Here is a 57447-nt window from a genome sequence, read left to right on the forward strand (position 1 = left end):
TCCTTCCAGGCCGCTTCTCAGCAAGCCAGGTCAGGTGTCACTCATCCGTGCAGCAGTCCCAGCCTTTGGGCGTAGCCGCGAAGAATCTCGTCGCTAGCACGGAGCTTCTGGCCGGGCCGTTTCGGCTTCGGTGTGGAGTACTTGCCCGTGGTGGCTTCTGAGCGGCTGCCCGTGGGAGGAGAAGCGGCCATTCGCGGGCGGGCAGGATCCGGGCTGGAGAGGGCGGTGAGACCCGGGCGAGCGCCGGGGCCGGGTGCCTCGTCGCCCGGCTCTGAAGGGTGTGGGCAGGGCTGCTTCTGCACCCGATCACCGCCAACATTCGCCCGCTCGACGGCCTCCGCGCGAGAGCGGTCGGGCTGTGCTGCGGGCGGGCTGGCGGGCTGCCCGGAGGGCGGGGTCCAACGTCCGGGCAGGTCGATGGTGGCCAGATCAGCTGCCTGACGGCGGGTGGCGAGCTGGCGGAGCAGCCGCTCATTGCGGAGCGGGTCGGCATCGACACCCGAGCGGGCGAGGGCCTTGGACAGACGACGCACGGTGCGACGGCCCCTCCATCCAGTGCGTTGCGCGGGCGGCATCTCAGCGAGACGGGCGGCCAGTGCGACGGCCCGGCGCGTGGCCCGGTCGTGAATGATCTGGGCGGCGCCTTGGTCTCGCTCGGCGATCCCTAGGCGGGCGAGCAGCCGCTCGCGGGCTTGCCGGCTGAGGACGGCTGCGAGACCGCGGGAGGCGGAGTCGGGTGTGTGCTGGCGCAGCTCGATGCCCATGGCCAGGTGCCACAACACTGCGGCCATTACCGGGCCTGTGAAGGCGCGCACGGTGCCCCCGACGGGGCCGGACTCGGCGTACGCGGGGATGGCCTGCACCGTGGTGATGACCCAGACCAGGACTCCGGGCAGGCCGGCCGCGTTCCTCGGCCCGTGCAGGTTCTGGCGGGCCATCAGTGCCATCGAGAACAGGGCGAGCTCAGCGGCTGCGAACATCACGGCGCGTTCGGCGGTATCGCGCATGTCGAGGTGGTGGGCGGCGAACCGCCAGCTCGTGTCGGCACTGTAGGCAGTGCACACGAATGCCGCCACGGCAGCTGTGACGACTGCTGCCGAAGGCGTCCGCTTCGGATCACGGGCGGGACGACGGCTGCGCCGGGTCCTCATGCCCGCAAGAAGCGCCGAGGCGGCGACGGCCAAGACGATCACGGCGAGGAGCGGGCTGTCGGCGTTCGGGAGCGAGATGGTGGCGAGCGTTTCGGGTATTGCGGGGCGCATGTACGGGGCTACTCCGTGACAGGGCAGGGAAGACGATCACGGCGTTCACGGAGGGGGCGTACACGCGGGCCCCCTTCTAAAGGGGGGCCCGCGCGTGATCGCTCGGGCGTGTGAGCCTCGTGAACGCTCGCGTGATCGCTTGACCTGCGGTTTTTCTGTGAGCGTGTGCGCTGTGAGCGGTCCACGACGGTCAGCGGCTGTGGGGGCCGCGTGTACGGTCGCGTGAACGCTCCGGCAGGGTCGGGGCGGGATTCAGCCCACGGAGATGAGGTGGCGAGCGGAGGCGTAGTAGCGGGCCTGCTGGCCGCCTCCGGCCCCTCCAGCGATGCCGTTGGTCTTGGTGGCAAGGCTGCTGTCGACGAGCCGGCTGAGATGGCGTCGTGCCTTCTCGACATCGGCTCGCTCGGGATCGCCACCGACGAGGATGGTGGCCAGTTCGCGTGCGGTCAGCCCGCCCGGGGCGTTCCGCAGCAGGACGGCGGGGTCCTTGGTGGGGTCGACGGTGGTGGTCCCACGTACATGGTCGTGGGTGACATCCAGGGGGCCGACTTCGCCGGTGGGCGTCTTGAGGTGATGCAGAGTCACCGCAGGGTCGCCCGCCCTGCCGGTGACGAACAGGACGCTGCCCGCGCCGGCGGTGAACCAGGTGGACCCGTAGACCTGGTCCAGGCTGGGGCGCTGACCGCGTGGCGCGTCGGCGGTCGCCTTGCGCTGGTGGTGCAGTTCCAGGATCTCCACCCCGTTGCGCAGAGCGCGCATACGGGCGTTATGGAAGGCGACCGCGAGGCTGTCGTCGACCATCGTGCTGACCGCGTCCTTGAGGCTGTCGATCACGATGGTGTCGGCTTGGTGGGCGGCGGCGAGGTCGGCGAGGAGGTCGGGTTCCTTGTCGAGGGTGGTGGGCAGCGGGCCCTCCCAGACCACGAGCCGCTCGCGGAGGATCTTCTCGTCGGTGGGGAAGACGCGGCGGGCCATGGCCTTGGCGATCTGTTTGGGGCGATCCATCGCCAGGTAGAGCACGCGCCTGCTGGGAGCGACAGGCATCTCCAGGACGGTTTCCGTCAGGCCGAGGCGGGCGAAGATCACCTGATGGGCCAGCGTCGTCTTGCCGACGCCCGGAGCGCCGACGATCATCAGGCTCTCGCCTGGGGCCCAGACGGTCTTCTCGCCCGTGCCCCACAAGGGCTGGGCGTTTGCGCCGCTCTCTTTGACGAACGACCATCCGTCGGTGGCGAAGCGGGACAGCCGCCCCTGTCCCGATGCGAGCGCGCGTTCTCGTTCGGCGCGTACTTCCGTCTCGACCTCGCTGCGGATCGCCTCGGGATCGGCGCCGGGCTCCCGGACCCGCTGGAGTGTGCGCACGGCTGAGGCTCCAAGGCGGCGCAGGTCCGCCTTGGCGCGGACGATCTCCGAGTGGTACTCCGCGCTGCTAGTGCCGTAGGGGGCATCGGCGAGCTGGGACACGTAGACGGGGCCGCCCACGCGCTGCAGCTCGCCCTGCTGCTGGAGGAGCTCGGTGAGGACGATCGGGTCGGTCGGCTTGTCCTCGCGATGCTGCGCGAGGAGCGCGCGCCAGATGGTCTCGTGCGCGGGCCGGTAGAAGGCGTCATCGCCGAGGATGGGCCTGACCGCGGCGATGATGTCGGGTTTGTGCATGCAGGCGCCGAGGACCGCGCACTCGGCGTCCAGGTTAAACGGTTGCTCCGTCGGGGTGGAGCCTTCGTCGAAGCGGGATGGCGTCTGGGAGGGCAGGGTCGTACCCTGGTTCACGGAGCTCCTCACCCGGCAGGCCATACGGGGCGGCAACCCCGGCCTCCGGTTTCGATCGTTCAGGGATGGATGGTTGTGCGGTGGAGCCTCTACTTCGGCCCCGGTGTTCGTAGCACCGGGGCCGCTTGCGTGTGCGGTTCCGTCCGTCGCTGTACGGCGGAGTACGACCATAGCCGAGATTTTCGGCAACGCAATGCCTTGCATTTCAATCCGCAACGATGTTTAGTTGCGGATGCTGGTTCGATCGGATCTGTCGTCGTGGGAAGGGAGGCGCGAGTGAGTGGTGAGGAAGGCGCGGAGCGCGCCGGCCCAGGCCGACCGGTGCCGGAAGACCACGTCGCCGCACGCGTCAAGCTGGAACGCGAGGTCCGCGGTTGGAGCACGGTGAAGCTCGCCGAGGAGATGGCCGCTGTCGGTCATCCGATCAACCAATCCGCGATCTGGCGCATCGAGAGCGGCAAGCCGCGTCGCAGGGTCAACCTCGACGAGGCGCTCGGCTTCTGCAAGGTCTTCGACCTCACCATGCAGGACCTGACCGGACCGCCGGACGAGCTGGCCACGCCCCGCATCCGCCAGCTCGCGCACGAGTACGTGCAGATGACGTTGGAGTACCGCCAACTGCGGGCGGCGATCGACCGGAACCAGATGCACCTGCATGAGATCGATGTCGAACTCAACGCCTACGGTGACAAGGGTCCTGAGCAGAGAGGGCAGGTCGACGAACTTCTCCGGCTCGAAGAACGGACCCAGCAGAGGAATCTGCACCCGTCCCGAGCGCATCTGAGAAACCAGAACCCGCCACCAGCCGGCGAGTAGCCGACCACTGTCCTATCTGCGGCGCTACGAACGCCGAGTAGCCCCACGCACGGCGAACTGCCTGCCATCGTCGACTACCATCCACCGCCCCATCCATCCCTGAACGACGCCACCGGCCAGGCCGACGGGAGTTGCCGCTCCCGCGACGCCGCACGGCCGACGCGAGGAGCACCCCCATGCCGCAGCCCGGCCTGCCCATTTCCCAGATAGCCCAGCTTCTGGATGTCCCCGAAGACGCCCTGCGTACTCTGATAGCCGAGCGCCGCCCCACTGGCGACACGACTCTCGTCGCTCTCACTGTCTCTGAGGCCGCCCGGCGAATCGGCGTCGGCCGTACCAAGCTCTACGAGTACGTCTCCTCCGGCGAGATCGCTTCCGTCAAGATCGGGAGTCTGCGCCGCATCCCAGCTGAAGCAGTGAACGAGTTCTTGGCCCGCCGCCTGTCGGCGACCGACTTCGGGGCCGCCGCGTGACTCGCGCATCCGAATCGAAGTCCCGCCAGCCCAACGGAGCCTCGTCCATCTACCTCGGCAAGGACGGCCGCTGGCACGGCCGCGTCACCGTCGGTGTCAAGGACGACGGCACCCCTGACCGTCGCCACGTCAGCCGGAAGACCCGTACCGAGGTCACCAAGGTCGTCCGCGAGCTGGAGCGACAGCGTGACACAGGCGCCGTCCGCAAGGCCGGCCAGTGGTGGACCGTGAAGACCTGGCTCACCCACTGGGTCGAGAACATCGCAGCGCCGAACGTCTCCGAGAACACCATCGACGGCTACCGGGTCGCGGTGAACCATCACCTCGTCCCCGGCCTCGGCGCCCACCGCCTGGAGAAGCTGGAGCCGGAGCACCTGGAGCGCTTCTACAGGAAGATGCAGGAGACCGGCAGCGCCGCCGGCACTGCCCACCAGGTGCACCGCACCCTCCGTGCCGCGCTCAACGAAGCCGTGCGCCGTGGGCACGCCGTCCGGAACCCGGCGACGATCGCGAAAGCCCCGCGCCTCGAAGAGGACGAAGTCGAGCCGTACTCGGTTGAGGAGGTCCAACGCCTCCTGGCGGAGGCGGGGAAGCGCCGCAACGAGGCTCGCTGGGTCATCGCCTTGGCGCTCGGACTCCGTCAGGGCGAGGTCCTCGGCATGCAGTGGACCGACATCGACTTCGAGCTCGGAGTCATCCGTGTCCGACGAGGCCGCCTACGGCCCCGCTACGAGCACGGCTGCGGTAAACGCTGCGGGCGCAAGCCCGGCTACTGCCCGCAGAAGATCAACGTTCGGCGCGAGACCAAGAGCGTGAAGTCACGAGCCGGTCAGCGGCCCATCGGCGTTCCGGACGAGCTGATGGCTCTGCTCCGACGGCACAAGGAGCAGCAGGGCCGAGAGTGCGCTCTCGCTCGTGACCTCTGGACGGAGAAGGGATATGTCTTCACCTCGCCGGTCGGCGAACCCCTGAACCCGAACACCGACTTCCACCGGTGGAAGGACCTGCTGAAGGCTGCGGGGGTTCGCGACGGCCGCCTTCACGACGCCCGACACACGGCGGCCACGGTCCTGCTCATCCTCGGGATCTCCGACGCCGTCGTCGACGGCATCATGGGCTGGGAGCCCGGCAAGTCCGCACGGATGCGCCGCCGTTACCAGCACATGACCGGCCCCGTCCTGAAGCAGACCGCCGCCAAGGTCGGAGCGCTGCTCTGGACCGTGCCCGCGGACGTGTCGGTGGAGGCCAGCTCCAGTGCCGCCTTGCGCTCCGCCTCTGCCTCGGTCGACTCAGCTCTCTACCTCGCCAACCTCGGCGGCCGACGCTTGGCCTTCGCCGCCCGTGAGCACGCGGAGCGAGTGGTTGCCCAGTGGAGCGAGGATCGGCCAGGCCAAGCCGCTCAGGTTGAGGAGATAGGGCGGGCGCAGTGGGAGGCCGAGGCAGGCGGCGGAGCCCAGCCCATCCGTCACGAGGTTCCCGACCGCCGGATGGTGCACCACGCTCATGCCGTGTTTCTGACGGGAGGAGAACGGCTCAACGTCGGGAGTCCTGCCCGATGGTCGACATGGGCCTGGGACTTCGAGCCCGATCTGTACACGGACCTGCCAGTCCGCTGGCACACTTCTCGTCGGCCAGGCCAGGAGATTGAGGCCCATGTGCGTGGCACGGACGAGAACGCGGTCTCGTCGGCCTACGGGGAGGCGTGCGCACAGGCTGTGGACCGGGCGCGTAATCCCACCACGTACGGCGATGGGCAGAGTTAGCGGCCCGCAGCGCGGAAGAACGCGTTGCGGAGGAGAGCGATGGAGGCCCTACGGCATGAAGTACAAGAACGAAGCCGAGATCATGCGCGCGCTCGGGATCGACACCTGGAGGCATCTCTCCAAGGAGAAAGCGGTCAAGTTCGCGGCCATGATGCCTGACATGGACACCGAAGTGGCCATGAAGATTGTCGAACAGTTCCCCGAGTTCAGGAAGTTCGCCACGGATGCCTTCGGAGCCATCGAGAAGGCCCACGAGGCCACTCTCGCCGACGGCAGGCATAGCCTGGATCAGGTCTACCAGACCCTCCGGGAGAACCGGGTGATCTTCGAGCGAGAACTCCACAGAGGCGACCTGACCTGGGAGCAGAGGAAGCACATCCTCGAACTCATTCAGGAAACGGCAAGACTTGCTTCTCAGAAGGACACTGAGCACAAGCGCCACATCGATGGTCTGCTGAAGAAGACCATGATCGGTGTCGGATCCGCGCTCGCCCTGGGTGTGGTCTTCGTCGGAGGCCGGATCCTGGCGCAGGGCAAGGAAGAACCCGACGACTCCGGGGAGTCGTGACCCGGTGGGCGGCGCCGGCCCGTGTTCTCGGTGACCGTCTCATGGACTGGGCCGCGCTGGGCTGTGCCCTTGCTGTGCGCGGGGGCATTGTCAGTGGTGTGCGTCAGACTCGGAACACGGCGCACACCCGTGTTGGCCGTCCGTCCACGCCTCTCACTCCTCTGCACCCGCAAGGAACGGTCATGGCACATCTGCACAAGCAGTTCGACGACCTGCTCACCCTGATCAATGTAGAACCCGACATTCTCGCGGCGACGCGCGAACGTCTCGTGTTGGCCCGCACGTTGGCTGAGAAGCACCCCGAGGGCCGTACGTCCTACAGCTCGGGTTCGATCCCCGTTGGCACCCACGTTCAGCCGCACGGGGGAGCCGTCAGCGACGGGGACGGCGGGATCATCTTGGACCGTGTTCGGCACCCGGAGCTTGGTCCTGACGGCGAAGGGGAGGCCCCGCACGCCGTCACCGACGCACTCGTCGCGTTCATCGGTCCGAAGCTCCGCGACCCGGAGCGCACCCCGTCTTACCCCAAAGCGCGAGTTTGCAAGTCCCGGCGTGGCCTCAAGATTCATTTCGGTGCTCCGGTTAACGGCACGGATGTCACGGTTGATCTCATCGTGGCGCTGAGCCGCCGCGATGGGCGCGGACTATGGATCCCCGACCTGGAGCAGGTCCAGGGCTCCAAGAAGGCATGGAGTGCCAGCGACCCCCAAGGCCACGTAGAGCTGTTGACTTCCGGCGCCGACGCCCTGCGGCGCACCCGGCGCCGCGCCATACGCATCCTCAAGGCGTGGAATGCACAGGCTGCGAAGCCAGGTTTTTCCTCGCACCAACTCTCCGTGTGGGCATATGAGTTCGTTGAGCCGCGAATGGGCCTCGTCGGCGCGGTGTACGCGGTGCTCCGGGAGGCCGCCCTGCGCCTCCAGCGTGGCGAGCCGACCGAGGATCCGCGCTCCGTTTCGCCTGACCTCAAGCCGCTGATCCCAGACGCGGATGCGGAGAGGCGGCTGCGGGTCGCCGCTGACAAGCTCGCGAAGGCCATAGCCGATCCCGACGACATCGACACGGTGGCGGAGGTCTTGGAGCAGCTCTTCCCCAAGACGATGCGTGAACGAGAGCGTGCCTTCTCCGCCGCCTCCGCTCCCCTGAGCACCACCGCCAGCCTCGGTCTCGCCGGCGCGAGTCTGCTCCTTCCGAAGACGCGTTCGTGGAGGGAAGACGTGTCCGTTGGGTGGTGACCGGCGTGCCGCGTGCCGTCCTTGGTTCGCCCGTCCCGTGGCCCGCGACAAGCTGTTGACCGAGATGCGCTCAACGGGGCTCGACGCGCGCGAGGTGGACAGGCCCACCGACTTCGCGTCCGGATTCACTGTCCAGGTCTACCCGCACGTGCAGATCCTGCCCTTGCATAGTCTCCGCATCGTCTTCGCTCCCGGCGATCCAGCATTCCCCCGCGTCCACGCACGTGGACCCGACTGCCCGGCCCACCGCAACCCCGATGGTTCCCTTTGCCTTTGGTACCCGAAGGACGCGTCCTCGCGCCGGTGGTCGCCCGGCGACGGCGGGCGACTCCTCGTCGCGATCATCGTCCGCCATCTGCGCTGGGAGTCTGCCTATCGCTCCACCGGCGTCTGGCCGGGCTTCGAAGCACCCCATGGCCTCGGTTCACCGGGCCTCGACGAACAGGACCAAATAATTGGCTGACGCGATCAAGGCCCTCGGCCCCTACGCTGCTGTTTTTGCCGCACTAGTGACCGGCCTCGTCCTCGGCGTCCAGGCGCGTATCGGCCGTCGTGCTCAGCTGCAGGAGCGGAAGCAGGAATTGTTCGCGAGCGCGTACGAGGTGAGTATTCAGTACGCGGAGATGGCTTACGCCGTGCGGCGCCGCCGCGCGGATGCTGCCGCCGAGGAGCGGGTTCGCCTGTCGGAGCAGCTGCGGGAGATCCAGTCGAGACTGACTTGGCACGAGGCGTGGGTCCGCTTCGAGGCTCCGGAGGTGGGCGCCGCGTACGACGAACTCGTAGCCCACACCCGGACAGTGGCGGGGCAGAGCATGAAGGAGGCGTGGCGCTCGCCCCCAGCGGGGGACGATCCGGCGATGGTGATCTCGACTTCGGTCGTTGACCTGCGGGTGCTGGCGGATGTCCGCGAGCGATACATGGCCGCGGTGGAAGCGCACCTTCGCCCCGGGGGCCGCGCCCTCCGCCTCATCCCGCGGCCGCGCCGCGCCCTGCAGCCTCCTCCCGCGCCTGCTCCCCGACCTGGTACTGGCCCTGGACCCACGTGATCACCGACGCCCTCGAACGGCTCGCACTCCGGGTGATCAGCATTGCTCCCCGTTCCACGAGTGCCCGTGACCAGCCCGGAGTGGTGGAACCCGGCGCCACCCCGCGACGACACTTGGGCTCCCGACCTGAAAAACGGCCGACCGACTCTGCTGGCGGACCGACACGCAAGATCGAAGTCAGGGGCCTCGCCTCTGCGAAGGCATCCGAACGTGGGACCTCGACACGGTCTGTCGGGACCCGCTTGTCTTTCCTAGCCGGGGAGCCCGAGTTCCTTCAGATACGTGAGCCGGGCGTTTATCGCCGCTGAGAAGTGTCGCCAGTCGAGGCTATCCACCAGCTCCGTCGGCTTGGGCTCCTCGGCCGATGACGTGACATAGCAGGCGGCGTCGTACAACTGCTCCGCCACGAGGCGTTCACAGAAGGTCCCGAAGCGGTCCTGGTAAGAGGTCTCGTGCCAGTGTGAGTCGATGGGCAGGGCGCCCTTCGCGATCCTGACCGGGTTCCGGGACTTCTGGTGGTCTTCCATGATGAAGAAGTAGCCGAGCCAGGGCTTTTCCTTCGGATAGAGGTCGGCCAAGACTGCGCGGCGTAGGTCCACAGCGCTGCCGAGCGCCTCCTCGACCCTGTTGTTGTAGTTGTTGCCAAAGGACGGGCCACCCAACGCCTTGAGCTCGAAGGCCGCGACGAGGACGCCCTGGTGGACGACCACCACGTCCCACTGCTTCTGGGGGCGGTAGTAGCCGGGAAGTTCGAGTCCTTGCTTCTTGGCGACCCGGATGCTCTCGGGCGGGTAGCCGGCTTCGAGAAAGAACTTCGACAGGAGGATCGCGATCGCGTCGAAGTGCTTGCCACCCCGTACGGATCCAGCTGTACCGGCTCCGACAGCAGCCTTGATCGCAGACTGTTCACCCTGAAGCTTCCTGGCGTCCCAGTAGGCCGCTATCGCATCCTCGAAATCCTGGCGGGTGACCGTCAAGATCCGTCCTCCTAGTCAGGCAGTTCGGAAAGTCCGTAGACGCGCAGAGCAGCCTCCGTGGCGGCCCTCACGTCTCGCTTATCGAAAGCTGCCGCCAGGGCTTCTCGGTCGTGCTCGCTGATCGCCTCCGGGTCGGGGACCCGGATCTTGCGGAGGTACTGGGCCTGGAAGCGGAGAGTCCCCCCTCGCATCTTGACCGCGTACGCCTCCACGAACGCTTCCGCGACCTTGGAGAGCAGCAGACCACCCAGCACGCGCATGTCCCAGACGTCCGAGACGATGAAGTACAGGTTGTGGTGAGGGTACAGCCCGCCCTCATCGAGTACCGGATGGATCGTCAGCTTCATGTCTGGGAAGAGCAGCTTGGGCCGCCGGGCCAGTGTGGAATCGACCTTGTCGATGGTCTTGTACCAGCGGTGCGGCTGCTTGACTGCCACGTAGCGCTTGCGCAACGCGGCTTCGTGATCGTCGAGATACTTTGCAAGCCGGGGAAATGCGGCGAGGTCGACCAGATCGCCACTCGCAGACCAGGGGTTGACCAGGTAGGTGCCGCTCCAGTTGAGCGCGCCGCTCGTGGTGTCGCGGACCATGGCCATGGGCAGCAGCCGGTCATCCTCGATGGACTTGTCGTCGCTGGTGAGGAAGACCTTGTCCGCGCCGGTGGCGATGCCAATGCCGACCCTGGTGCCGGTGCCGTTGTTCTCGAGAAGTTGGAAGCGCTCTGTCAGCTCTTCGAGCACGGCCAGTCGGGCGGGAGAGGCGCTCGGCCATGACTCCTCGTCCGGGAACCAGTGCGGCATGCGAGCGGCCTGAAAGGCTTCCGTCGCGACCGTTTCAGTCCGATCACTCGTGTACCAGCGCGCGAAGTCGGTGGCTTGGGGAGCGTTGAAGGCTCGCGTGGTGTCCGCGGCTACGGCGGTGCCCTGGGCCCGCTTGCTGATGAGCGTGATGGCCGGGTAGGCGGAAACCTGGTCGTCGAACGCGTCGACATCGTGCATGACCAGAGCAAGGTCCATGCTGAAGCTCTTGGTGACCAGCTGCCGCAGTCGCCGGCCGTACTGGTTGCGCATCCAGCGGTCCGCGCAGATGAAGGCCAGCTGACCTTCTGCCCCGAGGCTTCGGAGTGCGACCTCGAAGAAGCCGACGTAGATGTCTGCACGGCCGCCCATGGTGGGGCATGCGTGACGGTAGACCGCCATCCTGTCCGCCGGGACGTCCTCGAGACGGATGTAGGGCGGGTTGCCGACCACATAGTCCGCGTGCTGGATCGCCTCGGGTTGGAGCAGGTAGTCCCCCCGCTCGATCCAGGACTCCGCTACGGACTGGGCTTCTGCTGCGTCCCAGCCGTCGTCGACCAGGTGCTTCTCGACTACTTCGCGGCTCCTGTGGACGTTCCGCTCCAGCAGGTCGAGCGCACGTACAGCCCCGCGTGCATCACCGATGGGGCGGTTGTACTTGCGGCAAGAAGCGCTGATGCGCGCGGCCACCGCTCCCAGAAACGCTCCCGAGCCGCAGGCTGGCTCAACAAGCTTCAAGTCGCATAGGACCTTGTCCGAGGTGTAGCCCACGAGGTCGAGGATCAGGTCGACGACCCAGCGCCGCGTGAACACCTCGCCGTGCTCCACGGCCTCCTCGGGGACTGAGGGAAGGGTGTGGAGGGCGGTGTCGAAGAACAGGGGAGTGGCCACGTCTCGACACTACTAGGGAGGATTTCGGCCACGAGAGTTATCCACAGGGGCCGGTCGCGCTCAACGGAGTGATCTGTTCCGTCTGCGGAGCATCGGGCGCGTGGGCCTGATGAGGCCGACAGTCATGTCGCTTTCGTGGCCAAGGAGAGCCCGCTTTGGGTTCGTCGGCGTGAAGGCGCCTGCGACTGAGTAGCGCCGGTCAGCGACCGAGCTGACGTGTCACCTTGGGTCAACTGAGACCAAAACTGAGACCACACACGTCGAAGGGCCCCACCGTGAACGGTGGGGCCCTTCGACGTATTGCCCGGTGAGAGCAATGGCGGAGGATACGAGATTCGAACTCGTGAGGGGTTGCCCCCAACACGCTTTCCAAGCGTGCGCCCTAGGCCACTAGGCGAATCCTCCGCCGCAAACAATACAAGACGTTTGAGGGTGCTCGCGAACACGATCCCCGGAGATCGTCCGCGAGCGGGGTCCGGGGGCGTCGCGGGCCGTTCGTCGGGGGCGGGTGGGTGGACCGGAGGGGGTGGGGATCCGCTAAGGTGGGCGTCAGCCCCTCACGTGGCGCTATCTGACTGAACTCCCCCAGGGCCGGAAGGCAGCAAGGGTAGGTTGGCTCTGGCGGGTGCGTGGGGGGCCCTTTGCGTTGGCCGTGAGGTGCTGTGGGGTCGGGTGTCAGTCGCTCCCGATAACCTCGTAGATGTGTCGTCCCTTGCGCTGTACCGCCGCTACCGCCCCGAGTCGTTCGCCGAGGTCATCGGTCAGGAGCATGTCACTGACCCGCTCCAGCAGGCCCTGCGGAACAACCGGGTCAATCACGCGTACCTGTTCAGCGGGCCGCGCGGCTGTGGAAAGACGACCAGCGCGCGCATCCTCGCCCGCTGTCTGAACTGCGAGCAGGGGCCCACGCCCACCCCGTGCGGGGAGTGCCAGTCCTGTCGGGACCTCGCGCGGAACGGGCCGGGGTCCATCGATGTCATCGAGATCGACGCCGCGTCCCACGGTGGTGTGGACGACGCCCGTGATCTGCGCGAGAAGGCGTTCTTCGGGCCCGCCTCCAGTCGTTACAAGATCTACATCATCGACGAGGCGCACATGGTCACCCCGGCGGGCTTCAACGCCCTGCTGAAGGTGGTCGAGGAGCCGCCGGAGCACCTCAAGTTCATCTTCGCGACGACCGAGCCCGAGAAGGTCATCGGGACGATCCGGTCGCGTACGCACCACTATCCGTTCCGGCTGGTGCCCCCGGGGACCCTGCGGAGCTACCTCGCCGATGTGTGCGGGCGGGAGAACAGCCCGGTCGAGGACGGCGTCCTCCCGCTCGTCGTGCGCGCCGGGGCCGGGTCCGTGCGTGACTCGATGTCCGTCATGGACCAACTGCTCGCCGGTGCGGGCGACGACGGTGTGACGTATGCCATGGCCACCGCGCTCCTCGGATACACCGACGGCTCGCTGCTCGACTCGATCGTCGACGCCTTCGCCGCCGGCGACGGGGCCGCCGCCTTCGAGGTCGTGGACCGGGTCATCGAGGGCGGCAACGATCCCCGTCGGTTCGTGGCCGATCTCCTGGAGCGGCTGCGGGATCTGGTGATCCTCGCCGCCGTGCCGGATGCGGGGGAGAAGGGGCTCATCGACGCGCCCGCCGACGTCGTCGAGCGCATGCAGGCCCAGGCGTCCGTCTTCGGCGCCGCCGAGCTGAGCCGCGCCGCCGACCTCGTCAACGACGGGCTCACCGAGATGCGCGGTGCCACCTCGCCGCGCCTCCAGGTGGAGCTGATCTGCGCCCGGGTCCTGCTGCCCGCCGCCTACGACGACGAGCGGTCGCTGCAGGCCCGGCTCGACCGGCTGGAGCGCGGGGCCTCGGCCGCCGTCGGCGCTGGGTTCGCCGCCCCGCCCGTCGGTGCCGCCCCCCTGGGGTACGTACCGGGGCCGGACGTCCATGCTCCCCAGGGCCATGCCGCTCAGGGGCCTGCGCCCGTGGGGCCCGCCGGTCCGGACGCCACCCGTGCCGCCGTACGGAGCGAGGCCCCGCCCGCCGCCCCGGCCCCGGCCGCCTACGCACCGCCCGCCGCCGAGCCCGCCCCGCAGGCTCCCCCGGCCCCCGCGCCCGCCCCCGAGCCCGGTCAGCGGCCCGGTTCCTGGCCCGCCGCCGCGGGAGCCGGATCCGGCGCGGGTTCCGGGGGCGGGGAGCAGGCCCGTCGGCCCGGTGGCTGGCCCACCGCGTCCGCCCCCGGCAGCGGGCCCGCCCCCGCCGCCACCCCGCCGCCCGCCGCGGCCCCGGTCGCCCCGGCGGCCCCCGCCGCACCGCAGGCCGCGGCCGAGGGCGGGCAGAGCATGGCCCAGGGCGCCGTCCAGGTGCGGAACATGTGGCCCGACATCCTGGAGGCGGTCAAGAACCGCCGCCGCTTCACCTGGATCCTGCTCAGCCAGAACGCCCAGGTCGCCGGGTTCGACGGGACGACGCTCCAGCTCGGCTTCCTCAACGCGGGCGCCCGCGACAACTTCGCCAGCAGCGGCAGCGAGGAGGTCCTCAAGCAGGCCCTCGCCGAGCGCTTCAACGCCCAGTGGCGCATCGAAGCCGTCATCGACACCTCCGGTGGCGGCGGCATGCCCCCGCAGTCGGGTGGCGGCGGACGCCCCGCCCCGCAGTACCAGCCCGCCCCGCCGGCCCCCGCCGCCCCGGTCGCGTACGAGCCCCGCCCCCAGCACGCGCCCCCGCAGCAGTCCGCGCCCGCACCGCAGGGTCAGCCCGCCCCGCCGGCCCAGCAGCCGCCTCCCGCCGCGCCGCCGCAGAGCCGGGACGCCGCGCCCGCCCCCGAGGCCTCCCCCCGTTCGTACGGGGCGGAGCCGCCGCGCTCCGTGGCCCCGGAGGACGACGTCCCGGAGGACGACGACCCGGATCTCGTCGACTCCGCGCTCTCCGGCCACGACCTGATCGTCCGCGAGCTCGGCGCCACGGTGATCGACGAGTTCGCCAACGAACAGTGAGGCGTCCCGCACGCCCGGGCGTCGGCCGTCCGCCGTCCACCCACCGGCGGCCGTCAAGGCTCCACGCCCCCGGCGGCTAGGCTGCACCCCGTGAAGGTCCTCGTCATCGGCGGCGGCGCCCGCGAACACGCCCTGTGCCGCTCTCTGTCCCTCGACCCCGATGTCACCGCTCTGTACTGCGCCCCCGGCAACGCCGGCATCGCAGAGGTGGCCGAACTGCACCCGGTCGACGCGCTCGACGGTGACGCCGTCGCGCGCCTCGCGACCGAGCTGGGCGCCGGGCTGGTGGTCGTCGGCCCGGAGGCCCCGCTCGTCGCCGGGGTCGCCGACGCCGTGCGCGCGGTCGGCATCCCCTGCTTCGGCCCCTCCGGCGAAGCGGCCCGGCTGGAAGGCTCCAAGGCGTTCGCCAAGGACGTCATGGCCGGCGCCGGGGTCCCCACCGCCCGCAGCTACGTCTGCACCACCCCCGCCGAGATCGACGAGGCCCTCGACGCCTTCGGCGCCCCGTACGTCGTCAAGGACGACGGCCTCGCGGCCGGCAAGGGCGTCGTCGTCACCGAGGACGTGGACGTGGCCCGCGCCCACGCGCTCTCCTGCGACCGTGTGGTCATCGAGGAGTTCCTCGACGGCCCCGAGGTCAGCCTCTTCGCGATCACCGACGGCACCACCGTCGTGCCGCTCCAGCCCGCCCAGGACTTCAAGCGCGCCCTGGACGGCGACGAGGGCCCGAACACCGGCGGCATGGGCGCCTACTCCCCGCTCCCGTGGGCCGACCCCAAGCTGGTCGACGAGGTCCTCGACACCGTCCTCCAGCCCACCGTCGACGAGCTGCGCCGCCGCGGCACCCCCTTCTCCGGGCTGCTCTACGCGGGCCTCGCGATCACCTCGCGCGGCGTCCGGGTCATCGAGTTCAACGCCCGCTTCGGCGACCCGGAGACCCAGGTCGTCCTGGCCCGGCTGAAGACCCCGCTGGCCGGCGTCCTGCTGGCCTCCGCCAACGGCACCCTGGACGCCCTCCCGCCGCTGAACTGGCGCGACGACGCCGCCGTCACCGTGGTCATCGCCTCCCACAACTACCCGGACACCCCGCGTACCGGCGACCCGATCGACGGGCTCGGGGACGTCGCGGCGCAGGATGCGCCCGACGCGTACGTCCTGCACGCCGGGACCCGCGCCGAGGGCGACACGGTGCTCAGCGCGGGCGGCCGGGTGCTCTCGGTGACCGCGACCGGCAAGGACCTCACAGCGGCCCGCGAGCGCGCCTACACCGCGCTCGGGCGGATCCGCCTGGACGGCTCCCAGCACCGTACGGACATCGCCCTGAAGGCCTCCCAGGGCTGACCCGCCCCGGACAGCGCTCCCGCAGCCCCTCGCGCCGCCCGCCCCGTATGCCACCGGCGTACGCGGCAGGCGCGAGGGGCTTCCGCGTACCACCGGGCCCGTTCCCCGGACGGCCTGCCTCATGGGCGCGAACACGTCAGCAGCTTTGCCCAAAGCCATTCCATCGGGTGACGACTGGGCTATCCGGATGACGGCCGCCGGGCCCCCAACTAGGGTGCGGCGCAAGCGTTCCGGCACTTGGCCCACTGGCATTGCGATGTCGGTGACGGGTGCCACAGTGGGGGAGTGAGCAACACCGCCGCGAGGGCCAAGAGGGCCGCGATGAGGGCAGAGGGGGTGACGTCCGGCCGTGTCCGGTATCGACGTGGGTGAGGAGCTGGGTGCACGGGCCGCGCAGGCCCGGGCGCTCGCCCTGCTGCGGATCCGCAGCAGGGCCCTGGCCGTGGCGATCCTGCCCGCGGCCGTCGCCGTCGTGCTGTTCGCGGCGGACGCGCAGGGGCATCTGGCCGGTCCGGCCTGGGACGCCGTGCGCTGGACGGTCCTCGGCGTCGCGGTCGCCGTGCTGCTGGTGACCGTCCTGGTCGCCGTCTCCGTGGCCCGCGCGCGGCCCGCCATGAGCCCCACCGTCCCCGTGCCGGAGGAAGGCGCCCCCGATCTCTACCGCCTGGTCCGCGATCTGGCGGACCGGCTCGACGTGCCCGCGCCCTCGGCCGTGGCGCTCACCCCGGACTGCGACAGCTGGCTGGAGGACCGCACCCACCGCGCGCTCCGGAAGGGCCCGGGGGCAGCGCTCCGGAAGGGGCCAGGAGCGTCGCTCCGGAAGGGGCCGGGCGCCTCCGCGGGCTCCGCGGAGACCGTGGACGCCGCCCCCGTCCTGGTCGTCGGCTCGCCGTTCCTGTGGTGGATGCGGGTCGCCGAGCTCCGCGCGGTCCTCGCCCCCGTCGTGGCGGGCACCGGCCCGTCCGCGCATCCCGACATAGCCGCCGCCCGCCGCTTCGTCCGCGGTCTGGACGCCGCGATCGCCGATGCGGCCGCCCCCGGCCGGGGCCCGGTGCGCAGGGCGCCGCTCGCCTTCGCCGGCTGGGTCGCCCGGCTGCTGCTGCGGGCCTGCCGGGGCCATGCCGCCGAGATGGAGCGCTGTGTGGCCGCCGCCGCGTCCATGCGCGCCCAGACGGTCGACTACGGGCTGCGCATCGCCGCCCAGGAACAGGTCGGCCTCGCCTACGCCGGCTGGGACCGGCTGCTGACCCGGGTGGCGCTGCCCGCCTGGCGGATGGGCCGCTGGCCCTCCCGGCTGGACGCCGGGGTCGTCTCCGCGCTCACCGAGCTCTCCCGCCGGGACCGGCTCGCGGACGGCTTCGCCCTGCGTCTGGGCGAGCGGCCCGCGTGCGACCTGCTGGAGGAGCCCGGGGTGGCCGACGAGGCCGCGTCGCTGCTCGCCGCCCGGCTCTTCCACGGCGGGCCCGCCGAGAGCGGACCGGGCTGGGCACCGGTGGACTGGCAGCAGTATCCCGACGAGGTCGTCGACCGGAAGTGGCGCAGCGAGGCGGCCCGGCTGCACCGCGTCCTGGACACCCTGGGCGTCCCCCGGGCCTCCGCCGCCGACCCGGCCGTCCCCACGCTGGCCCGGGTGATGGAGCACCTGTCGGGCCCGGGCGGGCCGGGCGAGGCGCTCGCGGCGGGCATCGGCGCCGCGGTCGCCCGCGAGGAGGCCGGGGCCCCGGTCCACGGCGGCCCGGAGCAGAGCGGTCCGGGATACGGCGGTGCGGCCGACGACCCCCTCGACCTCTGGGGGCCCGGCCCGCTGCCCCTCTTCCCGCTCCAGCCGCCGCGTACGGGCACCGAACTGCTCGCCGACCACGTCGCGGCCATGGTCTGCTGCGCCGCCGTGGACACGGCGGGGGCGGCCCCCGGTCTGGACTGGCTCGACGGTCCCGCGCTGCTCGTCGGCGGCGAGCGGCGGGCGGACCTCGCGGCCCCGGTCCTCAGCCTGGTGGAGGACGGCGACCCGGACCCGCTGCTGAACTGGCTGGCCGAGGTGGGGGTGCGCTCCGACAAGCCGGTCCGGCTGGTGTGAGCGCGTACGCCGATCGGCCAAGGCGCCCCCGGAGCCGTCACGCGGTCCGCCGCGCCCGTCCGGAGTCCGGAGCCGACTGTTCGGAAGGAATGGTTCCGTTCCCGTCAATTCGCGACGAAGGGTGACGGGGTGCGTGCGTTATGTGATGTGCTGGGGATCGGCGCTGACATTCGGCGCACCAGAGTTGTCCGGGGGATCACCCGAGTCGTCCGGGGGATCCGAGGGAGGGGCGCGGCATGGGGGCGGAGCAGATTCGCCGGTGGGAGTCGGGTGCCCTCGCGCACGCGGTGAGCGATCCCTTCGGTCAGGGCCCGCTGCCCTGGCTGCGCGGCAGTGAGAACTACTTCGACGACACCGGCCAGGTCGTCCCCTGGTACGCCGACCTCGCCCGCTCCACCGGCGGCGGCACCCGCACCGCCGACGACGTGCACCGTCAGATCAAGGGCTTCGTCTCGCCCGGTGCGGCGGCCCCCGGCGAGGCCATCGACTTCCACATCACCGTGGACCCGCCCCAGCAGTTCTCCGTCGACGTCTACCGGATCGGCCACTACGGCGGCGACGGCGCGGCCAAGATCACCACGAGCCCGCGGCTCTCCGGCATCGTCCAGCCCCCGCCGCTCGCCGCCGACCGGACCGTCTCCTGCCACCACTGGTGGATGTCCTGGCGGCTCCAGATCCCGAGCTACTGGTCGGTCGGCGCGTATGTGGCCGTCCTGACCACCGCCGACGGCTACCGCTCGCACATCCCCTTCACCGTGCGCCACGACCACCCCGCCGACCTGCTGCTCCTGCTGCCCGACATCACCTGGCAGGCGTACAACCTCTACCCGGAGGACGGCCGCACGGGCGCCAGCCTCTACCACGCGTGGGACGAGCGGGGCCGGCTGCTCGGCGAGGAGGACGCCGCCGTCACGATCTCCTTCGACCGCCCGTACGCCGGATCGGGCCTGCCGCTGCACGTGGGACACGCGTACGACTTCATCCGCTGGGCCGAGCGGTACGGCTACGACCTCGCCTACGCCGACGCCCGCGACCTGCACGCGGGCCGCGTCGACCCCAGCCGCTACCGGGGCCTGGTCTTCCCCGGCCACGACGAGTACTGGTCGCTGCAGATGCGCCGGGCCGCCGAGCGCGCCCGGGACTCCGGCACCTCGCTCGTCTTCCTCTCCGCCAACACCATGTACTGGCAGGTGGGCCTCGCCCCCTCCGCGTCCGGCGAGCCCGACCGGCTGCTGACCTGCCGCAAACGCCGGGGGCCGGGGAAGTCCGCCCTGTGGCGCGAGGTGGACCGGCCCGAGCAGCAGCTGCTGGGCATCCAGTACGCGGGCCGGGTCCCCGATCCCCGCCCGCTGGTCGTGCGCAACGCCGAGCACTGGCTCTGGGACGCCACGGGCGCGGTCGACGGCGACGAGATCCCGGGCCTGGTCGCCGGCGAGGCCGACCGCTACTTCCCGCGCACCAGCCTGCCCGAGCACGACAACCGGATCCTGCTCGCCCACTCCCCGTACGAGGACTCCGAGGGCGCCACCCGGCACCAGGAGACCTCGCTCTACCAGTCCCCCTCCGGCGCCCTCGTCTTCGCCTCCGGCACCTTCGCCTGGTCCCCGGCCCTGGACCGCCCCGGCCACACCGACCCCCGGATCCAGCGGGCCACCGCCAACCTCCTCGACCGGATCTGCAAGCGCGACTGACGGACGCCACCGCATCGGCGCCGGGCCCGGCGCGCGCACCGTGTCCTGCGTACGGGACAATCGGAACCGCTCCTGGATCAATCTACGCGGAGGCACCGTGTCCGGTTTTGTAGAAAAGCCCGAGCCCGTACAGGTTCCGGGCCTCACCCACCTGCACACCGGCAAGGTGCGTGACCTGTACCGGAACGAGGCGGGCGACCTCGTGATGGTCGCCAGCGACCGCATCTCCGCGTACGACTGGGTCCTGCCGACCGAGATCCCCGACAAGGGCCGCGTCCTCACCCGGCTCTCGCTCTGGTGGTTCGACCAGCTCGCCGACCTCGTCCCCAACCACGTCATCTCCACCGAGCTGCCCCCGGGCGCCCCGGCCGACTGGGCGGGCCGCACCCTCATCTGCAAGTCGCTGCGCATGGTCGAGGTCGAGTGCGTGGCGCGCGGCTATCTGACCGGCTCCGGGCTCGTCGAGTACGACGCCACCCGTACGGTCTGCGGCATCGGCCTTCCCGAGGGCCTGGTCAACGGGTCCGAGCTGCCCGGCGCGATCTTCACCCCGGCCACCAAGGCGGCCGTCGGCGATCACGACGAGAACGTCAGCTACGAGGACGTCGCCCGCGAGGTCGGTGCGGAGACCGCCGCCGAGCTGCGGCGCACCACGCTCGACGTCTACGCCCGGGCCCGGGACATCGCGCACGAGCGCGGGATCATCCTGGCCGACACGAAGTTCGAGTTCGGCTTCGAGACCACCGAGGACGGAACCGAGCGGCTGATCATCGCCGACGAGGTGCTGACCCCGGACTCCTCCCGCTTCTGGCCCGCCGCCACCTGGGAGCCCGGCCGCGCGCAGCCCAGCTACGACAAGCAGTTCGTGCGCGACTGGCTGACCTCGCCGGCCTCCGGCTGGGACCGCAGGAGCGAGCAGCCGCCGCCGGCGCTGCCGCAGGAGATCGTGGACGCGACCCGCGCCAAGTACATCGAGGCGTTCGAGGTGCTGACCGGCACCAGCTGGGTGTGACGACCGGCGGACACGGAGAAGGCCCCGGACCGAAAGGTCCGGGGCCTTCTTCTCGTTGAGCGGACGACCAGGTTCGAACTGGCGACCTCAACCTTGGCAAGGTTGCGCTCTACCAACTGAGCTACGTCCGCAGTGCGCCGAAGCGCGATGCCTACTATACCCATCCTCGCTCGCGTGCGAGACGCACTGCCGTATGCCGGTTCTCCGCACCGATCTTGGAGGCGGCCGAGGAGAGGTAGTTGCGTACGGTCCCCTGGGACAGCGAGGCCCGCTCGGCGATCTCCGCGACCGGCGCCCCGTCCGCCGCCAGTTCGAGCACCTCGGCCTCCCGGGCGGTCAGCGGGGAGTCCCCCGCGGAGATCGCGTCGGCGGCCAACTCCGGATCCACGTAACGGTTTCCGGCGTGGACGGTACGGATGATCTCGGCCAGCCGCCGGGCGCTGACGGTCTTGGGCACGAAGCCGCGTACGCCGGCGGCGAGGGCCCGCTTGAGGTGCCCGGGGCGGCCGTGGCTGGTCACGATCATGGTGCGGCAGTCGGGCAGTTCGGCCCGCAGCGATGTGGCGACCTTCACACCGTCCGCGCCCGGCATCTGAAGATCCAGGACGGCGACGTCGGGCCGGTGCGCCAGCGCCATCGCCAGGGCCTCGGGCCCGCTCGCCGCCTCCGCGACCACGACGAGGTCCTCCTCCAGGGCGAGCAGCGCGGCCAGCGCGCCCCGGATCAGGTGCTCGTCGTCGGCCAGCAGGACGCGCAGGGGCCGCGCGGTGGTCATCGTTCCTCCGGGAGGGCGGCAGGGGCGGGAGAGGGGGCGGGGGTGGACGGGGGCGGGGGGCCGTCGTCCGGGCCGGGCTGCTCGCCCGAGCCCGGGGAGGCGGGCTGTCCGTCCGAGGGCAAAGACCCGCCCGGGGCCCCGGGGGCGCGCCCGGTCCGGGTCGGAGCGGTAGGCCCGCCCGCCCCCCGGCCGGAGGCCGTCAGCGGCACCGTTGCCGTCACCCGGAACAGATCGTCCCCGACCGGTCCCGCGGTGAGGGTCCCGCCGAGCGCCCCGAGCCGTTCGCGCAGCCCGGCCAGGCCCGAACCGCCGCCGTCACCCCCGCCGCCGAGCGGGCCGGCGGCGTCGGCCCCGTCGTTCTCGACCTCCAGGACCACCGCGTCCCGCGTCCGGGTGAGCCGGATCGAGCAGTGGCGCGGGTCGCCGTGGCGCAGGACGTTCGTCGCGGTCTCGCGCACCACCCAGCCGAGCGCCCCCTGCACGGCGGCCGGCGCGCCGATACCGGCCGGGCCGTCCGCGCCCTCGACGGTGACCGAGATCCCGGCGGCCTGCAACACGCCCCGCGCGCCCATGAGTTCGGTGGGCAGATCGGCCTCCCGGTAGCCGCGTACGACATCGCGGACCTCCTGCTGCGACGCCCGGGCGATCCGCTGCACCTCGACCATCTGGTCCACCGCCGCCGGGTTGCCGCGCTGGGCCAGCTCCACGGCCAGCTCGCTCTTCAGGGCGATCACCGACAGGTTCCGGCCCAGCACGTCGTGCATGTCCCGGCCGAACCGCAGGCGCTCCTCCGCCACCGCCAGGCGGGCCTGCATGTCCCGCGCCTCCTCCGCCTGCCACATCACGGACAGGCTCCAGGCGCTCGGACGGGCCGAGACGAGCACCAGCAGGGTGACGACGGCCAGGGAGACGACCGCGCCGAACACCTGCCCGCCCGGTACGCCCACGGCCGCCAGGAGGGCCGTGCCGGCGACCGAGAAGGCGGCGGCGTGGAGCAGGAACCTCCGGACCGGGACGATCAGGACGTACGGGATGGAGAACGCCACCGGCAGGTCCAGAACCAGCAGGACGAGCCCCTCGTCGCGCACGCCGCCCACCGCCGCGAGGGCCACCACGAGGCCGGTCATCGCCACCTGGAGGGCGGCGGGCAGCCGCAGCCGCCCGGGAGGGAACGGCGCCAGGCCCCGGTAGGCGTCGAAGGCGGGCGTCAGGTTGCGGCAGCTCAGCACGGACTGGGCGATGTTGGCGACGAGGAACGCTGCTCCCAGGGCGATGGCCACCGCTCCCTCGTCCAGGGCCTCGGAGAGCGGCAGCAGACCCCAGGACACCGCGAACAGCCAGGTGATCGAGGCGAGCGTCACCCGTGTGTAGAGGTCGATGCGCTGGAGTTTGCTGCGCTCGTGCCAGCTGCGCCGCCAGCCCCGTACCCGACCGATCACGCCCTTCAGTCCCTTCATGTCAGCCGCGCGGATCCCAGCGGAACCACCGTCGCACAGCAAACACGCCGAAAGCGGTCCAGGCCAAGGCGGTCACCGCGGCCGTGAACAGATCGCCGCTCTCCACGCCGCCGAGCCAGCCGTGCCGGACGAGGGTCATCACGCCCGTCATCGGCAGCAGCTCCAGTACGGAGGCCAACTTGTCCGGGAAGACCGCCAGCGGCACGAACAGTCCGGAGCCGAAGAGCGAGACGAAGTACAGCGGCAGGGTGGTGAGCTGCGAGGTCTGCACGGTCCGGGTGATCACGGCGGTCGCCGCCGCCAGCGCGGACATCAGGACGAGGCCCAGCACCAGCCCGGCCACCAGCAGGTCGGGGCGGTGCGGCGCGCTCAGGTCGAAGGCGATGGCCCCGGCCGCCACCAGCAGCACGCACTGGGCGAGCGCCAGGGCGACGGACGGCAGCGCGGTGCCGATGAGGATCTCGCGGTCGGAGATCTCGCCGGTGCGCAGCCGCTTCAGGACGAGTTCCTCGCGCCGGGCCACGTAGGCGGAGACGAGGTTCATGTAGACGACCTGGACGAGCACCATGCCGATGCCGCCGGTCAGGGTGGCGCCCGCGACGGTCATCCCGGTGCCGCCGAGGTCGACCTGTTCGAGCGAGGACCGGATCGCGAAGATCATCACCAGCGGCAGCAGCAGGGCCACGGCGATCGCGGTCCGGTTGCGCAGCAGGAGGAGCAGCTCGGCGCGGCCGAGAGCGGTCAGCCGCCGGGCCACGGCTGCCGCACCCGTCGGGGAGGCGGCGGGCGTCCGGTCGCGGACGGGGGTCGTGGTGGTCGTCATGCCGTCACCTTCGTCGTGGAGCCGGAGCGGGTGGAGCGGCCCGGGACCTGGCGGGGGTCCTGGTCCCGGGGGGCGTGCTGGGTCTTCGCGATGTCGAGGAACGCCTCTTCCAGCGATGCGGAGCGGGCGTCGAGGCCGTGCAGCTGTACGCCGGACTCCCGGGCCCATTCGAGGAGTTCGTGCAGCGACTCCTGGAGGGAGGGGGTACGGATCTCGACCCGGGGCCCCTCGGCCGCCGCCCGCAGCGAGAGCGGGAGCCGGGCCGCGGGGACCGCGTCGGGGAGGACGAACCGGATCCGGGCCGGCTGCCGCGCGGTCACCTCGGCGATCGTCCCGGTCGTGACGATCCTCCCCTGGTGCATGATCGCCAGGCGGTCGGCGAGCGCCTCGGCCTCCTCCAGGTAGTGCGTGGTGAGCAGCACGGTCGTGCCGTTGTCCCGCAGGGCCCGTACGAGCTCCCAGGTCTCCTGCCGGCCCTCGGCGTCCAGACCGGTCGTCGGCTCGTCGAGGAAGAGCACCTCGGGCCGGGAGGTCAGGGCGAGCGCCAGGTCGAGGCGGCGCTTCTCGCCGCCGGACAGCTGCTTGACCCGGACGCCCGACCGGGCGGTCAGGCCGACCATCCCCAGGGCCTCGGCGGCGGGGCGGGCGCCGGTGGTGCAGGCCGACCACATGCGTGCGGTCTCCAGGACCGTGAGGTCCGAGGGGAAGCCGCCTTCCTGGAGCATGACGCCGGTACGGGGGCGGACGGCGGCGCGTTCGCGGTACGGGTCGTGGCCGAGGACCCGTACCGTGCCGTCGGACGGTGCCGCCAGGCCCTCCAGGAGTTCCACGGTGGAGGTCTTGCCCGCGCCGTTCGTCCCGAGCAGGGCGAACAGTTCGCCGCGGGCCACGGAGAAGGAGATCCCGGACACGGCCTCGAAGCCGTCGGCGTAACGGCGGCGGACCCCGTTCGCCTCGATCACGGGACCGTTCGCGCGGTCGCTGAGAATGTCGTCGCTGGTCATGCCCCCAGGCTTCCGTCGGATCGGGCCCGGGAGCAGTGCGCGCTGTCATCAGCGCACATGACAAACGTCATACGGTGACGGAAGAAACGCCAAAGGCCCCGATCGAAAACGATCGGGGCCTTTGCCTCTGAGCGGACGACCAGGTTCGAACTGGCGACCTCAACCTTGGCAAGGTTGCGCTCTACCAACTGAGCTACGTCCGCAGTGCAACCACTCGGCTTTCACCGGTGGAGCGAGCACCACTCTACCTGATCCACGAAGTGGTCCGAAGAGTCGTGCAGAGCGGGTGACAGGAATTGCACACTGCGCCTTCCCCCTGGAAGGGGGCTGTTCTGCTACTGAACTACACCCGCACGCTGTGTGGGATTCGGCTTTGCGGCCTCGCCCCTCGGCGTGTTCCAGACTCTATCCGACCTGCGGGGGTGTCGCGCAAGTCGGCTCCCCGCCAAGCTCGCGGAGCGGGCCGGCGGGGGCGGCCGGGAGGGCGTCCGGCGGGGAGCCCGGGGGCGCCTGACGGAGCGTCCGGACGGCCGGGCCGGCCCGCCGGGCGGCCCCGCGCCCCTTCGGGATCACCCCGCCGCGGCGAACGCCTCGTAGACCTTCTTCGGGATGCGGCCCCGGGCCGGCACGTCCATCCGGTGCGAGCGGGCCCAGGCGCGGACGGCCGCCGGGTCCGGGGCGAGGGAGGTGTGGCGGTAGGCCGTGGGCGTCCTGCCGTGCTTGCCGGCGTTCGTCTGCTTCCGCCCGGCGGCCACGTAGGGCGCGAGCGTCTTCCGCAGTTTCTTCGCGTTGGCGGGATTGAGGTCGATCTCGTACGTCTTCCCGTCCAGGGCGAAGGTCACCGTTTCCGCCGCCGCTCCCCCGTCGATGTCGTCGGAGAGTGTCACCACTACGCGCTGAGCCACGGATATCGGTCCTTTCCTGCGGCACCGGCGCGTTCTGCGTGCGCGGATGCCGGCCTTCCGGCTGCCGGGCGGGCGGAAGCGGATCGACGAGATGTCGACTGTTCCGTTGTCCCCGGGGCAATGGTGCTTTCCCCGGTAATCATTTGTACAGCGGCGGGTGCCGCATTGTGAAGCCCCATCAATTACGTGCGCGTGTCCGTGTGCAATCCGTGTGCAATCCGGGCGGGTTTTTCCCAGACCTTTTCCTGGCGGTGTCGTGGCCGATATACGGACGTGATCTACACAGCGCCCTCGCTGAGCCGCCCTGTCCGATATCTACCCGCGTAGAAATTTTGGCCAGGTACGCTGAGTGGACCCGCGGGGGTCTGGGGAACCCCCCGGAGAGACAGCCGCACCACACCACCACACCGGGAGTGCCAGTGGCACGCGTCGTAGTCGACGTCATGCTCAAGCCCGAGATCCTCGACCCGCAGGGACAGGCGGTGCAGCGCGCACTGCCCCGTCTCGGCTTCGAGGGAATCGCGGACGTTCGTCAGGGAAAGCGTTTCGAGCTGGAGGTCGAGGGGCCGGTCGACGACGCCGCCCTCGCCCGTATTAACGAGATGGCCGAGACGTTCCTCGCCAACACCGTCATCGAGGACTTCGTCGTGAAGGTGGAGGAGGAGAAGTGACCACCCGTATCGGCGTCGTCACTTTTCCCGGCACCCTCGACGATCAGGACGCCCTGCGCGCCGTCCGTATCGCGGGCGCCGAGCCCGTATCCCTGTGGCACCGCGACAAGGACCTGCACCAGGTCGACGCGGTCGTCCTGGCCGGTGGTTTCTCCTACGGGGACTACCTCCGCGCCGGTGCCATCTCCCGCTTCTCGCCGGTGATGGAACCCCTCATCGAGCAGGCGAAGGCCGGGATGCCGGTCCTCGGCATCTGCAACGGCTTCCAGATCCTGACCGAGGCGCATCTGCTGCCCGGCGCGATGCTGCGCAACAACCACCTCCACTTCATCTGCCGCGACCAGAAGCTGCGGGTGGAGAACGCGGAGACCGCCTGGACCTCGGACTACAGCGCCGGCCAGGAGATCAGCGTCCCGCTCAAGAACATGGACGGCCGGTACACCGCCGACGAGCGCACGCTCGACGAGCTGGAGGCCGAGGGCCGCGTCGCCTTCCGCTACCTGGACGGCAACCCCAACGGCTCGCTCCGTGACATCGCGGGCATCACCAACGCCGCGGGCAACATCGTCGGCCTGATGCCGCACCCGGAGCACGCCGTGGAGCCGCTGATCGGCACCGGCGGCACCGACGGCCTCGGTTTCTTCACCTCGATCATCAAGAAGCTGGTCAACGCATGAGCCTGGATACGGTCAAGCACGCGGCCGAGACCCCGGACGCCGCGCAGCCCTGGAAGGAGCTCGGCCTCAAGGAGGACGAGTACGCCCGGATCCGCGAGATCCTGGGCCGCCGCCCCACCGGCGCCGAGCTCGCCATGTACTCCGTGATGTGGTCCGAGCACTGCTCGTACAAGAGCAGCAAGGTCCACCTCAAGCAGTTCGGCGAGAAGGTCCCCGCCAACGACGCGATGCTCGTCGGCATCGGTGAGAACGCGGGCGTCGTCGACGTCGGCCAGGGGTACGCGGTCACCTTCAAGGTCGAGTCGCACAACCACCCCTCGTACATCGAGCCCTACCAGGGCGCGGCCACCGGCATCGGTGGCATCGTCCGCGACATCCTCGCGATGGGCGCCCGCCCGGTCGCCGTCGTCGACCCGCTGCGCTTCGGCGCGGCCGACCACCCCGACACCAAGCGCGTCCTGCCGGGCGTCGTCGCGGGCATCGGCGGCTACGGCAACTGCCTGGGCCTGCCCAACATCGGCGGCGAGGTCGTCTTCGACGCCTGCTACCAGGGCAACCCGCTGGTCAACGCCGGCTGCATCGGCGTCATGAAGCACGAGGACATCCACCTCGCGCAGGCGTCCGGGCCCGGCAACAAGGTCATCCTGTACGGCGCCCGCACCGGTGGCGACGGCATCGGCGGCGTCTCCGTGCTGGCCTCGGAGACCTTCGAGTCGACGGGGCCGGCCAAGCGGCCCGCCGTCCAGGTCGGCGACCCGTTCCAGGAGAAGCTCCTCATCGAGTGCACCCTGGAGATCTTCAAGGAGAAGCTCGTCGCGGGCATCCAGGACCTCGGCGGCGCCGGGCTCTCCTGCGCCACCAGCGAGCTGGCCTCCGCCGGCTCCGGCGGCATGCGCGTCGAGCTGGACACCGTGCCGCTGCGCGACTCCTCCCTCTCGCCCGAGGAAATCCTCATGAGCGAGTCGCAGGAGCGGATGTGCGCGATCGTCGAGCCGCAGCACGTGGACCGCTTCCTGGAGATCTGCGAGAAGTGGGACGTCATCGCCACCGTCATCGGTGAGGTGACCGACGGCTCCCAGCTGGAGATCTTCTGGCACGGCGAGCAGATCGTGGACGTGCCGCCGCGTTCGGTCGCCCACGACGGCCCCGTCTACCAGCGTCCGTTCGCCCGCCCGTCCTGGCAGGACGCGCTCCAGGCGGACGACGCGGGCAAGCTCGCCCGCCCGGCGAACGCGGCCGAGCTGCGCGAGCAGGTCCTGAAGCTGGTCGCCTCCCCGAACCAGGCCTCCAAGGCGTGGATCACCGATCAGTACGACCGTTTCGTGCAGGGCAACACCGTCCTCGCGATGCCCGAGGACGCGGGCATGGTCCGCATCGACGCCGAGTCGAACCTGGGCGTGGCGCTGGCGACCGACGGCAACGGCCGGTACGCCAAGCTCGACCCGTACACCGGCGCGCAGCTGGCGCTCGCGGAGTCGTACCGCAACGTCGCCGCCTCCGGCGCCAAGCCGCTGGCCATCTCGGACTGCCTGAACTTCGGTTCGCCCGAGGACCCGGACGTCATGTGGCAGTTCGCCGAGGCCACGCGCGGTCTCGCGGACGGCTGCCTGGAGCTGGGCACCCCGGTCACCGGCGGCAACGTCTCGCTCTACAACCAGACCGGTGAGACGGCGATCCACCCGACGCCGGTCGTGGCCGTGCTCGGTGTGATCGACGACGTGAACCGGCGTACGCCCGTCGCCTTCGCGGAAGAGGGCCAGCTCCTCTACCTGCTGGGCGACACGGCCGAGGAGTTCGGCGGTTCGGCCTGGTCCGAGGTCGTCCACAACCACCTCGGCGGCCTGCCGCCCAAGGTGGACCTCGGCCGCGAGAAGCTGCTCGCGGAGATCCTCATCTCGGCCTCGCGCGACGGCATGGTCGACGCCGCGCACGACCTGTCCGACGGCGGCCTGATCCAGGCGGTCACCGAGTCCTGCCTGCGCGGCGGGAAGGGCGCCCGGCTGGTCGTGCCGGACGGCCTGGACGCGTTCACGTTCCTCTTCTCGGAGTCGGCGGGCCGCGCGGTCGTCGCGGTCCCGCGCAGCGAGGAGCTCCGCTTCACCGACATGTGCGGGGCGCGCGGTCTGCCCGTCGCCCGCATCGGTGTCGTGGACGGCGAGGAGATCGAGCTCCAGGGCGAGTTCTCCATCCCGCTGAGCGAGCTCCGTACGGCGCACGAGGCGACGATCCCCGCGCTGCTCGCCTGAGCCGCGCGCCGACCGGCGTCTCACGAAGCCCCCGCCCGGGCCGCCCGGGCGGGGGCTTCGGCCTTCCCCCGAACCCTCTTGATGAGAATTACGTAATTACGTAAGGTTGGTGTCATGGAGCTGGAGCAGCGGGTCGCCGAGCTGGAGAGGCGGCTCACGGCGCTGGAGCGACGGGACCCCGAGTCCCCCCGCCTGGGCGACGGCGACTTCTGGGCGCTGGAAGGGCTGAAACAGCAGCTCGCCGAGGCCGGGGAGGCCGGGGCCGACGGGGGAGTGCTCTACACGGGCTCGGTCCGGCTGCCCACCGGCGAGCAGTACGGATGGCAGTACGGCGCCTTCACCGAGGCCCTGTTCGACGGGGACTGGACGGACGCCGCCGAGTCGTTCGCCGCCCTGGGCCACCCGGTCCGGCTGCGCCTGCTCCGCGAGATCCTCGGCGGCCTGAGGACGGCCGCCGAGCTGGCCGCGCTCGACGGCGCCGGCACCACCGGCCAGATCTACCACCACCTGCGCCAACTGACCGGCGCGGGCTGGCTGCACGCGGCGGGGCGCGGCCGGTACGAAGTGCCGCCCGCCCGGGTCGTACCGCTGCTGGTGGTGCTGACGGCGGCGCGGCCGTAAGAACCGCAGACAGCAGGGGGAAACGATCATGTCCGTCCGCACAGCCGTTCCGGCCGCCATGCGGCTGTCCTGGCTGGTCCTGCTCGCGCTGATGATCGGTGAGTTCGTCACGGATCTGCCCGGACCGGGCTGGGCGACCACCTTCCTGCCCGCGATGGTCGTGCTCGCCCTCATGGTGGCCACGACCACCCTCCAGGCCCGGGCCGCCGCGCCCCGGGGCGAGCCGAGGCCCCCGGTCGAGGTCGAGCCGCCGGTCACCGGCCGCTGGAGCGCCCTGAACAGCCCTGCGGACAAAGTGCCGAGCCACGGGACGCACGGGTACGGGCAGACGTACGCGATCGACATCGTGGCCGACCCGGAGACGGCGGAGGGCGAGGCCCCGGCCCGGCCCGCGTTCCGCCCGCTCTGGCCGCTCTTCCGCCGCAACAGCGCCTTCCCGGCCTTCGGGGCCCCGCTGCTCGCGATGGCCGACGCCACGGTCGTGACCGCGAGCGACGGCCAGCGCGACCACCTGAGCCGGAACTCGCTCCCGGGCCTCGTCTACCTGATGTTCGTCGAGGGCAGCGTCCGCTCGATCCTCGGAGCACACCGGGTCATCGGCAACCACGTCGTCCTCGACCTCGGCGACGGCACGTACGCCGTCTACGCGCACGTCCGGCGCGGCTCGCTCCGGGTGAAGGCCGGGGACACGGTCCGGGCCGGGCAGCCGATCGGCAGCGTGGGGAACTCCGGCAACAGCTCCGAACCGCATCTCCACGTCCACCTCATGGACAGCCCGGACCTCGACGACGCCCGGGGCGTCCCGTTCACCTGGCGGGGCGTCGGGGTTCCGGCGAACGGCGAGACGTTCACGGTCGACGCAGCCGGGGCGCGGATCGCCAAGGCCCGGCCGGGCGATGTCGGCGGTGCCGGTTAGTCTCGGCCCATGCCCCCGGCCAAGAAGCGCCCGCGCGCCTACGACCACGCCAGGATCCGGACGGCGGTCCTCGCCCAGTACGCCCATGTGCGCGACGCGGTCGCCGCGTTGACGCCGGATCAGCTCGACCGGCCGACCCGGCTCGGCGACTGGGCGGTGCGTGATCTGGTCGCGCACATCGCGCAGGGGCTCGGCTCGGTCAGCCGGGACCTGGCCCTGCCGGAGCCGCCCGGGCCCCGGCCCGCGACCACCCTCCTGGAGTGGCCGCCCGCCGTCGCCGCGGTCGTCCGGGACCCCGGCGCCCCGGCCCCGGCGGCCGACCGGCCCGACCTCCTCGCGCTGTACGGGGAGGTCGAGGCGGCCTTCCTCGCCGACGTCCCCGCCACCGGCACCGGGGACCGGCTGCTGCCCACCCGGGTCGGCTCCATGCGGCTGACCGACTACCTCGTCACCCGGGCCGTCGAACTGGTCGTCCACACGGACGACCTCAACGAGGCGCTCGGGCTGGAGGTCCCGTACGACCGGCAGGCGCTGGCCGCCTGCACCCGGCTGCTGGCGGACACCCTCGCGGACCGGGCGCCGGGCGGCTCGGTCGAGGTGCGCGTCCCGCCGTTCGCGGTGGTCCAGTGCATCGGCGGGCCCAAGCACACCCGGGGCACCCCGCCCAACGTCGTGGAGACCTCCCCGCTGACCTGGATCCGGCTCGCCACCGGGCGTACGGAGTGGGCGCGGGCCCTGGAGGACGCCGAGGTCAGCGCCAGTGGGGAGCGGGCCGATCTGGCCGCGCTGCTCCCGCTGCTGCGCTGAGCCGGCCCGTCCGGCGGCCAGGGCCTCTCGCGACGCGGCGACCCGGTTCCGCAGCCCGGAGCGGAGCGGGCGGAACCGGATCGGACGCTCGTACCGTCCCATCGCCATGCACACACAACGGATGACCCTCAGCGTCAGTGTCCTGGCCCTCCTCGCCCTCGCCGCCTGCGGTACGGAGTCGGGTTCCGGCTCCGGCAAGGGATCCGGCGACGGCAGCGACACCGTGCGGAGCGATGTCCCCGTCACCGGCGTGGCGTGGAGCGTCGACTCGGTGACCGTCGGCGGGAAGAAGACCGAGGCCCCGGAGGGCGCCCGCCTGGAGATCGACCCGAAGGGGCGGGCGACGGCGAACTTCGGCTGCAATCACATCAGTGTGGACGCGCAGGTGAAGGGCGACCGGATCACCCTGGGCAAGCCCGTCACCACCCAGATGGCGTGCGACGTGAAGACCGAGAGGTTCGAGAAGGCCGCCATCGACGCGATGGGCGGCGAGCACACCGCCGAGCTCTCCGGCGACCGGTTGACCCTGACCACGGAAAGCGGGGACACCATGGCGCTCAGCGAGGAGAAGCCGGCCGGCCTGGTGGGCACCGAGTGGACGGTGAACACGCTGCTCGACGGGGAGACCGCCACCACCGTGCCGGCGGATCTGCCGAAGGAGCGCACGCCGCACCTGACCTTCGCCGACGACGGCACCGTACGCGGCAACGCCGGCTGCAACTCCTTCAGCGGCAAGGCCACGGTCAAGGGCTCCACGATCGTCTTCGGGCCCACGGTCAGCACCCGCAAGATGTGCCCGGAGGCCCAGATGGAGACCGAGCGCGCCGTGCTCGCCGCCCTCAAGGGCACGAAGACGTACACGATCAAGGGCAGCACCCTCACCCTGGCCGCCGACGACGGCAAGGGGATCGGGGCCACAGCCGCTCCCGCCGGGGCCGAAAACAGCTCCCAGCACGGCTGAACCGGGCTCCTCGGTGTGAGGCTCACCACGAAACGAGCGTTCGGCCAGCAGTCCGGGCGAAGATCGGCCGGGCTCACCGAGCGCCACGGCCGCCCGCCCGCCGCCCATCGTGGCTACCCGTCGGTAACCAGCCGCTCGGCCCGGAAGTGAGCGCCGCGTCGGCCCCGGGCGCTCCGCGCCCTCCGAGCGTCGGTCACACAGGGTCACGGACCGAAGTCCCGCGAATCGCCCGCGCCGGGCGGCGGGCGGGCCCGTTCCCCGTGCTCCACCGCGCGTTTGCCCCCCGGTCCCCAATTCGGACCAGTGGTCGATCTCGCCTACACTCGGTGCCGTGCCCCGTGGTGATGGACGACTCAACCACGACCTGCTCCCCGGAGAGAAAGGCCCCCAGGACGCTTGCGGCGTCTTCGGTGTCTGGGCTCCGGGTGAAGAGGTCGCCAAGCTCACCTATTTCGGACTGTATGCCCTGCAGCACCGCGGACAGGAATCCGCGGGCATCGCAGTGAGCAACGGGTCCCAGATCCTGGTCTTCAAGGACATGGGACTGGTCTCGCAGGTCTTCGACGAAACGTCTCTGGGTTCCCTCCAGGGCCATATCGCGGTCGGTCATGCCCGCTACTCCACCACCGGTGCCTCGGTGTGGGAGAACGCGCAGCCGACGTTCCGTGCCACCGCGCACGGCTCGATCGCCCTCGGTCACAACGGGAACCTGGTCAACACCGCCCAGCTCGCGGAGATGGTCGCCGACCTCCCGCGCAAGGACGGCCGGGCGACCCAGGTCGCCGCGACCAACGACACCGACCTGGTGACCGCGCTGCTCGCCGGACAGCGCGACGAGAACGACAAGCCGCTGACCATCGAGGAAGCCGCCGCCAAGGTGCTCCCCGACGTCAAGGGCGCGTTCTCGCTCGTCTTCATGGACGAGCACACGCTCTACGCCGCCCGTGACCCGCAGGGCATCCGCCCGCTGGTCCTGGGCCGTCTGGAGCGCGGCTGGGTCGTCGCCTCCGAGTCCGCCGCGCTCGACATCTGCGGTGCCAGCTACGTACGCGAGATCGAGCCGGGCGAGCTCGTCGCCATCGACGAGAACGGCCTCCGCACCTCTCGATTCGCAGAAGCGAAGCCCAAGGGCTGTGTCTTCGAGTACGTCTACCTGGCCCGCCCCGACACCGACATCGCCGGGCGGAACGTCTACCTCTCCCGGGTGGAGATGGGCCGCAAACTGGCCGCCGAGGCTCCCGTCGAGGCGGATCTCGTCATAGCGACCCCGGAATCCGGCACCCCCGCCGCGATCGGGTACGCGGAAGCCAGCGGTATCCCGTTCGGCGCCGGACTGGTCAAGAACGCCTACGTCGGCCGGACCTTCATCCAGCCCTCGCAGACCATCCGCCAGCTCGGCATCCGGCTCAAGCTGAACCCGCTCAAGGAAGTCATCAAGGGCAAGCGCCTGGTGGTCGTCGACGACTCGATCGTCCGCGGCAACACCCAGCGCGCGCTGGTCCGGATGCTCCGCGAGGCCGGTGCCGCCGAGATCCACATCCGGATCTCCTCGCCGCCGGTGAAGTGGCCCTGCTTCTTCGGGATCGACTTCGCCACCCGCGCCGAGCTGATCGCCAACGGCATGACCGTCGACGAGATCTGCACCTCCATGGGCGCCGACTCGCTCGCGTACATCTCGATCGACTCGATGATCGAGGCGACGACGATCGACAAGCCGAACCTCTGCCGCGCCTGCTTCGACGGTGAGTACCCCATGGACCTCCCGGACCCGGAGCTGCTCGGCAAGCAGCTGCTGGAGACCGAGCTGGCGGCGGGCCCCGCGGCGACCGCCGCGGCCGACGCGCTGCGCCGTCCGTGACCCGGACGCACCGCGGCCCCTCCCACCAGCCCCGTATCTCCACACGAAAGATCCCAGGCCATGTCTGAGACAACAGGTGCTTCCTACGCGGCGGCCGGCGTCGACATCGAAGCCGGTGACCGCGCCGTCGAGCTGATGAAGGAGTGGGTGAAGAAGACCCAGCGCCCCGAGGTCGCAGGTCTCGGCGGACTCGGCGGGTTCGCCGGCCTCTTCGACGCCTCGGCGCTGAAGCGCTACGAGCGCCCGCTGCTGGCCTCCGCCACCGACGGCGTGGGCACCAAGGTGGACCTGGCCCGCCAGATGGGCGTGTACGACACCATCGGCCACGACCTCGTCGGCATGGTCGTGGACGACCTCGTCGTCTGTGGCGCCGAGCCGCTGTTCATGACCGACTACATCTGCGTCGGCAAGGTGCACCCCGAGCGTGTCGCGGCCATCGTGAAGGGCATCGCCGAGGGCTGCGTCCTCGCGGGCTGCGCCCTGGTCGGCGGCGAGACGGCCGAGCACCCGGGTCTGCTGGGCCCGGACGACTTCGACGTCGCCGGAGCCGGTACGGGCGTGGTCGAGGCCGATCGCCTGCTCGGCCCGGACCGCATCCGCAAGGGTGACGCCGTCATCGCCATGGCGTCCTCCGGTCTTCACTCCAACGGGTACTCGCTCGTCCGCCACGTGGTCTTCGACCGGGCCGGCTGGACGCTGGACCGCGAGGTCGAGGAGTTCGGCCGCACGCTGGGCGAGGAGCTCCTGGAGCCCACCCGGATCTACTCCCTGGACTGCCTGGCCCTCACCCGTACCACCGAGGTGCACGGCTTCAGCCACGTCACCGGCGGCGGCCTGGCCAACAACCTGGCCCGGGTCATCCCGGACGGGCTGCACGCCACCGTGGACCGCTCCACGTGGACGCCCGGCGCGGTCTTCGACCTGGTCGGCAAGGCGGGTCAGGTCGAGCAGCTGGAGCTGGAGAAGACGCTCAACATGGGCGTCGGCATGATCGCGATCGTTCCGGCCGACTCGGTGGACGCGGCCCTGACGACGCTGGCCGACCGCGGGGTCGACTCCTGGGTCGCCGGTGAGATCACCGACCGCGGCGACCACGCGACGGGCGCCGAACTGACCGGGGCCTACGCACGCTAGTCACCGTCGTGCGGTGGTGCGCCCGGCGCACCACCGCTCACGGAACGGGAACCGGCGCGCCCCGCGGGCAGCCCGGACCGGGACACACAGAACCCGGCCCGGGGCAAGCCCGGACCGGGTCGAAGTGTCAGCGCGAGGTCAAGCTCCGCGGCGCTGTGACGACGGACCGGACTGGTCGTCCTGATCGTCGTCATCGTCCTGGTTGTAGCGATCCGCGTACTGTGCGTACGGGTCATCTTCCTCGTCGTCGTCCTCGAACGGCTCAGCGTTCGGTGGCTGACTCGAAGGCGATGCGCCCAGCTCATTGGCCAGACGCGACAGGTCCGTCCCGCCGCTGCTGTACTTCAGCTGGCGGGCGACCTTGGTCTGCTTGGCCTTTGCCCGGCCGCGCCCCATGGCTCGACCCCCTCGGTGACGGGGCTCGACGGCCCCAGAGTCTTGACACGCGTTCATGTTTCAGGACGGACTCTCGGCAGAGAGACCGCGCCCGTAGGGCTTTAACGGTACCTGCTTCCGTGGCCATACGGTACGCCGCCCGCATCCCGGTCCCCGGCACAGGGCCAGTGAGGAGCCCCGTCCTCGCTGGTCAACTGCGATTTTAACCTCTTGTGGAGGTACGACCCGCCGACCGGCGTGAGTCTTGTCTCGCCGGCCGACGGGTCGTGGGCGGCCACCGGGTCAGCGCGAGCGCGCCTCCGCCATCCGCTGCTCGGCGAGCCGGTCGGCCGCCGCGGCCGGCGGAATGCCGTCCGCCTTCGCACGTGCGAATATTTCCAGCGTGGTGTCGAAGATCTTCGTCGCCTTCGCCTTGCACCGGTCGAAGTCGAACCCGTGCAGCTCGTCGGCCACCTGGATCACGCCACCGGCGTTGACCACGTAGTCCGGCGCGTAGAGAACCGACCGGTCGGCCAGGTCCTTCTCCACGCCCGGGTGCGCCAGCTGGTTGTTGGCCGCGCCGCACACCACCTTCGCGGTGAGCACGGGGACGGTGTCGTCGTTCAGCGCGCCGCCGAGCGCGCACGGCGCGTAGACGTCCAGGCCCTCGGTACGGATCAGGGCGTCGGTGTCCGCCGCCACGGTCACCTCGGGGTGCAGGTCGGTGATCGCGCGCAGCGACTCCTCGCGGACATCGGTGATCACGACCTCGGCCCCGTCGGAGAGCAGGTGCTCGACGAGGTGGCGGCCGACCTTGCCGACGCCGGCGACGCCGACCTTGCGGCCGCGCAGCGTCGGGTCGCCCCACAGGTGCTGGGCCGAGGCCCGCATGCCCTGGAAGACGCCGAACGCGGTGAGCACCGAGGAGTCGCCCGCGCCGCCGTTCTCGGGGGAGCGGCCGGTGGTCCAGCGGCACTCCCGGGCGACGACGTCCATGTCCGCGACATAGGTGCCGACGTCGCAGGCGGTGACGTAGCGGCCGCCGAGCGAGGCGACGAACCGGCCGTAGGCGAGGAGCAGTTCCTCGCTCTTGATCTTCTCCGGGTCGCCGATGATGACGGCCTTGCCGCCGCCGTGGTCGAGACCGGCCAGGGCGTTCTTGTACGACATCCCGCGCGACAGGTTCAGCGCGTCGGCGACGGCGTCCGCCTCGGAGGCGTACGGGTAGAAGCGGGTACCGCCGAGGGCCGGGCCCAGGGCGGTGGAGTGGAGGGCGATGACGGCCTTGAGGCCGCTGGCACGGTCCTGGCAGATCACGACTTGCTCGTGGCCCCCCTGATCCGAGTGGAACAGGGTGTGCAGGACGCCGTCGGTCACATCGGTCACTGTGGTGACTCCCAAATAACGAAGCGGCGGAGGCCCTCCTGGGGGTGGGGAGGGCCCCGGACCGACCGGCACGGCCGGTCCGATGGGCAAGAGCGTAAGTCCTCCGGCGCCGCGTATCTGCCCCCGCGCGAAGGATCACCCTCCAGGGGCTGCGCAGCCGTGGCACGATGCGCTCCATGTCGGTGGTGTCTTCGGTGCGCGTCCCTTACACGTCCTACCTCCGGATCTACGAGCCGCTCGCCGCCTTCGCCGAGCCCGAGCGCAGCCACTGGGCGCGCTACGCCCAGCGCGAGGAACTCCCCACGGCCCAGGACGAACTGCGCCGCTCGCTGGCCGACCTGGTGTCGACGCCGCCGGTCGCGGTGCCCGTGCACGAGAGCGGCGACGCGTTCGTGACGGAGCTGGACGGGGTGGTGTGCGTCTGCCCGTGGCGGACCCGGCTGCGGGGCTGGCTGGCCCTGGAGGAGCTGGGGGGCATGTTTCCGGCCAACGTGCTCGACGCCGTGCTGCCCGCGGTGGTGCGCGGCCAGGCGGCGGCGGACCACGAGCGCTGGCGGCGGCTCCACCCGGACGCGCGGCCGTGGATCCGGACCACGGTGTGGCAGGTCCCGGTGCGCTGGTTCGTCCTCTTCCACGACGAGGAGCGGGAGTACACGGCGGCCGACGGTGCGGGGGCGGGGCCCGTCCTGCGGTACCGGACCCGGATGGTCGAGGCCAGGCGCCGGCTGGCGCGGGCGCTGCGGACGCTGCGGGAGAGCGTTCCCGAGGGGCCGCTGACCGAGGGCCTGGTGGATGTGGGGCGGTGGCTGGAGGAGTTCCATCCGCGCTCGCTGGTCGAGCTGGACTACGGGGGCCTCGTCCACGCGCTGCCGGCGGACCGGCTGGCCGGGGACCGGTCGGCGGCGGACGTGGCCGAGGGGCTCGCCGCGCTGCGGGACGGCGACAGCGAGGGCGCGGGTGAGGCGTACGCGCGGCTCGCGGAGCGCTGGCGGGCGGTCCGGGACCGCCAGTTCACCAATTGACGTGAAAAGGCCCACAGCGGCATCAACGCGACGGAACCGGGGCATCCTTCATCCAGGACGAAGGGCCGGGACGCGAAGAGGAGGGAGGAGGCGGCACGGACGGACCGTGAAGCGACGGACGATCCGTGAACCGGTGTTCTGTGAACCGGTGTTCCGTGTGACACGTGAGGTCTCATGGGACGGGTGAGGCAGAGGTGTGCGTCGCGGAGCTCGGGACCTACGTCCCGAACCGGGCCTTTGCCTCAAGCGTGATGGACAGCACTAACGGGGCCCTTGCGCCTATCCCTAACCCTCATGCCAAAATAGGACAAGGAGTCCGGGGAGGGCTCCTTCTGTCCAAGTAAGGGCAGAATGCTCGACATTGCACTCTATGGGGGGTCTGACGACTCCTGATCGCTCTGTGACTGATCGTCACCGGGGCGTGACTGTCCGCTATGGCATGGTCCATCGGCTTCCGTCGCTGATGAACACCTGGGAGGGCAATTCCATCGGTTTGGCCGACGTGGCTGGACGGATGGTGTAGTTGTAGTGCCGAGGACAAGCCGTTCGTCCTATAACCGACTCGGCCCGCGTCCGCCATTTCGGGCAACGCGGGTCAAGGTGCAGAATTTAGAGGAAAGAACCGAGAAGGTTCGGTTCTCCCGAGGAGGCCGCTCATGACCGCTCGCACCCCTGATGCCGAGCCGCTGCTGACCCCGGCTGAGGTTGCCACGATGTTCCGCGTGGACCCGAAGACGGTCACCCGTTGGGCCAAGGCTGGCAAGCTCACGTCCATCCGCACGCTCGGTGGACATCGCCGGTACCGCGAGGCAGAGGTCCGCGCACTGCTCGCGGGTATTCCGCAGCAGCGCAGCGAGGCCTGACACACCCCTGCCGACCAGCGATAACAGCAGCACAGCAGTACCGCAGCACAGCACAACATCCGGGCAGCTGCCAGGTCCCCCAACCTCAGCCACCCGCCCATAGCTCCACTCGACGGACGCCTGCCCCAACGGGCGTCATACCTGTGCCCCACGGGTTTCGTCGTATCGATCGCGCTGGACTCCGCCGGGTCCAGCGCGATCTTTTTTGTGCCCGGACGCGCCCTCTCCGGCCGGCCTCCCGGACGCCCGGACGGCCCCTGGGCAGCGCTCTCCCGGCCGCTCCCGCGCCCGGACCGGCCCGGAGCCAGAACCGGGCGGTCGGTCGGCTTCAGGGGGTCGGCGGGGGCGTTCGTGAGTCTGTGAGCGGGTCTGTGCGGGAGTGTGGGTGAGCGTCCCGGACGCGGTGGGACAGCCCCGGACGGAACGGTCTCCGCAACTCCACGAACCCCGTGCAATTGCACATATTAAATTCACCAGTTGTAGGGGAGGCGTAAGATCCCCCGGTCTGAAAACTCTTTCGGTGACTACCGTCACATCGCCTGATGCTTGCCAACTACGAGCCTGCCACTGCGCGGACGCGGAGTCACCCGGCCGATGGTCGTGTCGCCGGGGGTCTTTCGTCCTCGTTCCCGACCGGCCGCCCGGTGTTCTCGACCGTCCGGCGGGTGTTCCCGACCGGCCGCCCGGAAGCGTTCTCCGGAGCGGCGGGGGCGCCGGCGGGGGCCGGGGCGGCCTCGGCCGCTCCCTCGGGCTCCGAGGCGGCCCCGGGCTCCATGGCGAGCCGCAGGAGGCGATGGCAGACCGCGCAGTGCCGGGTGAGATGGCCGTAGGCGGCAGCGGCCGCCAGATGGGCGCGCAGCAGCGCGCGGGTCTCGTGTCGTGCTGCGGACGCGGACATGCGAGCCACCTCCCGGTGGTCACGGCCGTCCCCCGCCCGCGAGAAGCGCCGGGGATACGGATACGGCCTCTGCTCCTCCGGGGTACCCGCGGCGGACGGAGCCGTCAAGACGCGAGAAAGCCCGGATCGAAATGATCCGGGCTTTCTCTACTGCGGTCCTGACGGGATTTGAACCCGCGGCCTCCACCTTGACAGGGTGGCGAGCACTCCAAACTGCTCCACAGGACCAGGTTTTAGCCGCTTGCCTTGCGGCTTGCTGCGAAACCAGACTGTACAGGAGTTGGGAGGCCCAGGTCGACTTCACTCCTGGTGGTGACTCCGTCACCCGCCTCCCGGCCCCCTCCGGCGGCCCCGCGTCAGGGTGCGAGGGCGTCGATCGCCTTCACGATCCGCTTGTCCGAGACGGGGAACGCGGTCCCCAGCGCGTGGGCGAAGTAGCTCACCCGCAGCTCCTCGATCATCCAGCGGACGTCCAGCGCCTCCTGCGGCACCGGCCGGCCCTGCGGGAACTGCTCCAGCAGCCAGGCGTACTCGTCCTGCATCTCGTGGACCTTCTCCATCCGCGTGGTGTCCCGCTGGACGGCCGTCGGCATCTGCTGGAGCCGCCGGTCGGCCGCCACGAGGTAGCGCATCAGGTCCGGCAGCCGGCGCAGCCCCGTGGCCGTAACGAAACCGGACGGTACGAGACGGGCCAGCTGAGCCCGTACGTCGGTGACGTTGGCCACCAGGGCCAGGCTGTTCGTCGACTTCAGGCGGCGCTCGCACGCCTGCCACGCGGCCAGGATCTGCTGCACCTGGTCGATCGTGCGGACGGTCAGGTCCACCAGGTCCGCGCGCACCTTGTCGTACAGCGTCCGGAACGCCTTCTCGTCCCACGCGGGCCCGCCGTGCGCGGCGATCAGCCGGTCGGCCGCGGCGGTCGCGCAGTCCTCGAAGAGTGCCTGCACCGAACCGTGCGGATTACGGGACAGCGCCAGCTTCTGCTGGTTGCTCAGCCGGTCGGACGCGAACTTCGCCGGGTTCACCGGGATGTTCAGCATGATCAGCCGCCGGGTGCCGCGCCACATCGCCTGCTGCTGCTCGGCCTCGGTGTCGAAGAGCCGTACGGCGACGGTGTCGCCCTGGTCGACGAGGGCTGGATACGCCTTGACCGGCTGGCCGGCCCTGCGGGTCTCGAAGACCTTGTTCAGCGTGCCGATGGTCCAGTCCGTGAGGCCCGAACGCTCGATGGACTCCCCGGTGGGCCCCGCGGTCGCCGCGGCGGCCTTGGAGAGCGCCTGGCGGGCCTTCGGCCGCAACGTGAGCTTCAGCGCCTCCAGGTCCTTGTCCTCGGCGACCTTCCGCCGCCGCTCGTCGACGATCCGGAACGTGATCTTGAGGTGGTCCGGGACGCGGGAGAGGTCGAAGTCGTCCGCCGTGACCGGGACCCCGACCATCCGCTGGAGCTCACGCGCCAGGGTCTGCGGCAGCGGCTCCTGGAGCGGGACCGCCCGGTCGAGGAACTTCTCCGCGTAGTTCGGCGCGGGGACGTAGTGCCGGCGGACCGGCTTCGGCAGCGAGCGGATCAGCTCGGTGACGACCTCCTCGCGCAGCCCCGGGATCTGCCAGTCGAAGCCCTCGGCGGTGACCTGGTTGAGCACCTGGAGCGGCACGTGCACGGTCACACCGTCCGCGTCCGCGCCGGGCTCGAACTGGTACGTCACCTTGAACTTGAGCTTCCCCTGCCGCCAGGAGTCCGGGTAGTCGTCCTTGGTGACGGCCCCGGCCTTCTCGTTGATGAGCATGGAGCGCTCGAAGTCGAGCGCGTCCGGCTCCTCCCGCCGCTTGTGCTTCCACCAGGAGTCGAAGTGCGCCCCGGACACGATGTGCTCGGGAATCCGCTGGTCGTAGAAGTCGAACAGCGTCTCGTCGTCCACGAGGATGTCGCGGCGGCGGGCGCGGTGCTCCAACTCCTCGACCTCGCCGAGCAGTTTGCGGTTGTCGTGGAAGAACTGGTGGTGGGTGCGCCAGTCGCCCTCGACCAGGGCGTTGCGGATGAACAGATCCCGCGAGGCCTCCTGGTCGATCCGTCCGAAATTGACCTTGCGCTGGGCGACGATCGGCACACCGTAGAGGGTGACCCGCTCGTACGCCATCACCGCCGCCTGGTCCTTCTCCCAGTGCGGTTCGCTGTAGGTGCGCTTCACCAGGTGCTGGGCCAGCGGCTCGATCCACTCTGGCTCGACCTTGGCGTTGACCCGCGCCCAGAGCCGGGAGGTCTCCACCAGCTCCGCCGACATCAGGAACCGCGGCTGCTTCTTGAACAGCGCCGAGCCCGGGAAGATCGCGAACTTGGCGCTGCGCGCGCCCAGGTACTCGTTCTTCTCGGTGTCCTTCAGCCCGATGTGCGACAGCAGCCCGGCCAGCAGCGAGGTGTGCACCGCCTGCTCGGGAACGGACGCCTCCGCCTTGGGCTCCTCGACGGTGATGCCCATCTGCTTGGCGACCGTCCGCAGCTGCGCGTAGATGTCCTGCCATTCGCGGATGCGCAGGAAGTTCAGATACTCCTGCTTGCACATCCGGCGGAACGAGGACGAGCCGCGCTCCTTCTGCTGCTCGCGGATGTACGCCCAGAGATTCAGGTACGCCAGGAAGTCGGACGTCTCGTCCTTGAACCGGGCGTGGTTCTGATCCGCCTGCGTCTGCTTCTCCGCCGGCCGCTCGCGCGGGTCCTGGATGGAGAGCGCGGCGGCGATGACCATGACCTCGCGGGCGCAGCCGTTCTTGTCGGCCTCGATGACCATGCGGGCCAGGCGCGGGTCGACGGGCAGCTGGGAGAGCTTGCGCCCGAGCGGGGTGAGCCGCTTCTTCGGATCCTTCTCCGCCGGGTCCAGCGCCCCCAGCTCCTGGAGGAGCTGGACGCCGTCGCGGATGTTGCGGTGGTCCGGCGGGTCGATGAAGGGGAACTTCTCGATGTCGCCGAGCCCGGCGGCGGTCATCTGGAGGATGACGGAGGCCAGGTTGGTCCGCAGGATCTCCGGGTCGGTGAACTCCGGCCGGGTGACGAAGTCGTCCTCGGAGTAGAGCCGGATGCAGATGCCGTCCGACGTACGGCCGCAGCGGCCCTTGCGCTGGTTGGCGCTGGCCTGGGAGATCCGCTCGATCGGCAGCCGCTGGACCTTGGTGCGGTGGCTGTAGCGGGAGATACGGGCGTTGCCCGGGTCGATCACGTACTTGATGCCGGGGACGGTCAGCGAGGTCTCGGCGACGTTGGTCGCGAGCACGATGCGGCGTCCGGTGTGGCGCTGGAACACGCGGTGCTGCTCGGCGTGCGAGAGGCGGGCGTAGAGGGGGAGCACCTCGGTGTGTCTGAGGTTCCGCTTGTTCAGCGCGTCCGCCGTGTCCCGGATCTCGCGCTCACCGGAGAGGAAGACCAGGACGTCGCCGGGGGCCTCGTGGCCCAGCTCGTCGACGGCGTCGCAGATCGCGGTGATCTGGTCCCGGTCGGAGTCCTCGCTGTCCTCCTCCAGCAGGGGGCGGTACCTGACCTCCACCGGATACGTCCGCCCGCTGACCTCCACGATCGGGGCGTCCCCGAAGTGGCGCGCGAACCGCTCCGGGTCGATGGTCGCCGAGGTGATGACGACCTTCAGATCGGGGCGGCGGGGCAGCAGCCGGGCCAGATAGCCGAGCAGGAAATCGATGTTGAGGGACCGCTCGTGGGCCTCGTCGATGATGATCGTGTCGTACGCCAGCAGCTCGCGGTCCGTCTGGATCTCGGCGAGCAGGATGCCGTCCGTCATCAGCTTCAGATACGTCGACTCCGGGTTCACCTGGTCGGTGAAGCGGACCTTCCAGCCGACGGTCTCGCCCAGCGGCGTCTTCAGCTCGTCCGCGACGCGCTCCGCGACCGTACGGGCGGCGATCCGGCGGGGCTGGGTGTGCCCGATCATGCCCCGGACACCGCGCCCCAGCTCCATGCAGATCTTCGGGAGCTGTGTGGTCTTCCCGGACCCGGTCTCCCCGGCGACGATCACGACCTGGTGGTCGCGTATCGCCTCCAGGATCTCGTCCTTCTTCTGGCTGACCGGCAGCTCTTCCGGGTACGACAGGGCGGGCAGCCGGGCCGCGCGCGCCGCGAGCCGGTCGGCCGCCTTTCCCGCCTCGGCCGCGATCTCGTCCAGCACGGACTGGCGGGCCTCGGGCTTGCGGATGCGGCGCGCTCCTTCGAGGCGCCGGCCGAGCCGGTTCGCGTCGCGGAGCGAGAGCTGACCGAGCTGGGACTGGAGATCGGCGAAGGAAGTAGACATACGGATCCCAGGATCTCACCCGGGCCCGGCCGGTGGCGACCTCATTTCACGCGGGCTGCGTCACGCGCCGCGTACCATTTCGGGCAGTCGAACGCCCCGTAACCGCCGATCAGCCGATCACGCGAGAAAGGCCCGGTCCCGTGTCCCGTACGCAGTGGTGGAGCCTGACGGCGCTGCTCGCGGTGGTGCTGGGGCTGCTGTGCGGGCCGACGGCCTTCGCGGCCGCCGGGACGGGGGCCTCCTCCGTGCCGGTGGCGCAGGCGGCGCAGGCGGCGCAGCACCGTGGGCAGGCGGCGCAGGACCGTGGGCAGGCGCACCACGCCCCCGTGGCCGAGGCCACCGGCGATCGCGCCCCGGTCCCCGGCTGCGGGAAGCTCCGTGATCACGGCGGTGAGCCCGCCGTTCCCTCCCGCGCCCGGTCCGCCCACGACCAGGCACCGGGTCTCGCGCCGTGGGGGCTGCCCGCCGCGACGGGCGCGCCGTCGGCCGAGCCGCCGCCGGGGATACGGGCCCGCGCCCCGGTCCCCCACACCCCGACCCCGGTCGAACTCTCCGTGCTGCGGGTGTAGGGGGTCTCGGCGGACATCCGCCCGCCCCGCACCTTCCGCCCTTCCTCCCTCATCACCAGCACGGAGTGCCGCATGCCCACGCCCGAGAACGCGAAGTCCTCGAAGTCCGCGAACGCGCGCAAGCCCCTCGTCTACGGCGCGGTGGTCGTCGTCGCGGCCGGTCTTCTCGGCTTCGCCTCGTACAAGGCCACCGCCCCCGACGACACCTCGAAGGACACCACCGCCACCGGCCCCGCCGCCGAGGTCTCCGCCGACCCGGATGCGGGCGTCTACCCGGAGCTGGCGAAGCTCGCCCGCCGGGACGCCGACGACAAGCTGGCCATCGGCCCGGCCGACGCCCCGGTCGTCCTGATCGAGTACGCCGACTTCAAGTGCGGCTACTGCGGCAAGTTCGCCCGGGACACCGAGCCGGAGCTGATCGAGAAGTACGTGAAGGACGGCACGCTGCGCATCGAGTGGCGCAACTTCCCGATCTTCGGAGAGGAGTCCGAGAACGCCGCCCGGGGCGCCTGGGCCGCCGGGCAGCAGAACCGCTTCTGGGAGTTCCACCGCGCCGCCTACGCCGAGGGGGCGAAGGAGAAGGGCTTCGGCAAGGACCGGGTGAAGGCGCTCGCCGAGCAGGCCGGGGTGAAGGACCTGGACCGGTTCATGAAGGACCTCGACAGCGACGCGGCCCGGGCGTCGGTCAAGAAGGACCAGGAACAGGCGTACGGGATCGGCGCCACGTCCACCCCGTCGTTCCTGATCAACGGCCGCCCGATCGCCGGCGCCCAGCCGGACGAGACGTTCACCCGCGCCATCGAGGCCGCCGCCGAGCGGGCGAAGACCACGGGTGCGGCGGGCAAGGCCGGGGAGCCCGCCAAGTGACGGCGGACATCGGCTACTTCGCGGCCTTCCTCGGTGGGTTGCTCGCCCTGGTCAGCCCGTGCAGCGCGCTGCTGCTCCCGGCGTTCTTCGCGTACTCCATCGACTCCACCTCCCGGCTGCTGGCCCGCACCGGCATCTTCTACGCCGGGCTCGCCACCACCCTCGTCCCGCTCGGCGCGGCCGGTTCGTACGCCGGGCGGCTGTTCTACGGCCACCGCGACGCACTCGTCACCGGCGCGGGCTGGCTGATCATCGTGCTCGGTCTCGCGCAGATCGTCGGCCTCGGCTTCGCCTCCCGGCGGATGGCCGAGCTCAGCGGCCGGATCCGCCCCACCACCGCGTTCTCCGTCTACGCGCTGGGCGCGGTCTACGGCCTGGCCGGATTCTGCGCGGGCCCGATCCTCGGCAGCGTCCTGACCGTCGCGGCGGTGAGCGGCAGCCCGGTCTACGGGGGACTGCTGCTGGCGGTGTACGCGCTCGGGATGGCCGTCCCCCTCTTCCTCCTCGCCCTGCTCTGGGAACGCTTCGACCTCGGCCGCCGGACATGGCTGCGCGGCCGGGCCGTCCGGCTCGGCCGGTTCGAGCTGCACACCACGTCGCTGCTGTCGGGGCTGTTCTTCATCGGCCTCGGCGCGCTGTTCCTCGTCTACGACGGGACGACCGCGCTGCCCGGCCTGCTCGGGGTCGACGACTCGTTCGCGGTCGAGCAGTGGGCGCAGAAGCTCGGCGAACGGGTGCCGGACGGGGTGGCGCTGGTCGCGGTGGTGCTGGTGGCGCTGCTGGTCCTGGGCGTACGGACCTGGCGGCGGCGCGACGGAGCCGTGCCGCAGGAAGGGCAGCGGGAGGAGACCGAGAAGGTGTGACACGGCGAAGGCCCCGTCCGGGGGACGGGGCCTTCGAGAAGTGGCTGGGGCCGGGATCGAACCGGCGACCTATCGCTTTTCAGGCGATCGCTCGTACCAACTGAGCTACCCAGCCACGCAGCCGCTGGGGCTGCAAGCGGTCCTGACGGGATTTGAACCCGCGGCCTCCACCTTGACAGGGTGGCGAGCACTCCAAACTGCTCCACAGGACCAAGCAATGCGCGAAACAAGTCTCGCACACGGTGAAACGTGCCCCCAACGGGATTCGAACCCGTGCTACCGCCTTGAAAGGGCGGCGTCCTGGGCCACTAGACGATGAGGGCTATTGGCCCGCCGGTTCGCTTTGCAGCGCGTCGGGGACGTGAGAAGCATATGGGATGGGTGGAGCTATCGCCAAAACGGTTTACGGCGATGGGGTCGGGCGGCCCGGGGAGCGGGTCGCGGAGGGCGAGGAGGACGCGGACGACGGCGACGGGGAGGGCGAGACGGGCGAGTCCTTCTGCAGGTTCTCCTCCGGGAGATGGCGGCTGACCTCGGCGGTCGTCAGCCCCAGGCCGCCGAGCGTGATCTCGTCCCAGGCCTGGAGCCGGCGGGTGGAGCGGTCCAGGTAGAGCACGGAGGCGTGCACCTTCTCCGGCTTCTCGTTCTGCACGGCGCGCAGCCCGCCGCCACCCGTGGAGCCCTCGACCTTCAGCCGGGTGCCGAGCTTCAGCTGTTCGTTGATCCGGCGGTGGAGGTGGCCGGAGAGCACGAGGGGGACCGTGCCGTCGGTCTCCCGGGCGGTGTTCGGGTCGTGGGCGACGGCGATGTCGACCGGGGTGCCCGCGCGCTCCTGGTCGCGCAGTGCGGAGGCGAGGCGCGCCCCTTCGAGCTGCGCGGCCGCCTTGCCGCCGACCGGGGCGGTCCGGTCCGGGGTGAAGGAGGCGTCACCGGTGCCCGCGATCCGCAGCCCCCCGACGTTCACCGCCTTGCCGTCGTCCAGGACGCGGACGTTCCGGAACTTCTTCAGGTAGTCCTGGGTGACGGTCGAGTCGTGGTTGCCGCGCACCCAGACGTAGGGCGCGCCGAGGTCGCGGATCGGGTCGAGGAAGCCGTTCTCGGCGGCGGAGCCGTGGTCCATCGTGTCGCCGGAGTCGATGATCACGTCGATCTCGTACTGCTCGACGAGCGAGGCGATGATGTGCCAGGCCGCCGGGTTGAGGTGGATGTCGGAGACGTGCAGGGCCCGGATCGTGCCGGGGTCGGGCTGGTAGACGGGGAGCGTGGAGGTCGCGTCGTACAGCTTGGTGACGTTGGTGACCAGGCGGGCCAGCTCCTGCTGGTAGATGTCGAACTCGGTGACGATCGAGCGGGCGTCGCCGACCAGGGACGGAGCGCTGGAGAGCAGCCCGGAGAACTTCGGCTCCAGGACGGACTTCGGGTTCCAGGTGGCGTACGCGCTGACGCCGGAGGCGGCCAGCAGGGTGAGGGCGAGCCCGCCGGCGGCCAGGGCGCGGCGGGGGCGGCGGTAGACGACGAGGCCGAGGGCGGCCGCGCCGGAGATCACGGCGACACAGGAGCGCACGGCCAGCTCCCTGGTCCCGGCGGCGACGTCCCGGGTGACCTCGTCCTGGAGGCCGGAGAACCGTTCCGGCTGGTCGACCAGGGCCTGGGAGCGCTCGGGGTCGAGGCGGTCCACGTCCACGTCGAGCCGCAGCGGTGCGATGTGCGAGTCCAGCTCCAGGGCGCCGAGCGGGGACACGTTGATCTTGCTGCCGCCGGTGAGGGAGGGGCGGAGCGTCATGCTGGTGTCCATGGGGCCGACCGGCGTCCGGACGGAGCCCACGGCGAGCAGCCCCAGCCAGGCCCCCAGCACGACGACGGCGAACATGCCCAGCGCGCGGAGCCAGGGGCGGCGGGCTGGGGCCGTCAGGTCGCCGGGGACCGGTGGGCGGGGTGCCCCCGGTCCGCCGGCGGCCGTCGCGCGGGGCGTTCGCGGGGCGGCGGTACGGCTTCGGGGCGCCGGGCGGGCGAGCCGGCTGAGGCGGTGCCGGACGCGGTCGGCTGCGGCACGGAACGGGACGCGGACCATTGGGCCCGTATGCCCCGGTACGGCCTTCGCCATGCCCGGCGGCTCCACCGGTCATGCGTCCGTACGGACCCGGACGCCGGGATGCCGCGCGGTCGCCGTCTGCCCGTACCCGTCCCCGTACGGGACAATGGCCGGGTGCTGGAGATGACGCGCGAACAGTTCGAGGAGCTGGTGAGCCAGGCTCTGGACCGGATTCCGCCGGAGCTGACGCGGCTGATGGACAACGTGGCGGTGTTCGTCGAGGACGAACCGGACCCCGGCGACCCCGACCTCCTCGGGCTCTACGAGGGCACCCCGCTCACCGACCGCGGCGAGTGGTACGCCGGGGTGCTGCCGGACCGGATCACCATCTACCGGGGCCCGACGCTGCGGATGTGCGAGACGCAGGAGGACGTCGTCGCGGAGACCGAGATCACCGTCGTCCACGAGATCGCCCACCACTTCGGCATCGACGACGAGCGGCTGCACGCCCTGGGGTACGGATGAGCGAGCAGGAACCGCGGGAGCTGCCGGAGCCCGGCCCGCCGTCCGCACCGCAGGGCCGGGTGCTGGCGGCGGTCGCGGCGGGCGGCGCGCTCGGAGCCCTCGCCCGGTACGGCGCGCTGGTGCTGTGGCCGGCGCCCGGTCACGGCTTCCCGTGGACGGTGTTCGCCGTCAACGTGACCGGCTGCGCCCTCATCGGCGTCCTGATGGTGCTGACCGTCGAGCGGGGCCGGGTGACCCGCCCGCTGGTGCGGCCCTTCCTCGGCGTCGGCGTGCTCGGCGGCTACACGACCTTCTCGACGTACGCGGCGGACGTCTCGGGCCTGCTGGTCCGTCAGGAGATCGCGGTGGCGATGGCGTACACGGCGGCGACCGCGGTGGCCGCGCTCGGATCCGTGTGGGCGGCGGCCGTGGCCACACGGACCTGGCTGGACCGGGGCGGGCGGCCGGCCGCGCGGCCGGCCGCGCTGGACGAGGGGCGGACCGCGTGACCTGGCTGCTGGTGGCGATCGGCGGCGCGGTGGGCGCGCCCCTGCGCTATCTGACGGACCGTGCGGTGCAGGCCCACCAGGGCCCGGGCGTCCCGTACGTCTTCCCGTGGGGCACCTTCACGGCGAACATCGCGGGCAGCCTGCTGCTCGGCGTGCTGACCGGCGCCGCGGTCTCCTCCCCGGTGCACGCCCTGCTGGCGACGGGGCTGTGCGGGGCGCTGACGACGTACTCGACGTTCTCGTACGAGACGCTCCGCCTGGCCGAGACGGGCCGGGCCTTCCTGGCAGCGGCCCATGTGCTGGCGTCCCTGCTGGCCGGGCTGGGCGCGGTGTTCCTGGGGGCGGAACTGGCGGGCGGGTTCGGGGTGTAGCGGGCGTCGCGCGGTGCGGGCCGCGCGGGGGTGTGGCCGGGTGGCTTCGGCGGGTGGCGCGTGGGGCGGTGCGGGGCGCTCGCGTTTCGGGCGTGTCTCCGGCGGGGTCGGGGGAGTTGGGCACGGTGCGAAGCCTCGCTCCGACGTCGCGGGCTCCATCCCTCGCCACGCTCCCGCTCCCTCGCCCCGGAGGTGCCCCTCGTGCGCCAGTTCCCCGCCCCTGTCCGCTGGGCGGCCGTCACCGCGCTGACGATCGCCGCGTCCACCGGCTGCATGAGCGTCGGTGAGGACGGCGCCGGAGGCCCGGGCCCCTCGCGGTCCGCCGGCCCGAAGGGCTCCGCCGCCGATCCGGCGGGGGACACGGTTCCCGGCTCGGGGTGGTCCGGCGGGCGTGGCGGCGGCGCCCACCCCCACTCGGACCGGGGTGTTCCCGGCGGCAGCCCGCGTCCCGACGCCTCCGGCGCCAGGCCGTCGGCCACCGCCGAGGACATCCGCCCCGAACCGGCCGCCCCCGGCCGGCCCACCCGCGGCGGCTCCGGGACGCAGCCCACTCCGACGCCCTCGACGCCGGGGCCGGGGGAGCCGCCGCCGGTCACCCCGGAGCCGCCGGTCCCGCCGACGCCCGCCCCGGACCCGGACCCGGACCCCGATCCCGAGCCGGAGCCCACCGATCCGCCGGAGCCGCCCCCGTCGGCCTCGCCCGCCGCGCAGTTCCGGGCCCAGGGGCTGGGTGGGCCGAAGAAGGTCGGGCCGCTGCGGACGCCGGAGGCATCGCCGCAGGTGGGGCCGGTGTAGCCGGGGTCACAGCGAGGGCGGTTTGCGCAAGGTGGGTGAGAGTGCGTATGGTGGTAGATCGTTTGATCCCATTGCCCGGCGCCGACACAGAAGAGCGCCGTGTGGCGCGTACTCTCCCTTGCCGTGGCTGGACCGCATTGAGGCGGTCGAAATTGCGAATCACGGAGTTATGGGCGCGTGCCGAGACTCCGGAAGGTTTCGCATTTCGCATGTCAATTTCCAGTTCTGACCGCACCGTCATGCCCGAGAACGTCGACAACGCCGAGCTCGCCGAGCTGGTCGAGTCCGCCGTGACCGAGGCCCCCGCCGGTGCGACCGCCCCGGCCGCCGAGAAGACCGAAGAGGCCACCGAGGCTCCCGTGGCTGCCGAGGCCCCCGAGGCCGAGGCCGCCGAGGCCTCCGCCGAGCCGACCGTCACCTTCGGCGACCTGGGCCTGCCCGAGGGCATCGTCCGCAAGCTCGCCCAGAACGGCGTCACCACCCCCTTCCCGATCCAGGCGGCGACCATCCCGGACGCCCTGGCCGGCAAGGACATCCTCGGCCGTGGCCGTACGGGCTCCGGCAAGACCCTCTCCTTCGGTCTGCCCACCCTGGCCGCCCTGGCCGGTGGCCGCACCGAGAAGAAGAAGCCCCGCGCCGTCATCCTCACCCCGACCCGTGAGCTCGCGATGCAGGTCGCGGACGCGCTCCAGCCGTACGGCGACGTGCTCGGCCTGAAGATGAAGGTCGTCTGCGGCGGTACGTCGATGGGCAACCAGATCTACGCCCTGGAGCGCGGTGTCGACGTCCTCGTCGCCACCCCGGGCCGGCTGCGCGACATCATCAACCGCGGCGCCTGCTCCCTGGAGGACGTCCAGGTCGCCGTCCTCGACGAGGCCGACCAGATGTCGGACCTGGGCTTCCTGCCCGAGGTCACCGAGCTGCTCGACCAGGTCCCGGCCGGCGGTCAGCGGATGCTCTTCTCCGCCACCATGGAGAACGAGATCGGCACGCTGGTCAAGCGCTACCTCTCCAACCCGGTGACGCACGAGGTCGACAGCGCCCAGGGCAACGTCACGACCATGTCGCACCACGTCCTCGTCGTGAAGCCGAAGGACAAGGCACCGGTCACGGCCGCCATCGCCGCCCGCAAGGGCCGCACCATCATCTTCGTCCGCACCCAGCTGGGCGCCGACCGCATCGCCGAGCAGCTCATCGAGTCCGGCGTGAAGGCCGACGCGCTGCACGGCGGCATGACCCAGGGCGCCCGCACGCGGGTCCTGGAGGACTTCAAGAAGGGTTACGTCAACGCGCTCGTCGCGACCGACGTGGCCGCGCGCGGTATCCACGTCGACGGCATCGACCTGGTCCTGAACGTGGACCCGGCCGGCGACCACAAGGACTACCTGCACCGCTCGGGCCGCACCGCCCGCGCCGGCAAGTCCGGTGTCGTGGTTTCGCTGGCGCTCCCGCACCAGCGCCGCCAGATCTTCCGCCTGATGGAGGACGCGGGCGTCGACGCCTCGCGCCACATCGTCCAGGGCGCGGGCGTCTTCGAGCCGGAGGTCGCCGAGATCACCGGCGCCCGTTCGCTCACCGAGGTCCAGGCCGACTCCGCGAACAACGCCGCCAAGCAGGCCGAGCGCGAGGCCGCCGACCTGACGAAGCAGCTGGAGCGCGTGCAGCGCCGCGCCGTCGAGCTCCGCGAGGAGGCCGACCGCCTGGTCGCCCGTGCCGCGCGCGAGCGGGGCGACGACCCGGAGGCCGCGGTGGCCGAGGTGGCCGCCGAGGCGGAGGCCGCCCTGGTGGCCGCCATCTCCGTCCCCGAGCAGCCGGCCGCTCGCGACGAGCAGCGCCGCGACGAGCGGGGCAACTACGAGCGCCGCGACAACCGTGGTGGCGACCGTGGCGGCTACCGCGGCAACGACCGTCGTGACGACCGCTCCTCGGGTGGTTTCCGCTCCGGCGGCAACGACCGTCGTGACGACCGTGGTGGCCGTTCCTTCGAGCGTCGTGACAACGACCGTCCGTCGTTCCGTGACCGTCGTGACGACCGCTCCTCGGGTGGTTTCCGCTCCGGCGGCAACGACCGCCGTGACGACCGTGGTGGCCGTTCCTTCGAGCGTCGTGACAACGACCGTCCGTCGTTCCGTGACCGTCGTGACGACCGTCCCTCCGGTGGTTTCCGCTCCGGCGGCAACGACCGCCGCGATGACCGTGGTGGCCGTTCCTTCGAGCGCCGTGACGACCGCCCGTCGTTCAACCGCGACCGTCGTGACGACCGCCCCTCCGGCGGTTACCGCTCCGGCGGCAGCGACCGTCCGTTCAACCGCGACCGTCGTGACGACCGCCCCTCCGGCGGCTTCCGCTCCGGCGGCAGCGACCGCCCGACCGGCCGCCGCGACGACCACCGTGGCGCCAACACCGGCACCAACACCGGCTCGTTCGGCCGCCGCGACGACAAGCCGCGCTGGAAGCGCAACGGCTGACCCCAGCCCGGCCGATGACCGGCCGAGCGGGTCCGCCTGACAGACCGGCAGGGCTCGTATGCCACCGAACCGACTCGGTGACGTACGGGCCCTGTTGCTGTCCCCGACCCGGTGAGAACCGCTTCCCCGGACCCGCGACGGGCCCGAGACCGATACCGGATCGGCTGCCGGGACCGGGCGGGCTATGCTCGGGGGGTGATGTCGCAGGGGCCGTTAGCTCAATTGGTCAGAGCAGCGGACTTTTAATCCGTTGGTTGTGGGTTCGAGTCCCACACGGCCTACCGACAGCAGGGCGAGGTGCAAGCCCCCCACCTGCGAAGAAGCGCCTCCATCCGGTCCCGCCCGGGTGGAGGCGCTTCGCCATGCGGTGCTGCGCCAACCCCTCAGCAGGGAGAGCTTCCAGCGGGTCGATGACCGTTGTTCTCCCGCAAGGGCGAATGACGTGCGGCGAGCCGCCGTCCTGGGCTCTGAGGGGGCCGTGGCCAGGGGGCTGCCGCGAGGAGTCCGGCGCCGGGTGTGCCGCGATGAGGCGGCGGAGCTCCTCCGCGACGCGGCCGAGTCTCGACGGCCCCTTCGGCGGCCCACCGCCCGCCACGCACGAGGTCCTCAGCCCTGCCGTTCCAGCCACTGAGAAATCACCTGGTTGGTTTCTTCCGGCATTTCCTCCTGGATCCAGTGACCGCAGTCCAGGCCGACCACTTCCACGTGGGGCACGAACTCCGCCAGTCTCTCGAACCTCGGCATCGCGAAGTCCTGGTCGCCGTAGATCATGAGGGCGGGCTGCTTGATGATCGGGTCCGCGTCCGCCAGCTGGTGCCAGTTGCGGTCGAGGTTCCTGTACCAGTTGATGCCGCCCGTGAATCCGGACGTCTCGAACGCGGAGACGTAGACGGCCAGATCACGGTCGCTCATGACGGGCTCACCGCGTGGTGTTTCCGCCTCGGCGAGGTTGATCAACGCCATGCCCGGCTCAGGGGGCGCGGGGGGCACGTTCTTCCGGTAGAGGTTGCGCAGGAATGTGGAGGCATGGGCGTCGAACACGGCGTCCGCGACGCCCGGCTGCCGGTTGAAGTGGACGAAGTAGAAGTCGCCGCCGAGGAAGGCTTCCATGGCCTCGATCCACGGCGTTCCTCCGCGCTCCTGGTAAGGCAGGCTCAGGTTGATCAGCTTGTTCACCCGGTCGGGGTGCAACAGGGCCAGCCCCCAGACGACGAACGCCCCCCAGTCATGGCCGACGAAGGTGGCGTCCTCGTAGCCGTAGTGGTCCAGGAGCGCGACGAGGTCACCCGTCAGGTGTTCGATGTCGTAGTCCGTCACCTCGGCCGGGCGGGATGAGCCGCCGTAACCCCGCTGGTTCGGTGCGATGACGTGATGGCCGGCCGCTGCGAGGACGGGCATCAGGTGACGCCAGGAGAAGGCGTGCTCCGGCCAGCCGTGGCAGAGCACGATGGGCTTGCCCCTGTTCTCTCGGCCTGCCTCGAAGACTTCGAGCTGCACACCGTTGACCTGGATGAGGGTGGGCTCGGGGAATTCTGCTTGATTGAACACCGCGTTTCCTCTCTGGGGGCGCTCGCCGGCGGTCGGCCTTCTCGACGAGGGCATGTCGCCACCCTGTTGCCCAAACCGGTCACCCCATGACCGGTTTTTATGGGAGTTTTGTCGGTATGCGATCCGAGCGCCTGGTGGCCCTGCTCCTCCTGCTCCAACGGCGTGAGCAGGTGACGGCCGCAGAGGTCTCCCGAGAGCTGGGGGTCTCCGAGCGCACCGCCCGCCGTGACCTCGACGCCCTGGCCATGGCCGGGGTGCCCGTGTACTCCGTACAGGGCCGAGGGGGCGGCTGGCGCCTGGTGGGCGGGGCTCGTACCGACCTGTCCGGGTTGACCGCCGGTGAGGCACGCGCCCTGTTCCTGGCTGTCGGCCCGGCCTCGGATGCGACGCCGGCGATGAGGACGGCTCTGCGCAAGCTCGTCCATGCTCTGCCGAAGCCCTTCCGGGTGCGGGCCGAGGCGGCGGCGGCGTCGCTGGTCGTCGACCCGCAGCGATGGGGAGCGAGCCGGATCGATCCCCGGCCGCCCCGCTTCCTCGACGAACTCCAGGACGCGGTGATCAGCGGCGTCCAGGTGTCGCTCGGCTACGTCGACAGCAAAGGCGTCGAAACCCGCAGAACCGTCCACCCGCTGGGCATCGTCGCCAAAGGCCCCGTGTGGTACCTCGTCTCCGACACCGGGGCCGGCCGACGGATCTTCCGGATCGACCGCGTCTCGTCCGCCGACCCGACCGGCGACCCCGTGCACCGGCCCGGGGACTTCGACCTCGCCGAGAGCTGGAACGAGATCGCCGAAGAGGTCGATCGCAGACGAACGCCGCTGGAGGTCCGGGCGGTATGCACACCCGACGGGACAGACATACTCCGGATGGCGCTCGGCGACCGGCTCGACGTGGGAGGTTCCACGGCCGACGGCCGCGTCGAGGTCGTGATCCGCGGCCCCGACGAGTACATCCTCGCCGGCGAGCTCTCCGGGCTGGTCGAATGGGTCGAGGTGACCGGCCCTCCGGAGGTCCGGGACCGCCTGGCCTCGATCGGCAAGGCCCTCGTCGAGCGATACGGCGGCTGACGCCTCGTGGGCGGTGCTGTCGATCACGGGCCGCGGGCCGTGCGGCCGAGGCCGGGCCGAGGGGTTCCCGGAGCGGCAGGTCCCGCGCCGGGCGGACGAGCTTCGTCGTTCCGTACAGCCCGCACCGGCCAACCCCACAGCCCCACCGTCAGGTGGGAGAGGGCTCACGGAAAAGGCGCCTCCACCCGGGCCGGGTGGAGGCGCCTTCTCCGTCCGCTCAGCGGTTGCGGAGTTCGGCCAGGGTGGCGGCGAGGTCGGTGGCGCGCGGACGGTTGTGGGGGAGCCTGGCCAGCAGGGCGGCCATGCCGCAGGTGTTGGTGAGGGCGGAGAAGACCAGCCCCGCGGCGATGCTGGCCGACAGGAGCTGGAACGCCGGGTGGACGAGGACGCCCAGGAGGAGGCCGGTCAGGACGGCGGTTCCCGCGGTGAAGCGGACCTGGCGTTCCATGCCCCAGGCCGCGCGGACCGTGGTCCGGGGGCGGTGCAGGTCGTGGCCGTCGGCCGCCCAGGCGCCGGTGCCCCCGGAAAGGGTGGCCGCGGCGATGTGGTGCTCGGCGAGCACGCGGCAGGCGTTCTCGGACCGGGTGCCGGAAGCGCAGACGACCAGGATGTCCCCGCGCTCGGCGGCGTACCGGAGGTCGGGCAGGGCCCGCCGGAGCCCGTCGAGGGGGATGTTGAGGGCGCCGGGCAGGTGCCCGCTCGCGTACTCGCCGGGGGTGCGGACGTCGATCACGGTGAGTTCGTGCAGCCGGGTACGGGCTTCGCCGGTGCCGAGGGTGGTGGGCTGGGTCATGGCGGGTGTCATCCTTTGCTGTCGGCGGGGCCCCGCTCGCGCGGAGTATATTTACCCCTGGGGGTATGCGGTGAGGAGTGATGATGGAGCTTGATCTGGCGGGTGCGGAGTTGAAGGCGGTGCTGAACCGGCTTCGCCGGGCACAGGGGCAGATCTCCGGTGTGATCCGGATGATCGAGGAGGGGCGGGACTGCGAGGAGGTCGTGACGCAGTTGGCGGCGGCTTCCCGGGCGCTGGACCGGGCCGGATTCGCGATCATCGCCACCGGGCTCCAGCAGTGCCTGACCGAGATGGAGGACGGGAGCCGCACCGGCGAGGACCGGGACGCGATGCGCGCTCGGCTGGAGAAGCTGTTCCTCTCGCTGGCCTGAGGCGACGGGCGGCCGGCTCAGACGACCACGTCGACGAGCATGACGGCCGCCACCGCCAGCAGCACGAACGCGAAGACGCGCTGCAGGGTCCGTCCGGTGATCCTCGACGCGAGCCGCTTGCCGTCCCAGGCTCCGAGGATCGCGGCCCCGGCGAACGGGGCGATCACCTCCCAGCGCAGCTCACCGCCCGTCCCGGTCCGTGAGGTGAGCGCGGCCAGGGAGTTGACGGTGATGACCAGCAGGCTGGTGCCCACCGCCTGCTTCATCCGCAGGCCGAGGACCCCCACCAGCGCCG

50 protein-coding genes, 9 tRNA genes and 1 other RNA gene (1 of these 60 only partly in view) are annotated in these 57447 nt (G+C 71.0%); 35 read left to right on the plus strand and 25 right to left on the minus strand.

The window, feature by feature from the left end:
• Positions 1–41: 41 nt before the first annotated feature.
• A complete protein-coding gene (locus IE145_RS27710) occupies positions 42–1262 on the minus strand; it encodes a hypothetical protein (RefSeq protein WP_229825888.1) in 1221 nt (406 codons plus the stop codon).
• Positions 1263–1514: 252 nt separating this feature from the next.
• A complete protein-coding gene (locus IE145_RS27715) occupies positions 1515–3032 on the minus strand; it encodes a DnaB-like helicase N-terminal domain-containing protein (protein WP_189528193.1) in 1518 nt (505 codons plus the stop codon).
• Positions 3033–3353: 321 nt separating this feature from the next.
• Here IE145_RS27715 and IE145_RS27720 point away from each other — a divergent pair, with 321 nt between their 5' ends.
• The 7 genes from IE145_RS27720 to IE145_RS27750 all read left to right on the plus strand — a co-directional run bounded on the left by IE145_RS27720 (position 3354) and on the right by IE145_RS27750 (position 8933).
• On the plus strand, positions 3354–3848 hold the full coding sequence (locus tag IE145_RS27720; RefSeq protein WP_030632953.1) for a helix-turn-helix domain-containing protein: 495 nt from the start codon (positions 3354–3356) through the stop codon (positions 3846–3848).
• Between the two features lie 176 nt (positions 3849–4024).
• Positions 4025–4321, plus strand: coding sequence for a helix-turn-helix domain-containing protein (locus IE145_RS27725; RefSeq protein WP_097892437.1), 297 nt, complete (start codon positions 4025–4027; stop codon positions 4319–4321).
• Entirely contained in the window at positions 4318–6084 is a 1767-nt protein-coding gene (locus IE145_RS27730; RefSeq protein WP_189528194.1) for a tyrosine-type recombinase/integrase, read from the plus strand. The genes IE145_RS27725 and IE145_RS27730 overlap by 4 nt, the downstream gene beginning before the upstream one ends.
• 55 nt (positions 6085–6139) lie before the next feature.
• Positions 6140–6652: a hypothetical protein gene (locus tag IE145_RS27735; RefSeq protein ID WP_069754102.1), complete on the plus strand. Its 513-nt coding sequence runs from the start codon at positions 6140–6142 to the stop codon at positions 6650–6652.
• A gap of 182 nt (positions 6653–6834) precedes the next feature.
• On the plus strand, positions 6835–7887 hold the full coding sequence (locus tag IE145_RS27740) for a hypothetical protein (protein ID WP_097892434.1): 1053 nt from the start codon (positions 6835–6837) through the stop codon (positions 7885–7887).
• 37 nt (positions 7888–7924) lie between these two features.
• Positions 7925–8350, plus strand: coding sequence for a hypothetical protein (locus IE145_RS27745; protein ID WP_097892433.1), 426 nt, complete (start codon positions 7925–7927; stop codon positions 8348–8350).
• Positions 8343–8933, plus strand: coding sequence for a hypothetical protein (locus IE145_RS27750; RefSeq protein ID WP_189528195.1), 591 nt, complete (start codon positions 8343–8345; stop codon positions 8931–8933). Before IE145_RS27745 ends, IE145_RS27750 begins: the two co-directional genes overlap by 8 nt.
• Positions 8934–9184: 251 nt before the next feature.
• Here IE145_RS27750 and IE145_RS27755 read toward each other — a convergent pair whose 3' ends face one another.
• From IE145_RS27755 to IE145_RS27765, 3 genes are all read right to left on the minus strand, one after another.
• The gene (locus IE145_RS27755; protein WP_097892431.1) at positions 9185–9910 is read right to left on the minus strand and encodes a PaeR7I family type II restriction endonuclease; all 726 of its coding nucleotides are present in this window, start codon (positions 9908–9910) and stop codon (positions 9185–9187) included.
• An 11-nt stretch (positions 9911–9921) separates the two neighbouring features.
• Positions 9922–11598 carry an Eco57I restriction-modification methylase domain-containing protein gene (locus tag IE145_RS27760; RefSeq protein WP_189528196.1) on the minus strand — a complete coding sequence of 559 codons (1677 nt, stop codon included), beginning with the start codon at positions 11596–11598 and terminating at the stop codon, positions 9922–9924.
• A 317-nt stretch (positions 11599–11915) separates the two neighbouring features.
• Positions 11916–12003: transfer RNA gene (locus IE145_RS27765), tRNA-Ser, on the minus strand.
• Between the two features lie 143 nt (positions 12004–12146).
• On the opposite strand from IE145_RS27765, the gene ffs reads away from it, so the two are divergent.
• From ffs to IE145_RS27795, 6 genes are all read left to right on the plus strand, one after another.
• An RNA gene (ffs, locus tag IE145_RS27770) (signal recognition particle sRNA small type) lies at positions 12147–12243 on the plus strand.
• 57 nt (positions 12244–12300) lie between these two features.
• Positions 12301–14586 (plus strand): DNA polymerase III subunit gamma and tau, encoded by a 2286-nt coding sequence (locus IE145_RS27775; protein ID WP_189528197.1) that lies wholly within the window; start codon positions 12301–12303, stop codon positions 14584–14586.
• Between the two features lie 90 nt (positions 14587–14676).
• Positions 14677–15927 (plus strand): phosphoribosylamine--glycine ligase, encoded by a 1251-nt coding sequence (purD, locus tag IE145_RS27780; RefSeq protein WP_189528198.1) that lies wholly within the window; start codon positions 14677–14679, stop codon positions 15925–15927.
• Positions 15928–16276: 349 nt separating this feature from the next.
• Positions 16277–18004 carry a hypothetical protein gene (locus IE145_RS27785; protein WP_189528199.1) on the plus strand — a complete coding sequence of 576 codons (1728 nt, stop codon included), beginning with the start codon at positions 16277–16279 and terminating at the stop codon, positions 18002–18004.
• A gap of 236 nt (positions 18005–18240) precedes the next feature.
• A complete protein-coding gene (locus tag IE145_RS27790) occupies positions 18241–19695 on the plus strand; it encodes a N,N-dimethylformamidase beta subunit family domain-containing protein (protein WP_189528200.1) in 1455 nt (484 codons plus the stop codon).
• Between the two features lie 97 nt (positions 19696–19792).
• Positions 19793–20707: a phosphoribosylaminoimidazolesuccinocarboxamide synthase gene (locus tag IE145_RS27795; protein ID WP_189528201.1), complete on the plus strand. Its 915-nt coding sequence runs from the start codon at positions 19793–19795 to the stop codon at positions 20705–20707.
• Positions 20708–20765: 58 nt separating this feature from the next.
• Here the strand turns inward: IE145_RS27795 and IE145_RS27800 are convergent.
• From IE145_RS27800 to IE145_RS27835, 8 genes are all read right to left on the minus strand, one after another.
• A tRNA-Gly gene (locus tag IE145_RS27800) sits at positions 20766–20838 on the minus strand.
• Between the two features lie 23 nt (positions 20839–20861).
• On the minus strand, positions 20862–21482 hold the full coding sequence (locus tag IE145_RS27805) for a response regulator transcription factor (protein ID WP_010056451.1): 621 nt from the start codon (positions 21480–21482) through the stop codon (positions 20862–20864).
• The gene (locus IE145_RS27810; protein WP_189528202.1) at positions 21479–22939 is read right to left on the minus strand and encodes a sensor histidine kinase; all 1461 of its coding nucleotides are present in this window, start codon (positions 22937–22939) and stop codon (positions 21479–21481) included. The genes IE145_RS27805 and IE145_RS27810 overlap by 4 nt, the downstream gene beginning before the upstream one ends.
• 1 nt (position 22940) lies before the next feature.
• Positions 22941–23762: an ABC transporter permease gene (locus IE145_RS27815; RefSeq protein ID WP_189528203.1), complete on the minus strand. Its 822-nt coding sequence runs from the start codon at positions 23760–23762 to the stop codon at positions 22941–22943.
• Positions 23759–24766, minus strand: coding sequence for an ABC transporter ATP-binding protein (locus tag IE145_RS27820; RefSeq protein ID WP_189528204.1), 1008 nt, complete (start codon positions 24764–24766; stop codon positions 23759–23761). The genes IE145_RS27815 and IE145_RS27820 overlap by 4 nt, the downstream gene beginning before the upstream one ends.
• A 130-nt stretch (positions 24767–24896) precedes the next feature.
• Positions 24897–24969: transfer RNA gene (locus tag IE145_RS27825), tRNA-Gly, on the minus strand.
• Positions 24970–25047: 78 nt separating this feature from the next.
• A tRNA-Gly gene (locus IE145_RS27830) sits at positions 25048–25119 on the minus strand.
• Positions 25120–25335: 216 nt separating this feature from the next.
• Positions 25336–25671, minus strand: coding sequence for a histone-like nucleoid-structuring protein Lsr2 (locus IE145_RS27835; RefSeq protein WP_069740118.1), 336 nt, complete (start codon positions 25669–25671; stop codon positions 25336–25338).
• A gap of 419 nt (positions 25672–26090) precedes the next feature.
• Here IE145_RS27835 and purS point away from each other — a divergent pair, with 419 nt between their 5' ends.
• The 9 genes from purS (at position 26091) to purM (ending at position 35562) form a co-directional block, all read left to right on the plus strand.
• On the plus strand, positions 26091–26342 hold the full coding sequence (gene purS / locus IE145_RS27840) for a phosphoribosylformylglycinamidine synthase subunit PurS (RefSeq protein WP_010056446.1): 252 nt from the start codon (positions 26091–26093) through the stop codon (positions 26340–26342).
• Entirely contained in the window at positions 26339–27019 is a 681-nt protein-coding gene (gene purQ, locus IE145_RS27845; RefSeq protein ID WP_189528205.1) for a phosphoribosylformylglycinamidine synthase subunit PurQ, read from the plus strand. Before purS ends, purQ begins: the two co-directional genes overlap by 4 nt.
• Complete coding sequence (purL, locus tag IE145_RS27850; protein WP_189528206.1) at positions 27016–29265, plus strand: phosphoribosylformylglycinamidine synthase subunit PurL; 2250 nt, start codon at positions 27016–27018, stop codon at positions 29263–29265. The genes purQ and purL overlap by 4 nt, the downstream gene beginning before the upstream one ends.
• Before the next feature lie 114 nt (positions 29266–29379).
• Positions 29380–29886 carry an ArsR/SmtB family transcription factor gene (locus tag IE145_RS27855; RefSeq protein WP_189528207.1) on the plus strand — a complete coding sequence of 169 codons (507 nt, stop codon included), beginning with the start codon at positions 29380–29382 and terminating at the stop codon, positions 29884–29886.
• A 28-nt stretch (positions 29887–29914) separates the two neighbouring features.
• On the plus strand, positions 29915–30802 hold the full coding sequence (locus IE145_RS27860) for a M23 family metallopeptidase (protein ID WP_189528208.1): 888 nt from the start codon (positions 29915–29917) through the stop codon (positions 30800–30802).
• Positions 30803–30811: 9 nt separating this feature from the next.
• Positions 30812–31609 (plus strand): maleylpyruvate isomerase family mycothiol-dependent enzyme, encoded by a 798-nt coding sequence (locus tag IE145_RS27865; RefSeq protein WP_189528209.1) that lies wholly within the window; start codon positions 30812–30814, stop codon positions 31607–31609.
• A 121-nt stretch (positions 31610–31730) separates the two neighbouring features.
• Positions 31731–32570 carry an META domain-containing protein gene (locus IE145_RS27870; RefSeq protein WP_229825893.1) on the plus strand — a complete coding sequence of 280 codons (840 nt, stop codon included), beginning with the start codon at positions 31731–31733 and terminating at the stop codon, positions 32568–32570.
• 331 nt (positions 32571–32901) lie between these two features.
• Positions 32902–34428, plus strand: coding sequence for an amidophosphoribosyltransferase (purF, locus tag IE145_RS27875; protein ID WP_032781432.1), 1527 nt, complete (start codon positions 32902–32904; stop codon positions 34426–34428).
• A 60-nt stretch (positions 34429–34488) separates the two neighbouring features.
• Complete coding sequence (purM, locus tag IE145_RS27880) at positions 34489–35562, plus strand: phosphoribosylformylglycinamidine cyclo-ligase (RefSeq protein ID WP_189528211.1); 1074 nt, start codon at positions 34489–34491, stop codon at positions 35560–35562.
• 138 nt (positions 35563–35700) lie between these two features.
• Here purM and IE145_RS27885 read toward each other — a convergent pair whose 3' ends face one another.
• Positions 35701–35958, minus strand: coding sequence for a DUF3073 domain-containing protein (locus tag IE145_RS27885; RefSeq protein WP_006125824.1), 258 nt, complete (start codon positions 35956–35958; stop codon positions 35701–35703).
• A 282-nt stretch (positions 35959–36240) separates the two neighbouring features.
• Positions 36241–37323, minus strand: coding sequence for a Leu/Phe/Val dehydrogenase (locus IE145_RS27890; protein ID WP_150195951.1), 1083 nt, complete (start codon positions 37321–37323; stop codon positions 36241–36243).
• 176 nt (positions 37324–37499) lie between these two features.
• Here IE145_RS27890 and IE145_RS27895 point away from each other — a divergent pair, with 176 nt between their 5' ends.
• The gene (locus tag IE145_RS27895) at positions 37500–38345 is read left to right on the plus strand and encodes a DUF8083 family protein (RefSeq protein WP_189528212.1); all 846 of its coding nucleotides are present in this window, start codon (positions 37500–37502) and stop codon (positions 38343–38345) included.
• A gap of 656 nt (positions 38346–39001) precedes the next feature.
• Entirely contained in the window at positions 39002–39208 is a 207-nt protein-coding gene (gene bldC, locus IE145_RS27900) for a developmental transcriptional regulator BldC (RefSeq protein WP_003949541.1), read from the plus strand.
• Between the two features lie 583 nt (positions 39209–39791).
• Here the strand turns inward: bldC and IE145_RS27905 are convergent.
• From IE145_RS27905 to hrpA, 3 genes are all read right to left on the minus strand, one after another.
• Positions 39792–40106 carry a DUF6274 family protein gene (locus IE145_RS27905; protein WP_189528213.1) on the minus strand — a complete coding sequence of 105 codons (315 nt, stop codon included), beginning with the start codon at positions 40104–40106 and terminating at the stop codon, positions 39792–39794.
• A gap of 153 nt (positions 40107–40259) precedes the next feature.
• Positions 40260–40334, minus strand: a tRNA-Asp gene (locus IE145_RS27910).
• A 128-nt stretch (positions 40335–40462) separates the two neighbouring features.
• Positions 40463–44395, minus strand: coding sequence for an ATP-dependent RNA helicase HrpA (hrpA, locus tag IE145_RS27915; RefSeq protein WP_189528214.1), 3933 nt, complete (start codon positions 44393–44395; stop codon positions 40463–40465).
• A gap of 140 nt (positions 44396–44535) precedes the next feature.
• On the opposite strand from hrpA, the gene IE145_RS27920 reads away from it, so the two are divergent.
• The 3 genes from IE145_RS27920 to IE145_RS27930 all read left to right on the plus strand — a co-directional run bounded on the left by IE145_RS27920 (position 44536) and on the right by IE145_RS27930 (position 46694).
• Positions 44536–44964 (plus strand): hypothetical protein, encoded by a 429-nt coding sequence (locus IE145_RS27920; protein ID WP_189528215.1) that lies wholly within the window; start codon positions 44536–44538, stop codon positions 44962–44964.
• Between the two features lie 72 nt (positions 44965–45036).
• Positions 45037–45831 carry a DsbA family protein gene (locus tag IE145_RS27925; protein WP_189528216.1) on the plus strand — a complete coding sequence of 265 codons (795 nt, stop codon included), beginning with the start codon at positions 45037–45039 and terminating at the stop codon, positions 45829–45831.
• Positions 45828–46694: a cytochrome c biogenesis CcdA family protein gene (locus tag IE145_RS27930; protein ID WP_189528217.1), complete on the plus strand. Its 867-nt coding sequence runs from the start codon at positions 45828–45830 to the stop codon at positions 46692–46694. The genes IE145_RS27925 and IE145_RS27930 overlap by 4 nt, the downstream gene beginning before the upstream one ends.
• A gap of 41 nt (positions 46695–46735) precedes the next feature.
• Here IE145_RS27930 and IE145_RS27935 read toward each other — a convergent pair.
• The 4 genes from IE145_RS27935 to IE145_RS27950 form a co-directional block, all read right to left on the minus strand.
• Positions 46736–46809 (minus strand) — tRNA-Phe (locus IE145_RS27935).
• Positions 46810–46831: 22 nt separating this feature from the next.
• Positions 46832–46906, minus strand: a tRNA-Asp gene (locus IE145_RS27940).
• Between the two features lie 38 nt (positions 46907–46944).
• Positions 46945–47017: transfer RNA gene (locus IE145_RS27945), tRNA-Glu, on the minus strand.
• Between the two features lie 80 nt (positions 47018–47097).
• Positions 47098–48765, minus strand: coding sequence for a metallophosphoesterase family protein (locus IE145_RS27950; RefSeq protein ID WP_189528239.1), 1668 nt, complete (start codon positions 48763–48765; stop codon positions 47098–47100).
• Between the two features lie 135 nt (positions 48766–48900).
• On the opposite strand from IE145_RS27950, the gene IE145_RS27955 reads away from it, so the two are divergent.
• The 6 genes from IE145_RS27955 to IE145_RS27980 all read left to right on the plus strand — a co-directional run bounded on the left by IE145_RS27955 (position 48901) and on the right by IE145_RS27980 (position 53654).
• A complete protein-coding gene (locus IE145_RS27955) occupies positions 48901–49251 on the plus strand; it encodes a metallopeptidase family protein (protein WP_006125792.1) in 351 nt (116 codons plus the stop codon).
• On the plus strand, positions 49248–49739 hold the full coding sequence (locus IE145_RS27960; protein ID WP_189528218.1) for a FluC/FEX family fluoride channel: 492 nt from the start codon (positions 49248–49250) through the stop codon (positions 49737–49739). The genes IE145_RS27955 and IE145_RS27960 overlap by 4 nt, the downstream gene beginning before the upstream one ends.
• Positions 49736–50110 (plus strand): fluoride efflux transporter CrcB, encoded by a 375-nt coding sequence (crcB, locus tag IE145_RS27965; protein WP_189528219.1) that lies wholly within the window; start codon positions 49736–49738, stop codon positions 50108–50110. The genes IE145_RS27960 and crcB overlap by 4 nt, the downstream gene beginning before the upstream one ends.
• Positions 50111–50311: 201 nt before the next feature.
• Positions 50312–50905, plus strand: a complete 594-nt coding sequence (locus IE145_RS27970) for a hypothetical protein (protein WP_189528220.1) — start codon at positions 50312–50314, stop codon at positions 50903–50905.
• A gap of 239 nt (positions 50906–51144) precedes the next feature.
• Positions 51145–53373 carry a DEAD/DEAH box helicase gene (locus IE145_RS27975; protein WP_189528240.1) on the plus strand — a complete coding sequence of 743 codons (2229 nt, stop codon included), beginning with the start codon at positions 51145–51147 and terminating at the stop codon, positions 53371–53373.
• A 207-nt stretch (positions 53374–53580) separates the two neighbouring features.
• A tRNA-Lys gene (locus tag IE145_RS27980) sits at positions 53581–53654 on the plus strand.
• Positions 53655–53979: 325 nt separating this feature from the next.
• On the opposite strand, the gene IE145_RS27985 is transcribed toward IE145_RS27980, so the two are convergent.
• A complete protein-coding gene (locus tag IE145_RS27985) occupies positions 53980–54921 on the minus strand; it encodes an alpha/beta fold hydrolase (protein ID WP_189528221.1) in 942 nt (313 codons plus the stop codon).
• Between the two features lie 116 nt (positions 54922–55037).
• Between IE145_RS27985 and IE145_RS27990 the strand changes: the two genes are divergently transcribed.
• Positions 55038–55988 (plus strand): helix-turn-helix transcriptional regulator, encoded by a 951-nt coding sequence (locus IE145_RS27990; protein WP_189528222.1) that lies wholly within the window; start codon positions 55038–55040, stop codon positions 55986–55988.
• A 217-nt stretch (positions 55989–56205) separates the two neighbouring features.
• Here IE145_RS27990 and IE145_RS27995 read toward each other — a convergent pair whose 3' ends face one another.
• Positions 56206–56781: a rhodanese-like domain-containing protein gene (locus IE145_RS27995; protein ID WP_189528223.1), complete on the minus strand. Its 576-nt coding sequence runs from the start codon at positions 56779–56781 to the stop codon at positions 56206–56208.
• Positions 56782–56864: 83 nt separating this feature from the next.
• Between IE145_RS27995 and IE145_RS28000 the strand changes: the two genes are divergently transcribed.
• Positions 56865–57152, plus strand: coding sequence for a metal-sensitive transcriptional regulator (locus IE145_RS28000; RefSeq protein WP_030117304.1), 288 nt, complete (start codon positions 56865–56867; stop codon positions 57150–57152).
• Positions 57153–57169: 17 nt separating this feature from the next.
• On the opposite strand, the gene IE145_RS28005 is transcribed toward IE145_RS28000, so the two are convergent.
• On the minus strand, positions 57170–57447 hold the end of the coding sequence (locus tag IE145_RS28005) for a sulfite exporter TauE/SafE family protein (protein ID WP_189528224.1). It continues 466 nt past the right edge of the window; only the last 278 of its 744 coding nucleotides appear in the window; the start codon falls outside the window, past its right edge — the gene reads right to left on this strand; its stop codon occupies positions 57170–57172.

The sequence above is a fragment of the Streptomyces sindenensis genome, assembly GCF_014649035.1.
In the GTDB taxonomy this organism is placed as follows: Bacteria; Actinomycetota; Actinomycetes; order Streptomycetales; family Streptomycetaceae; genus Streptomyces; species Streptomyces sindenensis.

Excerpts from the sequence above, each read along its gene's own strand:
- IE145_RS27710 (WP_229825888.1), bottom strand. The coding sequence starts at position 1,262 with ATGCGCCCCGCAATACCCGAAACGCTCGCCACCATCTCGCTCCCGAAC.
- IE145_RS27725 (WP_097892437.1), top strand. The coding sequence starts at position 4,025 with ATGCCGCAGCCCGGCCTGCCCATTTCCCAGATAGCCCAGCTTCTGGAT.
- IE145_RS27735 (WP_069754102.1), top strand. The coding sequence starts at position 6,140 with ATGAAGTACAAGAACGAAGCCGAGATCATGCGCGCGCTCGGGATCGAC.
- IE145_RS27740 (WP_097892434.1), top strand. The coding sequence starts at position 6,835 with ATGGCACATCTGCACAAGCAGTTCGACGACCTGCTCACCCTGATCAAT.
- IE145_RS27790 (WP_189528200.1), top strand. The coding sequence starts at position 18,241 with ATGGGGGCGGAGCAGATTCGCCGGTGGGAGTCGGGTGCCCTCGCGCAC.
- IE145_RS27805 (WP_010056451.1), bottom strand. The coding sequence starts at position 21,482 with ATGACCACCGCGCGGCCCCTGCGCGTCCTGCTGGCCGACGACGAGCAC.
- IE145_RS27810 (WP_189528202.1), bottom strand. The coding sequence starts at position 22,939 with ATGAAGGGACTGAAGGGCGTGATCGGTCGGGTACGGGGCTGGCGGCGC.
- IE145_RS27815 (WP_189528203.1), bottom strand. The coding sequence starts at position 23,762 with ATGACGACCACCACGACCCCCGTCCGCGACCGGACGCCCGCCGCCTCC.
- IE145_RS27820 (WP_189528204.1), bottom strand. The coding sequence starts at position 24,766 with ATGACCAGCGACGACATTCTCAGCGACCGCGCGAACGGTCCCGTGATC.
- purL (WP_189528206.1), top strand. The coding sequence starts at position 27,016 with ATGAGCCTGGATACGGTCAAGCACGCGGCCGAGACCCCGGACGCCGCG.
- IE145_RS27855 (WP_189528207.1), top strand. The coding sequence starts at position 29,380 with ATGGAGCTGGAGCAGCGGGTCGCCGAGCTGGAGAGGCGGCTCACGGCG.
- IE145_RS27860 (WP_189528208.1), top strand. The coding sequence starts at position 29,915 with ATGTCCGTCCGCACAGCCGTTCCGGCCGCCATGCGGCTGTCCTGGCTG.
- IE145_RS27865 (WP_189528209.1), top strand. The coding sequence starts at position 30,812 with ATGCCCCCGGCCAAGAAGCGCCCGCGCGCCTACGACCACGCCAGGATC.
- IE145_RS27870 (WP_229825893.1), top strand. The coding sequence starts at position 31,731 with ATGACCCTCAGCGTCAGTGTCCTGGCCCTCCTCGCCCTCGCCGCCTGC.
- purM (WP_189528211.1), top strand. The coding sequence starts at position 34,489 with ATGTCTGAGACAACAGGTGCTTCCTACGCGGCGGCCGGCGTCGACATC.
- IE145_RS27885 (WP_006125824.1), bottom strand. The coding sequence starts at position 35,958 with ATGGGGCGCGGCCGGGCAAAGGCCAAGCAGACCAAGGTCGCCCGCCAG.
- IE145_RS27895 (WP_189528212.1), top strand. The coding sequence starts at position 37,500 with ATGTCGGTGGTGTCTTCGGTGCGCGTCCCTTACACGTCCTACCTCCGG.
- bldC (WP_003949541.1), top strand. The coding sequence starts at position 39,002 with ATGACCGCTCGCACCCCTGATGCCGAGCCGCTGCTGACCCCGGCTGAG.
- IE145_RS27905 (WP_189528213.1), bottom strand. The coding sequence starts at position 40,106 with ATGTCCGCGTCCGCAGCACGACACGAGACCCGCGCGCTGCTGCGCGCC.
- hrpA (WP_189528214.1), bottom strand. The coding sequence starts at position 44,395 with ATGTCTACTTCCTTCGCCGATCTCCAGTCCCAGCTCGGTCAGCTCTCG.
- IE145_RS27925 (WP_189528216.1), top strand. The coding sequence starts at position 45,037 with ATGCCCACGCCCGAGAACGCGAAGTCCTCGAAGTCCGCGAACGCGCGC.
- IE145_RS27950 (WP_189528239.1), bottom strand. The coding sequence starts at position 48,765 with ATGGTCCGCGTCCCGTTCCGTGCCGCAGCCGACCGCGTCCGGCACCGC.
- IE145_RS27960 (WP_189528218.1), top strand. The coding sequence starts at position 49,248 with ATGAGCGAGCAGGAACCGCGGGAGCTGCCGGAGCCCGGCCCGCCGTCC.
- IE145_RS27975 (WP_189528240.1), top strand. The coding sequence starts at position 51,145 with ATGCCCGAGAACGTCGACAACGCCGAGCTCGCCGAGCTGGTCGAGTCC.
- IE145_RS27990 (WP_189528222.1), top strand. The coding sequence starts at position 55,038 with ATGCGATCCGAGCGCCTGGTGGCCCTGCTCCTCCTGCTCCAACGGCGT.
- IE145_RS27995 (WP_189528223.1), bottom strand. The coding sequence starts at position 56,781 with ATGACCCAGCCCACCACCCTCGGCACCGGCGAAGCCCGTACCCGGCTG.
- IE145_RS28000 (WP_030117304.1), top strand. The coding sequence starts at position 56,865 with ATGGAGCTTGATCTGGCGGGTGCGGAGTTGAAGGCGGTGCTGAACCGG.